Below are 57,671 nucleotides of genomic sequence, written 5' to 3'. Positions count from 1 at the left end.
GCGGCCGTCACCAGCGCGTCCACCCGCTCCCCGGCCGACTTCATGGCCTGCGCGTTCTCCTTGCGGGCGCGCTCGTGCAGGGCCTCCACCTCGGCGTCGGTGCGCTCGCGCAGCTCCTCGGCGCGCTCGCGGATCGCGGTGGCGTCCCGGCGGGCCTCGGAGAGCAGCGCGTCGGCGTCGGCCCGGCCCTTCTCGACCTCGGCCTGACCGGCGGCCTCGCCGGCGGCGACCAGCCGGTCGGCCTCCTTGCGGGCGGCCGCGACCATCGCGTCCGCCTGCTCCTCGGCGGCGGCGGTGGTGGCCAGCGCGGTGGTCTGGGCGTCCTCGCCGAGCGCCTCGGCGTCCGCGAAGGCCTTCTCCAGCACCGACTTGGCGTGCTCGCGGGTGGCCTTGTCGAACTGCTCGGCGGCCTCGCGGGTGTCGGCGTCGAAGGCGTCGGCGCGGGCGTGGGTCGCCGCGTCGTACTCGTCCGCGAGGCTGCGGGTGGCCAGCGCGTACTCCTCGGCCTCGGCCCGCAGCGAGGCGGCGAACTCCTCGGCCTCGGCGACCGTGGCGGCGGCCTGCGCGTCGGCGGCGGCCACCGTCCGGGCGGCCTGGGCCTCGGCGTCGGCGCGCTGCTGCTCGGCGACCTCCTGGGCGGTCCGCAGCTCGGCCTCGGCGTCAGCCCGCAGCTGCTCGTCGTAGGCCTGCGCCTCGGCGCGCCGGCGGCCCAGCTCGGCCTCGGCGGCCTCGCGTTCGGCGGCCAGCTCCAGCTCGGTCTGCTCGCGCAGGGCTGCGGTCTCGGCGGCGGTCCGGGCCCGCAGGTCGGCGGTCTCCCGGTCCGCGAGGGCCCGCTGCTCGGCGGTCTCGCGGTCGGCGCTCTCGTGCAGCTCGGCGACGGCGCGGTCGGTCCGCTCGCGCAGCTCGGTCGTCTCCCGCTCGGCCAGCGCCCGCAGTTCGGCGCTCTCGCGGGCGGCGGTGTCGCGCAGCTCGGCGGCGGCCTGCCCGGCTTCCCGGCGGAGCTCGGCGGCCTCGGCCTCGGCGGTGGCCCGCAGCTCGGCGATCTGCTGGGAGGCGGCCTCGTGCATCCCGGCCACCGACTGGCGGACCTCGGCGGCCTCGTCCTCGGCGACGGAGACCAGCGTGGCGCCCTCGGCCTTGGCGGCGGCGACCAGCACCTCGCCGTCGACGCGGGCCTGCTCCAGCACCTCCTGCGCCTCGGCGCGGACGGAGTCGGCGGTGGCGCGGGCCTCGGACAGCTCCCGGCCGGCCTCGGCCCGGACGGTCTCGGCCTGCTCGGAGGCCAGGGTGAGGTCGGCCTCGGCCCGCTCGCGCAGCTCCTCGGCGGCCGCCTCGGCCTCGGCCAGCCGCTGCTCGGCGGCGGTCCGGGCGCTCTCCAGTGCCTCCTCGGCCTCGGCGCGCAGGCGGGAGGTCTCGGCGGTGGTGTGCTCGGTGAGCTCGGCGGCGGTCTGCTCGGCCTCGGCCCGGACGCGGTCGGCGTGCGCCTCGGCGGCCTGCCGGAGGGCGGCCGTGTCGGCGGCGGTCCGTTCGGTGAGCTCGGCGGCGGCCCGGTCGGCCTGTTCGCGGGCGGCCCGGGCGGCGGACAGCTGCTCGGCGGTCTCCTCGCGCTCGCGGTGCAGCTCGGCGGCGGCCTCCTCGCGCTCGCGCCGGCTCTCCTCCCGCAGCGCGTCGGCGGCGGCCTCGGCCTCGGCCCGGGAGCGGGCCACCTCGGTGTCGGTCTCGGTCCGCAGCCGCTCGGCGTCGGCGACCGCGGCGTCCCGGACGGCGTCGGCCTCGGCCTGCGCGTCGGCCCGCAGCGCCTCCGCGGCGGAGGTCGCCCCGGTGCGCACCTGCTGGTCGAACTCGCTTGCCTCGCGGCGCAGTTCGGCCGTCTCCCGCTCGGCGGCGGCACGGTTCTCGGCGGCCGCGGCCTTGGCGGCGGCGAGCGCGTCCTGACCCTGCTGCTCGGCGGCGGCGATGGTCTTCTCGGCCTCGGCGCGGGCCCGGCCCAGAGTCTGCTCGGCGCGGCCCTGGGTCTCGGTGGCCTGCTCCTTGGCGTGCTCGCGCAGCCGCTCGATCTCGGCGGCCGCGCCCCGGCGCAGCTCGTCGGCGTCGGCCTTGGCCTTGGTGAGCAGCTCCTCGGCGTTCTTCGCCGACTCCTCGATCTGGACGACGGCCTGACGGCGGGCCTCGCCGCGGACCCGGTCGGCCTCGGCGGCGGCCTGGGCCCGCAGCTCCTCCGCCTCGGCCCGCAGCCGGGCGGCCTCGTCCTGCATCTCCCGGATCCGCTCGCGGACGGCGGCGGCGTCGTCCATGGCGGCGTTCTGGGCCTGCTCGACGGCGGCCTGGGCCTGCTCGCGCAGCCGCTGCGCCTCGGCGGCGGCCTCGGTGCGGATCCGCTCGGCCTCCGTGGACGCGCCGGTCCGGGCGGCCTCGGCGTCCTGGTTGGCCCGGGCGAGCATCTCCTCGGCCGTCTTGGCGGCCTTGGCGAGGTGGACGGTGGCGTCCTTGGCACCGGCCGCGCGGCCGGCCTCCTCGGCCTCACTGCGCAGCTGTGCGGCGGTGGCCTCGGCCTGCGCCCGCAGTTCGGCGACGTCGCGCTCGGCCTGCGCCCGCATCTCGGCGATGGCGGCCTCGGCCTCGGCGCGCAGCTGGCCGGCCACCGACTCGGCGGTGGCGCGCAGTCGCTCGCTCTCCTCGGCGGCGGCGGCCTTGGCGGCATCCGCCTCGGCCTGCTTGGTGGCGGCCTCGGCCTTGACGGCCTCGGCCTCCTTGGTGGCCTGGGCGACCATCCGGGCCACCTCGGCCCGGGCGGTCTGCGAGCGCTGCTCGCTGGCGGCCTCGCCGTCGGCGACCTTGCGCTCGGCGGCGGCCTCGGCGTCGGCCTGGAGCTGCTCGGCGGCGGCCTCGGCCTGGGCACGCAGCTCGGCGGACTCCCGACGGGTGCGCTCGGCCTCGGCGATCGCCTCGGCACGCAGCCGCTCTATCTCGGCCTGGGCGTGGGCGAGCGCCTCCTGGGCGCGCTGCTGCTCGGCGGCGGCGTGCTCCTTGAGCCGGCCGATCTCGGCCTGCGCGGCGGCGAGCTGCTGTTCGGCGGCGACGTGCGCGGCGGCCAGCTGCTGCTGGGCCTCGCCGCGGGCGGCGTCGACGTCGGCAGCGGCCTGGGCGCCGGCCTGCTGGGCCTGCTCGGAGGCGGCGCGCAGCAGGCGCTCGGCGTCGCTCTGCGCGCGCTGGAGGGCGGCCTCGGCGGCGGCCTGGGCCTCCCCGCGGGCGGCGTCGACGTCGGCGGCGGTCTGCGCGCGGGCCTGGTCGGACAGCGCAGCGGCCTCGGCGCGGGCGCCGGCCATCAGCCGGTCGGCCTCGGCGCGGGCCTCCTGGAGGAGGCGCTGGGCCTCCTGCTCGGTGCCGGCCCGGGTCTGTTCGGCCCAGTTGACGTTCTCGTTGACATGCTGCTCGGCGCTGCGCCGCAGCTCGGCGAGCTCGTCCTCCAGCTGGCGGCGGCGCGCGGCGAGCTCGGCCTCCAGGCGGGCGGTGCGCTCGGCGGCCTCGGCCATCAGGCGCTGGGTGGCCGCCTGGGAGTCGCGCAGGTGCCGCTCGGCGTCGGCGCGCAGCTGCTGGGCCTGCATCTCCGCGGTGCGGAGCATCTGCTCGGCCTGGCCCGAGACGGCGTCGAAGGCGCGCGGCTGGGCGAGCATGCGACGGGACTCGTGCAGCTTTGCCCGAAGCACCTCCACCTGATAGGCGAGGTCTTCGGCATGCTCGGCCGTCTTGTCCCGCTCCTTCCGAGTCCGATCCATCTCGGCCTCGAACTGGGAGAGGTGATCGTCAGCCTCGTAGCGGTCGTAGCCCCGCACTCCGCGGTCCCATCCATCTCCTGGTCGCGTCCTCGACCCGGCCGTTCCGGGGCACCCGCTGTCCGGGGCCCTGGTCCGACTGGTCCTTGCATCCGCAGCCGGTGGACGACCCCTTGTTCAGCTGGGGGCGTCCGCCACGGTCGTCGAAGCCCTGGCCGATGGGAGCGCGGTGGTTCCGCGTTCCCCCGTCCGGGTGGACTTCTGGGCGAACTCTTGCCTGTGGAGAATGGTGACAGATCCGAACTGCGACTGTTCAGCCGTGCCCGCGTAATGGACTCCCCTGCGACGGGCCGACCACCGGGGGGCGGACGGGCCTGTCATCGGCCGTGCCCGTCGTCCCCGTCCCCCGGAGTCTTCGCGCACCTGGGCATTGTAGTGGGAGCGCCCTGCGGGGGAATGGCCGCGTGGGGGTTTTCCGGGCAGAGGGCGACATTACTGACGGGTCACCAGTGGGTGCCGCCCGTCGGCGGCACCCGCCGGCGGCTCAGTGGGCCTCGTGATCGGCCGGCTCGGCGGAGGTCACGAGCTCGGTCAGCACGCCGCCGCAGTCCTTCGGGTGGAGGAAGGTGATCCGCGATCCCATGGAGCCGATCCGCGGCTGCTCGTAGAGGACGCGGACGCCCTTGGCGCGGATCTCCTCGGCGTCGCCGTCCACGTCGGCGGTGCCGAAGGCGATGTGGTGGACGCCCTCGCCGTTCTTCTCCAGCCACTTGGCGACGGTGGAGTCGGGCCGGGTGGGCTCCAGCAACTGGAGGTAGGAGGCGCCGCCGTCGCCGGTGTCGTTGATCTTGAGCATGGCCTCGCGCACCCCCTGCTCCTCGTTGACCTCGCTGTGGAACACCTCGAAGCCGTAGGTGGCGCGGTAGAACTCGACCGTCTTGTCGAGGTCGCGGCAGGCGATGCCGATGTGGTCGATGCGGGTCAGCACAGTGGCCTCCGGGTCTGGACGGGCAACGGGACGGCAACAGTGCAGCGCATGCGGCCGGAGCGCGCCAGCGATGGCGGTGCGAGCCTGCTCACACGGCCGCCGCGCCCGGACGGTCACGGCGCGGTTCACCCGGACCGGGTTGACACGGTGTTGACTGGACAGTGCCAGTGCGCTCGATCACACCGTCGCTCCGGTGACGGGCGGGTTACAGGTCAGTACATTGAGCGGCATCCTCACCTGGCCACGACGTGCGAAGGGGCTCGTCCCATGACCAACACCACCTCTGTGATCGTTGCCGGTGCGCGGACCCCGATGGGTCGCTTGCTCGGTTCGCTCAAGGGATTCTCCGGCGCCGACCTCGGCGGCTTCGCGATCAAGGCCGCCGTGGAGCGGGCCGGCATCACGGGTGACCAGGTCCAGTACGTGATCATGGGCCAGGTGCTGCAGGCCGGCGCGGGCCAGATCCCTGCCCGCCAGGCCGCCGTGAAGGCCGGCATCCCGATGAACGTCCCGGCACTCACCATCAACAAGGTGTGCCTCTCCGGCCTGGACGCCATCGCGCTGGCCGACCAGCTGATCCGCGCCGGCGAGTTCGACATCGTGGTGGCCGGCGGCCAGGAGTCCATGACCAACGCCCCGCACCTGCTGCCGAAGTCCCGCGAGGGCTACAAGTACGGCGCGGTCGAGCTGCTGGACGCGATGGCGTACGACGGTCTGACCGACGCCTACGAGAACATCCCGATGGGCGAGTCCACCGAGAAGCACAACGCCCGCCTGGGCATCCCGCGCGAGGCCCAGGACGAGATCGCCGCCGCCTCCCACCAGCGCGCCGCCAAGGCGCAGCAGAACGGCGTCTTCGAGGCCGAGATCGTCCCGGTCGAGATCCCGCAGCGCAGGGGCGAGCCGGTCGTCTTCAGCCAGGACGAGGGCATCCGCGCGGACACCACCGTCGAGGGCCTGGCCAAGCTGCGCCCGGCCTTCACCAAGGACGGCACGATCACCGCCGGTACCTCCTCGCAGATCTCCGACGGCGCCGCCGCGGTGGTCGTGATGAGCAAGGCCAAGGCCGAGGAGCTGGGCCTGACCTGGATCGCCGAGATCGGCGCGCACGGCAACGTCGCGGGCCCGGACAACTCGCTGCAGTCGCAGCCGTCCAACGCGATCAAGCACGCGCTGGCCAAGGAGGGTCTGGAGGTCGCCGACCTCGACCTGATCGAGATCAACGAGGCGTTCGCGGCCGTCGCCTACCAGTCCGGCAAGGACCTGGGCGTCTCCTCCGACATCGTCAACGTGAACGGCGGCGCGATCGCGCTCGGCCACCCGATCGGGATGTCCGGCGCCCGCGTGGTGCTGCACCTGGCGCTGGAGCTCCAGCGGCGCGGCGGCGGCGTCGGTGCGGCCGCGCTCTGCGGCGGCGGCGGCCAGGGCGACGCGCTGATCGTCAGGGTTCCGAAGGCCTGATCGTCCGACATATCTTCGGGGCTGCGGACCGCCACAAGCGGTCCGCGGCCCCGATCCACAAGGAGATCCCGATGATCGATGTCGCGACGCTGGTCGAGCAGGCCCGGCAGGGCCGTCCGCGTGCCGTCGCCCGGCTGATCTCGCTGGTCGAGAACGCCGCCCCGCAGCTGCGCGAGGCGATGGCGGCGCTCGCGCCGTACACCGGCCGGGCCTACACCGTCGGGCTGACCGGGTCCCCGGGTGTGGGCAAGTCGACCTCCACCTCCGCGCTGGTCTCGGCCTACCGCCGGCTCGGCAAGCGGGTCGGTGTGCTGGCCGTCGACCCGTCCTCGCCGTTCTCCGGCGGTGCGCTGCTCGGCGACCGGGTCCGGATGCAGGACCACGCCACCGACCCGGAGGTCTTCATCCGCTCGATGGCCACCCGCGGACACCTGGGCGGCCTCTCCTGGGCGGCCCCGCAGGCGCTGCGGGTGCTCGACGCGGCCGGCTGTGACGTGATCCTGGTCGAGACCGTCGGCGTCGGCCAGTCCGAGGTGGAGGTCGCCGCCCAGGCGGACACCACGGTGGTGCTGCTCGCCCCCGGGATGGGCGACGGCATCCAGGCCGCCAAGGCCGGGATCCTGGAGATCGGCGACGTCTTCGTGGTCAACAAGGCCGACCGGGACGGCGCCGACGCCACCGCCCGGGAGCTGAACCACATGCTCGGCCTCGGGGAGGCCCGTGAGGCGGGGGACTGGCGCCCGCCGATCGTGAAGACCGTCGCGGCCCGCGGCGAGGGCGTGGACGAGGTGGTCGAGGCGCTGGAGAAGCACCGAGCCTGGCTGGAGGAGCACGGCGAGCTGGCCGCGCGCCGCCGCCGCCGTGCCGCGGACGAGGTCGAGGCGATCGCGCTGGCCGCGCTGCGGTCCCGGATCGGCGACCTGCACGGTGACCGTCACCTGGCGACGCTGGCCGAGCGGGTGGTGGCCGGCGAGCTGGACCCGTACGGGGCCGCCGACGAGCTGGTCGCCGGGCTCACCCGGGGCTGAACGCGACGAGAGGGCCGGTCCCCGTACCCGACGGGGGCCGGCCCTCTCCGCGCGTTCGGGGCAGGTCTGCGGTCACGGCCCGCTCAGGAGCGGCCGCGCAGCCCGCGCAGGTGTTCGGCGACGGGGGCCAGCGCCTCGTACATCGCGTCGAGCTGCTCGGGCGTGAAGCGGTCGATGAAGTGTGCCCGGACGCTGCGCACGTGGTCCGGGGCGACCTTCTGCATGGTCGCCCAGCCCTGCTCGGTGAGGTGGGCGTAGAGCCCGCGCCGGTCGCCCGGACACTCCTGCCGCAGGACCAGCCCGGCCGTCTCCATCCGCGTGATCTGGTGCGAGAGCCGGCTCTTGGACTGGAGGGTGGCGGTGGCCAGGTCGGTCATCCGCATCCGCCGCTCGGGAGCCTCCGAGAGGACGACCAGGATCTCGTAGTCGTTGATCGCGAGGTTGTGCGGCTGGAGCTCACGGCCGAGCTGGTAGTCCAGTAGCTTGGCGACCTCCAGGTGGGCACGCCACAGCCGCTGCTCCCGGGCGGTCAGCCAGGGAGTCTCCTCCTCCGGGCCCGAGGGGGAGACGTCCGCGGCGTCGACTGTGTGCGTATCCATGCGGACAGCATACCGTATTTAGTTAAATCTTGTACAAGTTCAGAGCCCGAAGCGCCGTCCGAGGTCGCCCAGGTTACCGAGCCCCGGCACGTTGACGTTGGGCAGCTGGCTGCCGTGGCCGGACGCGTGCTGCGACGGCACCCCGCCCATCGGCACGCCCGCCTCGGCGTGCACCTGGCCCACCGCGCGCTCGGCCATCAGCACCTCGGTCGACTGCAGCAGCACCTGGCCGGCGCCGATGAACTCGAACTGGTGCTCCTCGCCGGACGCCCCGCCCAGCCCGGTCAGCCGGCGGATGCCGCCGATCACCCCGTGCATGTAGTCGTGGTCGTAGTGGTGGCACGGCGCGGGGCAGTCCGCCCAGCCGACCAGAGCCTGCGGGTCTACCCGGATCGGCGGCTCGACGAAGTGCACCGGGCCGTTGGAGGCCGCCACGAACTTGCCGCTGCCGATCAGGGTGAGGAACCCGGGGATGATCGACTGCTTGAGCCGCAGCGTCGGCTCGTACGCCAGCAGGTTGCCCGAGCGGACCGTCAGGTTCCCCTCCTCCAGGTCGTAGGAGTTGAGGTCGAAGGCCCGGTCGGCCAGCAGCAGCTTGCCCCGGCCCTCGGCGACCACCCAGTCCGCCGCGTGCATCGGCGAGTTGAAGTGCTGGCCGAGCATCCGGTCGATCGCGCCGGCGCCGACGCCCTTGAAGGAGATGTCGCCGTAGTAGGCGATCATCTTGCCCTTCTGCAGGAAGTACGACCCGTTCAGGTCCACCGAGAAGGCGTACGGGTTGACGTTGTCGTTGACCGGCAGGCTGTGCGCGTCGTGCACGACCGGGCCGGAGCCGTCCTGCGCCTTGGGCAGCGGGGCCTGGGCGCCGCCGAACTGCTCCTGGGCGTACTGCTGCGGCGGCTGCTGCGCGGGGTAGCCCTGCTGGGGGTAGCCCTGCGGAGGCGGGGGCGGGTAGCCCTGGCCGGGCTGCTGGCCGTAGCCGGGCGGCGGCGGGGCGGCCGGGAAGCCGGGCTGGGTGGGCTGGTTGTACGGCGACGGCTGGCCGTACGGCTGCTGCTGGCCGTACGGGTCGTTCGGCTGCCCGTAGGGGGGCTGCGGCGGGTAGGACATCAGAGCTTCTCCTCGCTCGCCTGCACGAACACGGTGCCGTTGCCGGACAGCTCCAGCTGGAAGGCCTCGCCGGAGCCGCGTCCGATCATGTCGCGCCAACCCAGCGCGGTGGACAGCTTGTTCTGGACCTGGCCGCGGTGCGCGACATAGGCCTGGGGGTCGACGTGCACCGGCTGGTGCGGGGTGATCGGCAGCTCGAAGACGCCGCCGTGCGCCATCACCGCCACCGCGCCGTGGCCGTCCAGCTTGGTGGTGAACAGGCCCTGGCCGGTCACCTGGCCGCGGACCATGCCCATCACGCCGCCCTGCGAGCCCATGAACATGGTGGACTGCTGCAGCGAGCCCTCGAAGGCCAGCAGCCGGTCCGCCTCGACGTACAGGGTGTCGCCGGCCAGCTCGATCACATGCACGTGGTGGCCGCCGTGGCCGAACATCACGGTGCCCTGGCCCTCGACGGTCATCAGCGGGGTGTCCTCGTTGGCCACCCGCCGGCCGATCATCGACATGACGCCGCCCTGCCCGCCGGTGATGTTCGGCGTGAACCGGACCTCGCCGGTGTACGCGAGCATTGCACCGCGCTGGCTGAACAGCCGCTGGCCGGGGACGACCCGGGCCTCGATCATCTTGTTGTTGATCCTGGTGAACGGCATCAGACGTCGCCCCCGACGGTCAGCTTCTCGGACGGCTGCACGTACACCAGGCCCTCGCCGGTGAACTCCACCTGGACGGCCTCGCCACCGCCCTCGCCGATGAACGTGCTCCAGCCGGCGCCGGACTTCAGGCTGCGGTTCAGGTTGCCGGTGTGCGCCACGTACGCCCCCGGGTCCACCCGCAGCGGCATGCCCTGGGTGACCCGCAGGATGATCGCCGGCCCCTTGGAGGTGACGGCGGCCCAGCCGCTGCCCTCGACCTTGGTGGTGAACAGGCCGTTGCCGGAGGAGATGCCGTTCAGGCCGGTGAAGGTGGTGCCGGTCCGCAGCGTGCCCTCGGTGCAGAGCAGGTTGTCGGACTCGACGTAGAGCGTCTCGCCGTTCAACCGGACGAGGTTGATCTCGGTGGCCTTGTCGGCGAAGTAGCAGGTGCCCTGCCCCTTCACCTCCATGACCGTCATCTGCTCGCCGGTCAGCCGGCGGGTGACCATGCCACGCAGGCCGTCACCGCCACCGCTGAGTTTCTTGAAGCTCATCTGGCCGCTGTACGCGACCATCGAGCCGTTTCTGGCTTTCACGCCGTCGCCCGTCAAGTCGACGGCGAGCGTCTTGGACCCCTGGAGTCGAAACTGTGCCACGGGCGCAATGTAGCCGTATCGGGCGCGCGACGGGGAGGGGGCGTCGGCGTTCTGGTACCGGTCTGCGACAAATGCCCGGATCAGACCCGGGTCTGCGCGCCCTGCGGGACGGCGCCCGCGGCCTGCTCCACCTCCAGCAGCGAGGCCGAGTGGCGCTCGGCCTCGAAGGCCACCACGCCGCCGCGCAGCCCGAAGAGGCGCTTGGAGAGCAGGATCCAGAGCACCGCGACGATGTTCAGCACCAGCGTGCAGATCTTCAGGGCGCTGACGTGCTCGGTCAGCTCGTACACCTCCAGCGGGAGGAAGGCCGCGGTGGCCACCACCGTGAGGTACTCGGCCCAGCGCCGGCCCAGCCAGAGCCCGTACGCCTCGACGATCTCGATCAGCGCGTAGACCAGGAGTGCGCCCGCGACGATCAGCAGGGTGCTGTGCTTGTAGTCGAAGGTCTTGCGGATGGTGTCGGCGATCGGGGAGTGCTCGAGGTCCCAGTGGAAGTGCTCGGTCACGGGCCGGAACACCGTCAGGTTCTCGTCGAAGACCCGGCGCACGGCGTCCTGGCTGTTGGAGAACTTCCAGACGCCCCAGGCCACCACGACGATCAGCAGCCCGCGCAGCAGCCGCTCGACGGCCAGGAAGCGGAGGATGAAGACGTCCCGCAGGGCCTTGCCGCGCGGCACCAGCGGTGCCTCGTCGGCCGGTCCGGATCCGTGCGGGGCGCCGAGCGAGAAGTCGCCGCAGCGCAGGCAGCGCCAGGCGTCACCGAGCGAGGTCGCGGCGTGCAGCCGGCGGTTCAGCTCGGGCTCGGTCGGCGCGTAGGTGACGTGCCCGCGCCGGGCGCAGGTCCTTCGGTCCCAGTCCAGCTTGAACATCGGTGGTACCCCCGTGGTGCTGCGATGCGGACGGCGTCCGGATCGCCGGGCGCGGCAGCAGGATAGAGGTGGTGGCCGGCCCGGCGCCGCGACCGGGGGCGATCTGCTGCACGGCTGTGACATCCGGCACGGGGGCGCACCCCGGCCGCGGGCCCGGGCATGTGCTCGGTGATAATGGCGGGGATGCTTGTGAGCCGGTTCACAAGCGATCTCCGACTCCGCTATGAGGTACCCCATCGTGAACAGCAGCGCCGTCCACCGCCTGCGCCTGGTCTCCGGCCCCGAGGGCCTCTCCTTCCTCCTGCTCCTGGTCTGCTCGGTGCTCAAGCGCACCACCAGCTTCGACGCCGTCCCGGTGATGGGCATGGTCCACGGGATCCTGTTCATTCTCTACGTGGTCTTCTGGATCATGGCCTGGCAGGCGCAGAAGTGGGACGTGAAGCGCGGCGTCCTGCTCTTCGTCCTCTCGGTGCTGCCCACCGGCGGGTTCTTCGCCGAGCGCATCCTGAAGAAGGAGGAGCTCGGCGGAGCGGCGCCGGCCCGCGAGCCCGCCGCGGCCTGAGCCGCACGCCGTCAACGGCCGACAGGCTGCCGGGGCCTCCTCTCCCAGAGGGCCCCGGCAGCCTGTCGCCGTTTCCGGAGGTGGTTCAGGGGTGGCCCGGCCTCCCCGGGGCGGTTCTCGGGCGGTGAGGTCCCGGCCGGCCGGACGGGGGCCCGGCCCTAGTTGACGTTGACCGCGCTCCAGGCCGCGGCCACCGCCTTGTACTCGGTGCTGGTCGCGCCGTAGAGGTCGGAGGCAGCCTTCAGGGTCGCCGTGCGCGCGGCCTTGTAGTTGGTGGTGGAGGTGAAGTAGACGGTCAGCGCGCGGTACCAGATGGCCGCGGCCTTGTTCCGGCCGATGCCGGTGACGGTGGAGCCGTTGGAGGTCGGGCTGTTGTAGCTGACGCCGTTGATGGTCTTGGCGCCGCTGCCCTCGGCCAGCAGGTAGAAGAAGTGGTTGGCCACGCCCGAGGAGTAGTGGACGTCCACGTTGCCGACCCCGGAGTACCAGGAGTCCTTGGACGCGCCGTCCTTGGAGGGCTTGTCCATGTAGCGCAGCGGGGTGCCGTTGCCGTTGATGTTGAGCTTCTCGCCGATCAGGTAGTCCGGCACGTCCACCGGCAGGTTGGCGTACCACTCGACCATGGTGCCGAAGATGTCCGAGGTGGCCTCGTTGAGGCCGCCGGACTCGCCGGAGTAGACCAGACCGGCGGTGGCGGAGGTGACGCCGTGGGTCATCTCGTGGCCGGCGACGTCGATCGCGGTCAGCGGGTGGGTGTTGCCGGAGCCGTCGCCGTACGTCATGCAGAAGCAGGAGTCGTTCCAGAACGCGTTGACGTAGTTGGAGCCGTAGTGGACCCGGCTGCTGGCGCCGACGCCGTTGTTCTTGATGCCGCTGCGGCCGAAGGTGTTCTTGTAGAAGTCCCAGGTCGCGCCGGCGCCGAACTGGGCGTCGACCGCGGCCGACTGGGTGTTGGAGGCGAGGCCGTTGCCCCAGACGTTGTCCGCGTCGGTGTACAGCGCGTTCCCGGACGCGGCGTTGCCGGTCCACTGGTTGCCCCGCGAGCCGTCCTTGAGCTGGTAGGTCGAGCCGCTCTGGGTGGTGGTCAGGGTGACCGAGCCGACGTTGACGCCCTTGCCGCTGCCGGTCGCGGTCTGGAACTCCTCGTGGGTGGAGAGCACCTCGCCGGTGGCCGCGTCGGTGACCAGCCGCTGGCTGCTCGGGGTGCCGTCGGCGCGCTGGCCCTGCACCACCGTCTGGTACGCGAGCCGCGGGCTGCCGTCGGCCGCCCAGACCACCAGGGTGGCCGAGCCGGCGCCGTCGACCCGGCTGATCGCCGACTCGTCCTTGTCGGCCGCGATGCCGACGGTGGCCCGGACGGCACCGAGCGCCTGGGCGGACGCCTTGTCGGCGGAGAGCGACGGGGTGAGGCTCGGCAGCGACAGCTGCCCGGTGAAGGCCCGGTCCACCGAGGTGACGGAGCCGTTGGCCTTCTGGTGCACCACCAGGTCGCCACCGATCACCGGCAGGCCGCCGAGCGTCCGCTCGTAGCGCAGGTGGCGGTCGCCGTTGGCGTCCACCACGGCGTCCTTGACGACCAGCCGCTCCTGGCCGCCGAGCGCGAGCGACTGCGCGAGCGGGGCGGCCTCGCCGCCGGCCAGGGCGATCAGCGCGTCGCGCTGCTGGGTGACGGAGGGGGCGGAGGCCTGGGCGGGTGCGGCGGCGACCTGGATGGCGCCGGCCAGCAGGGCGGTGGCGGAGAGTACGGCGCCGGCTGTCAGCTTTCGCTTCACGTACGGGGTTCCTTCCGGGAAACCGCGTGTGCGCGGTCACGCCGCATACCGGGGCGCCGGGGTTGGCGCCGTGGGGCGGTAGGGCGCTGACGTGCTGCTCCCGTGCGGTCCTGGACGGCCGGTCGGTGGGTGGGGGTGACGGCCGTCGAACGGGGCTTGGACAGAAGCATGACAATCCGACAGGCGGAAAGGACAGGGCGCCGCCGGGGATTGGCCAGGTCTCGCCACTCGCCGGTACGGGTGGTCCGGGTGCGGCGGATGTCCGCTTCGGGCGTTTCGCCCCGCTGGCGGGATCCCGCCAGCGGCGGGCCTTGCCGGGCCCGCCGCCCCTTGCTACGCGGGCCCGGACGCGCGGGTGCGCACGCGCCGCCGGACGAGCGCGTGCGCACATGCTCGTCCGGACGTGCCGGTGCACGCGCCTCCGGACGCGCGAACGCCCGGGGCCTCCCCTCCCAGTGAGGGCCCCGGGCGTTCGCAGGGCCCGCCAGGCCCCGGGCGCGTTACGTCAGTTGACGTTGACGCCACTCCAGGCGGCCGCCACCGCCTGGTACTCGGCGCTGGTCGCGCCGTAGAGGTCCGCCGCCGCGCTCAGCGTGCCGGTGCGGGCCGCCTTGTAGTTGGTGGTGGAGGTGAAGTAGACGGTCAGCGCGCGGTACCAGATGGCCGCGGCCTTGTCCCGGCCGATGCCGGTGACCGTCGAACCGTTGGAGGTCGGGCTGTTGTAGCTGACGCCGTTGATGGTCTTGGCGCCGCTGCCCTCGGCCAGCAGGTAGAAGAAGTGGTTGGCCACGCCCGAGGAGTAGTGGACGTCGAGGTTGCCCACGCCGGACGACCAGGAGTCGGCCGAGCCGCCGTCCTTGGAGGGCTTGTCCATGTAGCGCAGCGGGGTGCCGTCGCCGTTGAGGTCGATCTCCTCGCCGATCAGGTAGTCCGGCTTGTCGCTGGCGAGGTTCGCGTAGAACTCGACCATGGTGCCGAAGATGTCCGAGGTGGCCTCGTTGAGGCCGCCGGACTCGCCCGAGTAGTTCAGGTTGGCGGTGGCGGAGGTGACGCCGTGGGTCATCTCGTGGCCGGCCACGTCGATCTCGGTCAGCGGGTGGCTGTTGCTCGCGCCGTCACCGTACGACATGCAGAAGCAGGCGTCGCTCCAGAAGGCGTTGACGTAGTTCTTGCCGTAGTGGACCCGGCTGGTGGCGCCGACGCCGTTGTTCTTGATGCCGTTGCGGCCGAAGGTGTTCTTGTAGAAGTCCCAGGTGGCCGCCGCGCCGAACTGGGCGTCGACCGCGGCCGACTGGGTGTCGGAGGCGAGGCCGGTGCCCCAGGCGTTGTCCGCGTCGGTGTACAGGGTGCCGGAGCCGGAGGTCCGGTTCTTGAAGTCGACGGTGGACTGGCCGCCACGGGAGGCGTCCTTCAGCGAGAAGCCGCCGGAGACGCTGGTGGTGGTCAGCGGGACGGAGCCGACGAAGACGCCCTTGCCGCTGCCGGCCGCGGTCTGGACCTGCTCGTGGGTGGAGAGCACCTCGCCGCTGGCGGCGTCGGTGACCAGCAACTGGCTGCTCGGGGTGCCGTCGGCGCGGACGCCCTCGACGGTCGTCCGGTACGCCAGGCGCGGGTTGCCGTCCGCGGCCCAGACCACCAGCTCGGCGGCGCCGGTCTGGTGGACCTCCTTCAGCGGGGACTCGTCCTTGTCGGCGGTGATGCCGACGGTGGCCTGCACGGCGCCGGAGGCCTGCGCGGCCGCCTTGTCGGCGGGGATCTGCGGGGTGAGGCTGGGCAGCGCGATCGTGGCGCCGACGGCCTTGTCCACGGCCTTCACGGCGCCGTCGGCGGCCTGGTGGACCACCAGGTCACCGCCGAGGACGGGCAGGCCGGCGAAGGTGCGCTCGAAGCGGAGGTGACGGGTGCCGTTGGCGTCCACCACGGCGTCCTTTGCGACCAGCTTCTCCTGGCCGCCCAGCGCCAGCGCCTTCGCCAGCGGGTCGGCCTGACCCTTCGCCACGGCGAGGACGGCCTCGCGCTGCTGCGACGCCTGCGCCTGGGCCGAGGGGGCGGGGGCGGCCTGGGCGGCGGTGCTCACCTGGATGACGCCGGTGAGGAGCGCGGTGGCGGAGAGTACGGCGCCGGCTGCGAGCTTTCGCTTCACGTACAGGTCCTTCCGGGAAACCGCGTGTGCGCGGTCGCACCTCGTCCCGGGGTGCCGGGGTTGGCACCTGAGGGGCGGAACGGGCGCTGACGGGCTGCTCCGTGCGGTCGAGCGGCGAGCCACCGGTGAGTGGGGCGGTGGCTGCCGGACGGGGCTGGCCGAAAGCATGACAATCCAACAAGTTAAATGACAGGTCTTGTTCATCAATTGGCCAGGTCTCGCCAGTCCGGCGGATTGTGAACAGAGCGACAAATCAGTCAAATCACCCCGTCTTGCAGCGGGTTACCGCCCGAACCGAGGCCTGATAGCGGGCCGGGCGCCGGGTCGGGAGCCAATGCCGAATCGCCGTCGGCGGGTTGGCGGGCGTTCACACCCCTGCAATGTCCTGGTACGGACCTGGCCGCCCCACTGGCGGGATCCCGCCACGTGTCTCACTTGTCCACCATCAGGACGCCTGATAGCGGCGGCCCCACCCGCCGGTACGGTAAGGAGGTGGCCAAGCCCCTCGCACTCGACTTCGACCCGATCGCCCGCGCCGACGAGCTCTGGGCCCGCCGCTGGGGCGGGGTCCCCTCGATGGCGGCGATCACCTCGATCATGCGCGCCCACCAGATCCTGCTCTCGCGGGTGGACACGGTGCTCAAGCCGTACGGGCTGACCTTCGCGCGCTACGAGGCGCTGGTGCTGCTCACCTTCAGCCGGACCGGCGAGCTCTCGCTCTCCAAGATCGGCGAGCGGCTGATGGTCCACCCGACCAGCGTCACCAACACCGTCGACCGCCTGGAGCGGGCCGGCCTGGTCGCCCGCCGGCCCAACCCGCTGGACGGCCGCGGCGTGCTCGCCTCGATCACCGACCGCGGCCGCGAGGTGGTCGAGGAGGCCACCCGGGAGCTGATGGCGATGGAGTTCGGCCTGGAGGAGTACGACGCCGGGCAGTGCCGCCAGGTGTTCGAGCTGCTCCGGCCGCTGCGGGTGGCGGCCGGCGACTTCACCGAGCCGGACGCGACCACGACCGAGCCGGACGGAACCACGACCGAGCCGGACGGAACCACGGCCGAGCCGGACGGAACCACGGCCGAGTAGCGCGCGGCCGCGGCCGGGCAGGCCGCTGCACGGCGCACCCGTAAGCGGCGGCTACCCTCGTGGGAGCGGTGCGCAGATCCGGGCGTACCGGCCGATCCCTGCCGAGCGAGGCGATGAAGAGTATGAAGGCGAACCCCCTGCTGGGCTGGTACCGGGCCCTGGCCATTGCGACCGGTGTGGCACTGCTGGTGTTCTGCGGCTTCATGGTCGCGAAGTACGGCTTCGACACCGCCGAGGACGTCACCACCTACGTCGCGATGCTGCACGGCTACCTCTACATCGGGTACTTCGTGGTCACCTTCCTGCTCGGCCAGAAGCTCAAGTGGCCGCTCGGTCGGATGATCCTCACCCTGGCCGCCGGCTGCATCCCGTTCGCCTCCTTCGTCGCCGAGCGCCGGGTGGTCCGCGAGGCCGCCGAGCAGCTCCCGGCCGGCGGTGCCGCCCGGCAGACCGCCGGCGTCTGAGCCCGGCCCCCGGCCCCCGGCGTCCGACCGCAGAGCCTCCGCGAGCGCCCCTTCCCCGACCCGGAGGAGGGGCGCTCCGGCGTTTCGGCCCGGCTTCCGTCGACAAGTACTAGGACGTCCGAGTAAATTAGTAGGACGTCCTAATAGCTGTGCCGTCCCGATGACGTGGCGGCCGTACGGAGCGGAGTTCGGGGTCATGGACGCCGAGGAGATCGAGCGCGGACGGCAGCGCTGGCAGCAGCGGTACGACAGTGCCCGCAAGCGGGACGCGGACTTCACCACCCTCTCCGGGGACGAGGTCGAGCCGGTCTACGGCCCGCCCGCCGGGCAGCCCGTCGAGGGCTTCGAGCGGATCGGCTGGCCGGGCGAGTACCCGTACACCCGTGGTCTGCACGCCACCGGCTACCGCGGGCGGACGTGGACCATCCGCCAGTTCGCCGGCTTCGGCAACGCGGAGCAGACCAACGAGCGCTACAGGATGATCCTGGAGGCGGGCGGCGGCGGCCTCTCGGTCGCCTTCGACATGCCCACCCTGATGGGGTACGACTCCGACGACGCCAAGTCGCTCGGCGAGGTCGGCCACTGCGGCGTGGCCATCGACTCGGCCGCCGACATGGAGGTCCTGTTCAAGGGCATCCCGCTCGGCGAGGTCACCACCTCGATGACGATCAGCGGCCCCGCCGTCCCGATCTTCTGCATGTACCTGGTCGCCGCCGAGCGCCAGGGCGTCGACCCGGCGGTGCTCAACGGCACCCTGCAGACGGACATCTTCAAGGAGTACATCGCCCAGAAGGAGTGGCTCTTCGCCCCGGAGCCGCACCTGCGCCTGATCGGCGACCTGATGGCGTACTGCGCCGAGGGCATCCCGGCGTACAAGCCGCTCTCCGTCTCCGGCTACCACATCCGCGAGGCCGGGGCCACGGCCGCGCAGGAGCTGGCGTACACCCTGGCCGACGGCTTCGCCTACGTCGAGCTGGGCCTCTCCCGCGGCCTGGACGTGGACGTCTTCGCTCCCGGGCTCTCCTTCTTCTTCGACGCGCACCTGGACTTCTTCGAGGAGATCGCCAAGTTCCGCGCCGCCCGCCGGATCTGGGCCCGCTGGATGCGCGACCGCTTCGGCGCCAGGACCGACAAGGCGCAGTGGCTGCGGTTCCACACCCAGACCGCCGGCGTCTCGCTGACCGCCCAGCAGCCGTACAACAACGTGGTCCGTACCGCCGTCGAGGCGCTCTCGGCGGTGCTCGGCGGCACCAACTCGCTGCACACCAACGCCCTGGACGAGACCCTGGCGCTGCCCTCCGAGCAGGCCGCCGAGATCGCCCTGCGCACCCAGCAGGTGCTGATGGAGGAGACCGGCGTCACCAACGTGGCCGACCCGCTGGGCGGCTCCTGGTACGTCGAGGCGCTCACCGACCGGATCGAGGAGCAGGCCGAGGCGATCTTCCAGCGGATCCTGGACAAGGGCCGCGAGGACCACGAGATCGGCCCCATCACCTCCGGCATCCTGCGCGGGATCGAGGAGGGCTGGTTCACCGGGGAGATCGCCGAGGCGGCCTTCCAGTACCAGCAGTCGGTGGAGAAGGGCGACAAGCGGGTCGTCGGCGTCAACTGCCACCCGCGCAGCGTCACCCCCGAGCTGGAGATCCTGCGGGTCAGCCACGAGGTCGAGCGCGAGCAGGTGCGCGTGCTGGCCGAGCGGAAGGCCGGCCGGGACGAGGCGGCGGTGCGGGCCGGGCTGGACGCGATGCTGGCGGCGGCGCGCTCGGGCGCGTCGATGATCCCGCCGATGCTGGACGCGGTGCGGGCCGAGGCCACCCTGGGCGAGATCTGCAACGCGCTGCGCGAGGAGTGGGGGATCTACCGCGAGACCGCCCGGTTCTAGGGCGCCTGCACGGCGCGGTCCCGGTTCCGGGGGCGTGCACGCAGAGAGCCGCCCCGCACGTCCTCATGTGCGGGGCGGCTCCGTGCTGCGCCTGCGGGGGCCTGCGCGCTCAGCCCCCGGTCAGGCTGGGGAAGGGCCCGAGCAGCAGGCTGGTGAAGCGCCGGGTCCAGTCGGCGGTGATCGGCTCGCCGCTGACCAGCACCCGGTGCTCGACCGTCCCCGCGATCGTGTCGAAGATGATGTCGATCTCCTCCCCGGCGCTCACCTCGTCGTCGTCCGGGGCGAGCTCGCCGCGGGCCTGGGCTGCGGCCCGGCCCTGCCGGACGAGGCGCTTCTGCGGGTCGACGATCGCCTCCCGGATCCGCCGCCGCAGCTGACGGTCGCGGGTGCCCTCGGCGAACAGCGCGAGCAGCGCGGCCTGGGTCTCCGGACGGGCCAGCAGGTCGGCGAACTGGGAGACCACCGCCTCGATGTCGGCCCGCAGGCTGCCGAGGTCGGGCATCACCAGCTCGTCGAAGAGGCTGGCGACGGCGTCCACCACCAGCTCGTTCTTGGACGGCCAGCGGCGGTACAGGGTGGTCTTGGCGACCTTGGCGCGGGTGGCCACGTGGCCCATGGTCAGCCCGCCCCAACCGAGTTCGGCGAGAGCCTCGCGGGTGGCGTCCAGGATGGCGAGGTCGGCGGCGGCGCTGCGCGGTCTGCCCTTGGCCCGGGTGGTGGTGCCGTCGGGGCCCTCCGGGGCCTGTGGGGGGTCTTCCCGGGGGGCCGGGCGCGCCGGGGTCAGGGGGGGCTGGGCGGCCGACACCGGGCCTCCTTGCGATTTACTGGTAAGTAACATGGGTGGGACCGGTAACGGTAGCGACTCCCCTCCGTCCAGGTCAGCCTGGCCACCCGGGAAAGTGGGACAGCTCACGTCCCGGGAGCGCCGGATGGGGTTGCGGCGGGGGCCCTCGGTCCAGTTACGCTACGACTCGTAGCGAAAGCAGTGACAACCAGGCGCCGCGACCCCGTGGGACGGGGGCGGCGCGGGTGCGGGTGGGGATCCGCGCCGAACGGTTCAGGCTACCGGGGGACGGGCCGTCCACCTCGGGATTCGGTACCGCGCAGCCCGCGCGGGGCGAGTTTCCGGAGGTTGGTGCCCGCCAGCAGCTCGGACGGGGGAGGATAGTGCCATGCAGCCACGGAATTCGCGTCTCAACAGCTCCGCTCTGCGCGGTGCGGTCGACCTCGCCGCAGTGAAGGCAGCCGGCGAGGCTGCCCAGAAGGCCGAGCAGGCCCGGGCCGAGCGGGCCCGTCAGGCGGCCGCCGCCGAAGCATCCGGCGTGGCGGCCCCCCAGGCCCCGTACGAGCTCGTCATCGACGTCACCGAGGACACCTTCGAGGCCGAGGTCGTCCAGCGCTCCACCGAAGTGCCGGTGGTCATCGACTTCTGGGCCGAGTGGTGCGGGCCCTGCAAGCAGCTCAGCCCGATCCTGGAGCGCCTGGCCGAGGAGTACGCCGGCCGGATCGTGCTCGCCAAGATCGACGTCGAGGCCAACCAGCTGATCGCGCAGCAGTTCGGCATCCAGGGCATCCCGGCCGTGATGGCCGTGGTGGCCGGCCAGCTGGTGCCGCTGCTCCAGGGCGCCGAGAGCGAGGCCAACGTCCGCAAGGTGCTGGACCAGCTGATCCTGGTCGCCGAGCAGCGCTTCGGCGTGGTCGGCGGCGCGGGTGCGCCGGCCGGCGAGCCGGGCGAGGCCGCGCCGTTCGTGCCGGAGGACCCGGCGCTGGAGGCCGCGCACGAGGCCCTGGACCGCGGGGACCTCGGCGGCGCGATCCAGGCGTACCAGAACGTGCTGGCCGGTCAGCCGGGCAACGCCGAGGCCAGGCTCGGCCTGGCCCAGGCGCAGCTGCTGCGCCGCGTGGAGGGGCTGGACCTGCAGGCCGTCCGGGCGGCGGCCGCGGCCGCTCCGAAGGACGTCGGGATCCAGCTCCAGGCGGCCGACCTGGACCTGGTCGGCGGTCATGTCGAGGACGCCTTCGGGCGCCTGGTGGACACCGTCGGGCGCACCTTCGGCGAGGACCGGGACACCGTCCGGCTCCGGCTGCTGGAGCTGTTCGAGGTGATCGGTGCGGACGATCCGAGGGTGACGGCGGCGCGCACGGCGCTGGCCCGCGTCCTCTTCTGAGCCCGGTCGGAGTGGTCCTGCCGGTACGTACTGGCACGGCGGGTGACCTGCGGTGTCGCTGGAGATTTGGCGACAATCCGGTCATCGCGTAAGAGGTTTACCAAATCTTGACAACACCCGTGGGCGGTCACTTCGCGTGATCGCCCACGGGTGTTTCGCTGGTGTTTCCGGCGGATTTCGCCGTCACGATTCCTCCATTTCGTCACTCAGGGTGCCCGGCGGTCCATTTTCATGATCGTTGTCATTGGATGTTGGATTACCCGTCAGTAATGAACCCCTTGTGCTTCGCCCGGGATTCAAGCAGCATCGGCGACGCCCGGTCCCAGACTTCACCCCGCCGACAGCCGGTCGGCGGACGCAGCGAGGGATCCCCACCGGGCAAGCCGCCGGCCCCGGCCGTCGGCAGGGAGGGCAGGGGGGTATCCGCGGTCCCACGGCGGTTCCTGTCCTTCGATCCGGCCGCGCGGCCCGCGCGGTCGCTGGTTGTCGCTCGGGGGTGATCGCCGATGTCGTCGGTCCTGCCCGCCGCCCCGCAGGGGTGGTCGGTGAAGGGACGGGAGTGCCGCTGTGTGCCGGCCGCTCCCGCGTCCGACGACGCCCAAGGCGCTCTCCGCTACCGAGGACGTAGCTCTCTCCCATCCCAGGCCCCCACCGGTGCGGGACGCACCGCCGGGCGCCGGAGATGTACGTCCTAGAAGGAGGACTCGCATGTCCCAGACCTACGGCAAGACCCGCTGGAAGCGCTTCGCCCTGGTGATGGTGCCCGGCCTCGCCGCCACCGCCGCGGTCGGCGTCGCGATGGCGAACAACGCGCTGGCGGCTTCGTTCAGCGTCTCCGGCCAGAACTTCAAGGTCTCCACGCAGGAGCTGCACGGTACGAACTTCGCGCAGTTCGGTTCGATCGACGCCGAGTCCAACGGCACGCCGCACCCGGTCGCCGTCTCGGCGTTCGACGAGGCCACGATCAAGGGCCTGTGCCAGTCGGTGGTGACCGACCCGAACATCATCCCCGGCCTGCCGTGGAAGCTGCCGAAGATCACCCTGCGCCTCGAGGCCGGCCAGAGCGACGACGTCGCGAAGCAGGTCTCCGCGAAGAACCTGCTGATCGACCTCGACCAGCTGAGCGCGGACGCCACCTTCACCAACATCAACATCGGCCAGGACGCCTCCACCCTGAAGGGCAGCGCCACCCAGGGCTGGAAGTCCAAGCTCGGCACCGGCCTGCCCTCGGGCGGCACCGGCTTCGCCCAGGCCGCCGACAAGGCCGACCTGTCGAACGTGCAGCAGACCGCCTGGGCCACCTCGGCCGGCACCTTCAAGCTCCAGGGCCTGAAGCTCGCGCTGCACACCGACGGCGGGCACGAGTGCTTCTGAGTCGCTGACCGGCGGCGGGTCGTCCTGATCCGCCGCCGACCACGGCACCCGGGGGGTCGGGGGCGGCGCATGCGCCGCCCCGGGCCCTCCCCCTCCCGTTTTTCGCCTCGTTCACACCATCGAGGAGCTGCACCGTGTCCAGCGCCCTTGCCGAGCTGCGGCCCGCCGAGCACGAGAACACCGTCCACTGGGTGCTTCGGGTGTTCCGTCACTTCCGCCGGTCCCGCCCGTTCTGGGGCGGCCTCATGGCCATGATCGCCGGCGTCCCGATCATGTACTTCCCTTACGCCAAGCTGTCGTTGAACGGCATGACGGTCACCATGGCGACCACGGCCGGTGCCGGGTCATTGATCATCGGGGTCCTGCTGATCGTGCTGGGCCTGACCGCCTGGTTCCAGCCGGCCGTCCGCTTCTTCGCGGGCGTCGCCACCATGCTGCTGACGCTGGTCTCGATCCCGGTCTCCAACCTGTCCGGCTTCGGCATGGCGCTGCTGCCGGGCCTGATCGGCGGCGGGCTGATGCTCGCCTGGGCACCCAACCCGCCCGAGGAGGCCGTCGAGGCCGTCGCCACCGCCGAGCCGACCGCCACCGAGCCGGCCACCGCCACCGGGGCCCCGGGCGTAGCGGCCACGGTCGTTGCTCCCGTCGCCCCCGCCGTGGAGGCCGCCACCGCTCCGCTGCCGGCCGTGCCGGGCCAGGGCGGCCCGTCGGCCCCGGCCCAGCGCAGCGCCCCGAAGCACGCCGGCGACCCCGAGGAGGCCCGGTGACCGCGCCACAGGACCAGCCGGACCAGCAGGGCCACCAGGACCGCCCGGCCCTGCCGGAGCAGCGCTCCGGACGGCACGCGGCGCGCCGCGTGCCGGTGCGGGTCCGGCTGAGAGGCCGCGCGCTGGCGATGGCCGCGGTGCCGACCGCACTGCTGATGGCCGCCACCTACACGCCGAACGCGGCGATCGCCGAGACCGCCGCCGGCAAGCCGTGTGCGACGGCGCCGGACGCCGCCCCGCAGCCGCCGGTCGTGGCGGAGACGCCGGTGCCCAAGAGCGAGCTGCCCCCGCCGCTGCCCGGTCCGTCGGTGCCGCTCCCGGACAGCCCGACGGCCGCGCCGACGAGCACACCCACGACCGTCCCGACGACCCCGGCCGTCCCCACGACCGCGGCGACCACACCGGCCCAGGCGCCCGCGTCGGCGCCGGCCGGTGCCCCCGTGCGGTCTGCGGCCACCGGCACCTCCGGCGGCGTGGTCCAGGCCGGCCTGATCGGCGACATCGTCGGCGGGATCACCAACCTGATCCACCCGAGCGGTTCGCCGAGCCCGTCGGCCCCGGCCGGCACCGCGAGCCAGGCCCCGGCCGCGACGACCGCGCCCGCCGCGGGCAACCGCGCGGTGGCCCCGGCCGCTCCGGTCGCGGGTACCCAGGCGCCGGCCGCGGGCGCCCAGGCACCCGCCGCGCCCGCGCCGTCCACCGCAGCCCCGGCGCCCAAGACCGCCCCGTCGGGTGCGTCGAGCCCGTCGGCCGCCGCCCCGGCGAGCGGGCGGGCCGGCACGGCCGCCAAGCCGTCCGCCGGCGCCAAGGCCTCCGGCGCGGCGACGCCGTCCGGCTCGGCGACGCCGTCCGGCTCCTCCTCGCCGAGTGCCGACCCGAACTGCCTGGTGCCGATGAAGGGCCTCGCGGCCGGGAGCGGGGCGGACAACCCGATCCTGGTGCCGGACCAGAACTGGACCCTGCAGACCAGCCGGCTGACCCTGAACCACGCCGTCCTGATGGGCGTGGTCAAGGTCCAGACGCCGACCACCACCAAGCGCGTGTTGAAGTTCGTGGTCGACAGCGTGGACATCGAGAACCTCGACATGTCGACGCTGGAGGGCAACGGCAAGACCTTCCACGTGAAGGGCGCGCCCGGCTCGGTCTCCACCATGCGCCAGGGGCCGGTCACGATGTATGTCGAGCGGATGTCCGGCCACCTGTCCCAGGTGCTCGGCATCCCGATCCCGATCGACCTGGGCGAGCTCACCCTCACCCCGGACGGGCCGCTGCCGCAGTGGCTTTACGACCTGATCGGCAAGCTGGAGATCCCGCTCTGGATGCAGATGACCGGTGTCACCGCGGTCCAGTCCGGCCAGTTCGGCGGCACGCTGAAGATCCCCGGCATGCAGCTCTACAACGACGACAAGCCGTACGTCGGCAACAAGTAGGCCGGCCGACATGCCCGTGGGGCGGCCCCTCCTCGACGGAGGGACCGCCCCACGGGCGTTTTCCGGGGCCTTACTCGCTCCGGGTGCCCAGGTGGTGCACCTGGACCATGTTGGTGTTGCCGGGGATGCCGGGCGGGGAGCCGGCGGTGACGATGACGGTGTCGCCCTCGTTCAGCTCGCCGATGCGGAGCAGCTCGCCGTCGACCTGGGCCACCATCGCGTCGGTCGAGCCGACCTGCTCGGTGACGTGCGCCTCGACGCCCCAGCTCAGCGAGAGCTGGTTGCGGGTGGCGTTGTCCGGGGTGAACGCGATCACCGGGATCGGCGAGCGGTACCGGGAGAGCCGGCGCGCGGTGTCACCGGACTTGGTGAACGCGACCAGGGCCTTGCCGTTGAGGAAGTCGCCCAGCTCGCACGCGGCGCGGGCGATGGAACCGCCCTGGGTGCGCGGCTTGCGGCCCGGGTTGAGCGGCTGGAGGCCCTGCGAGAGCAGCTCCTCCTCGGCCTTCTCGGCGATCCGGCTCATGGTGCGCACGGTCTCGACCGGGTACTTGCCGACGCTGGACTCGGCGGAGAGCATCACCGCGTCGGTGCCGTCCAGGATGGCGTTGGCGACGTCGGAGACCTCGGCGCGGGTCGGGCGCGAGGCGTGGATCATCGACTCCATCATCTGGGTGGCGACGATGACCGGCTTCGCGTTGCGGCGGGCCAGGGTGATCAGCTGCTTCTGGACCAGCGGCACCCGCTCCAGCGGGTACTCGACGGCCAGGTCGCCGCGGGCCACCATGATGGCGTCGAAGGCGAGGACGATCTCCTCCATGGCCTCGACGGCCTGCGGCTTCTCGATCTTGGCGATGACCGGCACGCGGATGCCGACCTCGTCCATGACCGCGTGGACGTCCTTGATGTCGGCCGCGTTGCGGACGAAGGAGAGGGCGACCATGTCGACGCCCAGCGCCAGCGCGAAGCGCAGGTCGTCCTTGTCCTTCTCGGACAGGGCGGGCACGTTCACGGCCGCGCCGGGCAGGTTGATGCCCTTGTTGTTCGAGAGCACGCCGCCCTCGACGACGACGGTCTTCACGCGGGGGCCGTCGACGCTGACGACCTCCAGGGCGATGACGCCGTCGTTGATCAGGATCGGGTCGCCGGGCTTGACGTCGCCGGGCAGGCCCTTGTAGGTGGTTCCGCAGATGTGCTGGTCACCGGGGACGTCCTCGGTGGTGATGGTGAACTCGTCGCCGTTGTCGACGGTCACCGGGCCGTTGGCGAAGGTCGCCAGACGGATCTTGGGACCCTGGAGGTCGGCCAGGACGCCGATGGCCTTGCCGGTGTCCTCCGAGACCTGGCGGACCTTGCGGTACCGCTCCTCGTGGTCCGCGTGGGTGCCGTGGCTCATGTTCAGTCGGGCGACGTTCATGCCCGCCTCGACGATGGCCTTCAGCTGTTCGTAGGAGTCCGTCGCGGGACCCAGGGTGCAGACAATTTTCGCTCGGCGCATATCGATCAGTCTATCCGTTCGTGTTATAGGTGCATTCGGCACGAAACGTGAGGAATCGCCGACGAAGGATTCCGAGGACCGAGACGACGGGGTGTCAGTACCCGGACTTCACCGGCCGGGCTGCCGGTGCACCAGGGCGAAGGCCTGTCGCGCGATCTCCAGCTCCTCGTCGGTGGGCACCACGGCGACCGCCACCCGGGAGTACGCGGGCGAGATGATCCGCGCCTCGCCGGAGCGCACCGGGTTCAGCTCGGGGTCCACCGCGATGCCCAGCTCCTCCAGTCCGGCGGTGGCCGCCGCCCGCACCGGCGCCGCGTTCTCGCCGACACCCGCCGTGAAGGCGATCGCGTCCACCCGGCCCAGGATCGCGTAGTAGCCGCCGATGTACTTGCGCAGCCGGTGGATGTACACGTCGAACGCCAGCCGCGCGTCGGCGTCGCCCTCCTCCGCGCGGCGCATGATCTCGCGCATGTCGTTGTCGCCGCACAGGCCCAGCAGGCCGCTGCGGCGGTTGAGCAGGTTGTCGATCTCGTCGATCGAGAGGCCGCCGACCCGGTGCAGGTGGAACACCACGCCCGCGTCGATGTCACCCGAACGAGTGCCCATGACGAGGCCTTCCAGCGGAGTGAGGCCCATCGAGGTCTCCACGCACCGGCCGCCGGCGACCGCCGAGGCGGAGGCGCCGTTGCCCAGGTGCAGCACGATCACGTTGACCTCGGCCGGGTCCTTGCCGAGCAGCCGGGCGGTGGCCCGCGAGACGTACTGGTGCGAGGTGCCGTGGAAGCCGTAGCGGCGCACCCGGTGCTCGTCCGCGACGGCCCTGTCCATGGCGTACCGGGCCGCGTACTCCGGCATGGAGGCGTGGAAGGCGGTGTCGAAGACGGCCACCTGCGGCAGGTCCGGGCGCAGCGCGCGGGCCACCTCGATACCGGTGATGTTGGCCGGGTTGTGCAGCGGGGCGACCGGGATCAGCCGGCGGATCTCCCGGAGCACCTCGTCGGTGATCACGGTCGGCTCGGTGAACCGCAGGCCGCCGTGGACCACCCGGTGGCCGATCGCCGCCAGCTCGGGGGAGTCCAGCCCGACGCTGTCGGCGGCCAGCTCCTCGGCGACGGCCTTCAGGGCGGCGGAGTGGTCGGGGAAGACCTGGGCGGACTCCCGCCTCTCGCCTGCGCGCGGGGTGTGCACCAGCCGGCCGCCCGCCTCGCCGATCCGCTCGACCAGGCCGGAGGCGAGCCGGGCGCCGTCCAACATGTCGATCAGCTGGTACTTCACCGACGACGAGCCGGCGTTCAGGACGAGAACACGCGTGCCTTCACTCACCGATGGACTCCTTGCGCTCCTGCGACTGGATGGCGGTGATCGCGACCGTGTTGACGATGTCCTCGACCAGCGCGCCGCGCGACAGGTCGTTGACGGGCTTGCGCAGGCCCTGGAGGACCGGGCCGACCGCCACCGCGCCGGCCGAGCGCTGGACCGCCTTGTACGTGTTGTTGCCGGTGTTGAGGTCCGGGAAGATCAGCACGGTGGCCCGGCCGGCCACCGGCGAGCCGGGCAACTTGGTGGCCGCCACGTGCGCGTCCACCGCCGCGTCGTACTGGATCGGTCCCTCGACCAGGATGTCCGGCCGCAGCCGGCGGACGATCTCGGTGGCCTTGCGGACCTTGTCGACGTCCGCGCCGGAGCCCGAGGTGCCGGTCGAGTAGGAGAGCATCGCGACCCGCGGCTCGACGCCGAACTGGGCGGCGGTGGCGGCGGACTGGATGGCGATGTCGGCCAGCTGCTGGGCGTCCGGGTCGGGGTTGACCGCGCAGTCGCCGTAGACCAGCACCCGGTCGGCCAGGCACATGAAGAAGACGCTCGACACGATGGCCGCGCCCGGCGAGGTCTTGATCACCTCGAAGGCGGGCCGGATGGTCGCGGCGGTGGAGTGCACCGCGCCGGAGACCATGCCGTCGGCGATGCCCTCCTGGACCATCAGGGTGCCGAAGTAGCTGACGTCGGTCACCACGTCCAGCGCCAGCTCGACGGTCATGCCCTTGTGCGCGCGCAGCCGGGCGTACAGCTCGGCGAACTGGCGGCGCAGCGGGCTGGTGGCCGGGTCGACGATCCGGACCTGGGCGCGGTCGGCGGCCGGGTCTTCGGCGGGGAGGCCGATGCCGAGCGCGGCGGCCTTGCGGCGGACGGCGTCCACCTCGCCGAGCAGGGTGAGGTCGCAGATGTTGCGGCGGAGCAGGATCTCGGCGGCCCGCAGCACCCGCTCCTCGGTGCCCTCGGGCAGGACGACGTGCCGACGTGCCGATCGGGCCCGCTCCAGCAGCTCGTGCTCGAACATCATCGGGGTCACCCGCTCGGACCGGCCGACCTCGATCCGGGTGGTCAACTCGGCGGTGTCCACGTGCAGTTCGAAGAGGCCGAGGGCGATCTCGGCCTTCCTCGGGCTGGCCGCGGAGAGCTTTCCCTCCAGGTGGGTGAGGGCGGCGGCGGTGATCCAGCTGCCCTCGGGGACGACCGCGACGGGGGTGCCGGGGGCGAGCCGGGCGGCCAGCGCCATCACGTTCGGGCCGGGGTGCTGGCCGAGCGTCAGCAGCACGCCGGCGATCGGCGGGGCGCCGGCGGCGTGCGCGGCCAGCGAGCCGATCACCAGGTCGGCGCGGTCCCCGGGGGTGACGACCAGGGCGCCTTCGGTCAGCGCGTCCAGGAAGGTCGGCAGCATGGCGCCGCCGAAGACGAAGCCGCGGACATCCCGGGCCAGGCCGGCCGCGTCGCCGATGAGCACCTCCGCGCCGGTGGCCTCGACCAGCTGCGCGACGGTCGGCGCGGCCAGCGCCGGCTCCTCGGGGATCACGTACGCGGGGATCGGCAGCTTCTCGGTGAGCGTGCGCTGGATCGGCTGCTTGGCGCCGGGGGCGACCCGGTTGGCGATCATCGCCAGGGTCTCGCAGCCGAGGTCGGTGTACGCGCGATGGGCGTTGCGGACCTCGGCGATCACGGCCTTGGCGTCCTCGGCGTGCCCGCCGACCACCGGGATGACGGCGGCGCCGAACTCGTTGGCGAGCCGGGCGTTGAAGGCCAGCTCGTCCGGGATGTTGGTGTCCGCGAAGTCCGTGCCCAGCACCAGCACGGCCTGGCAGCGCCGCTCCAGTGCGCGGAACCGGTCGACCAGGGTGGAGACCAGCTCGTCCTGCCCGTGCGCGGCCTGGAGCGCGGCCGCCTCCTCGTAGGTGAGCCCGTACAGCCCGGCCGGCGGCAGGTCCAGCCGGTAGCGGGTGCGGAGCAGCTCGACCACGTGGTCCGAGCCCGCTTCGCCGGGCGCGTGCGCGTGCACCAGCGGGCGGAACACCCCGACCCGGTCCACCTGGCGGGTGAGCAGTTCCATGACCCCGAGTTCGACCGCCTGCCGGCCGTCCCCCCGGTTGATCCCGGTCACGTACACGCTGCGCGCCACGGCGGCTGTCTCCGTCCCGTTGTCTCAGACAGTGGTCATGTCGACCATACCTTCGCACCGCGAACGCCCGTTCGCGAGCAGAGTCGACCGCCGGGGGCAAGGGACGAAGGTCACTGTGGGGCCTGGCCGGAGGCCGGGGACCAGGTGTTGTCCGGGCCGTCGAACTCCACCGTGACTGCCTCCGGGTGCTCGGTGATGCAGAGCTCGGTCATGCGTTTGTCCAGAAGCCAGCCGTGCGGGCGGCGCAGGCTGTTCCTCGGGCCCGCCGTCCAGCCGTCGGCGGCGAGCCCCGCGCGCAGCCGGCGGGCGATCTCGGCGGCCGGTAGACCCTCGGTGCTGCCGATGGAGAGGTCCCGGATGCAGGCGTGCAGGCTGCAGTTGCGGTCGGGGCCGGAGTCGCTCTCGATGGTCAGACCGGGAGGCAGCCGGAGTTCGGCCAGGCTCGGGGAGAACGGCTCGAACTGTGCCGTCGAGTAGAGGAAGGCGATGGCGGCCCCGATCAGCGCCTGGGCGGTGAGCGCGATGGACGCGGCAGCCTCGCGGCGGTGGGCCTGGTCCTTCGGCCGCGGCCCGCGCAGCAGCCGTTCGGCCGGCGCGCCCACCGCGATCACCAGGGCCGCCGCGTACGGGTACCCGGCCTCCGCCTCGGCTGTGGCGCGGCTGAAGAACCACTCGTACTCCAGGCCGACGGGCACGGTCGCAAGCCCTGCCAGGGCGGTGAGGACCGCCACCCCGACCACCCGGGTACGCACCAGCACCGCCCAGCAGACGAGCGGCAGCAGGACGTAGACCCACCCCAGAACCGTGAACACGCGCAAGGCCCCCGCCTGCTGATGATCAGTCTCGGGCGGGGAGCCTAGGGGCGGCCGTGGCCGGACGCAATGGTCCGGCCACGACCGGTGTGCCGATGTGCCGCGGCGCCGGTCGGGCCGGTCAGACCGGGCGGAGCCAGAGGGTGGCGAGCGGGGGGAGGATCAGTTCGGCGCTGCGGGGCTGGCCGTTCCACTCGACGGGCTCGGCCTTCACCGGGCGGGAGTTGCCGATGCCGGCGCCGCCGTAGGTCTCGGCGTCGGTGTTGAGCACCTCCTCCCAGAGCTGCTCGCGGCCGTCGAGGGCGGGCAGGCCGACCCGGTGGCCGTGGCGGACGACGGGGGAGAAGTTGCAGACCGCGACCAGCGGGGTGCCGTCGGCGGCGTAGCGGACGAACGAGAGCAGGTTGTCCTCGGCGGCGCCGCCGTCGAGCCAGCGGAAGCCGTCGGGGGTGGTGTCCAGCTCCCAGAGCGCGGGCGCGTCGAGGTACTGCCGGTTGAGGTCGCGGACGAGGCGGCGGACGCCGAGGTGGTCGCCGGCGGCCGGCCACTCCTTGTCGAGGACCCACCACTGCGGGCCGTGCTCGTGGTCCCACTCGGCGCCCTGGGCGAACTCCTGCCCCATGAAGAGGAGTTGCTTGCCGGGGTGGGCCCACATGAAGCCGAGGTAGGCGCGGTGGTTGGCGCGCTGCTGCCACCAGTCGCCGGGCATCTTGGCGACCAGCGCCTGCTTGCCGTGCACCACCTCGTCGTGCGAGATCGGCAGGACGTAGTTCTCCGAGTAGGCGTACACCATCGAGAAGGTGATCTCGTTGTGGTGGTACTTGCGGTGCACCGGCTCCTTGGACATGTAGACCAGCGAGTCGTGCATCCAGCCCATGTTCCACTTCAGCCCGAAGCCGAGGCCGCCGCTGTCGGTCGGCCGGGTGACGCCGTCCCACGCGGTCGATTCCTCGGCGATGGTGACGACGCCGGGGCAGCGGCGGTAGACGGTGGCGTTCATCTCCTGGAGGAACGCGGCGGCGTCCAGGTTCTCCCGGCCGCCGTACTGGTTGGGCGTCCACTCGCCGCCCTCGCGGGAGTAGTCGAGGTAGAGCATCGAGGCGACGGCGTCCACCCGCAGGCCGTCGATGTGGAACTCCTCGCACCAGTACACCGCGTTGGCGACCAGGAAGTTGCGCACCTCCGTGCGGCCGTAGTCGAACTCCAGGGTGCCCCAGTCGGGGTGTTCGGCGCGCAGCGGGTCGGCGGGCTCGTACAGCGGCTCGCCGTCGAAGCGGGCGAGGGCGAAGTCGTCCTTGGGGAAGTGCGCGGGCACCCAGTCGACGATGACGCCGATGCCGTGCCGGTGCAGGGTGTCCACCAGGTACCGGAAGTCGTCGGGGCCGCCGAGCCGGGCGGTGGGGGCGTAGTAGCCGGAGACCTGGTAGCCCCAGGAACCACCGAACGGGTGCTCCATGACCGGCATGAGCTCGACGTGGGTGAAGTTCAACTCCTTGAGGTAGCCGGGGAGTTCCTCGGCGATCGCACGGTAGGAGGTGAGGTCGGGCCGCCAGGACGGCAGGTGCAGCTCGTACACCGACATCGGCGCCCGGTGGTGTGCGGCGCGGGCCCGGCGGGCCATCCAGTCGCCGTCCTCCCAGCGGTACGAGGAGGAGGTGACCACCGAGGCGGTGCCGGGCGGGCACTGGGCGGCCCGGGCGAGCGGGTCGGCCTTGTCGAGCACCCAGCCCTGCCGGGTGTGGATCTCGTACTTGTACTGGGTGCCCTCGGCCAGGCCCGGCACGAACAGCTCCCAGATGCCGGAGGAGCCGAGCGAGCGCATCGGGTGCCCGGTGCCGTCCCAGTGGTTGAAGTCCCCGATCAGCCGGACGCCGGCCGCGTTCGGCGCCCAGACCGCGAAGGCGGTGCCGTGCACGCCTTCGACGGTGCGCACGTGCGAGCCGAGCGCCCGCCAGAGCTGCTCGTGCCGGCCCTCGGAGATCAGGTGGAGGTCCAGCTCGCCGAGGGTGGGCGGGATGCGGTAGCCGTCGTACTGGGCGATCGGCTCGCCTCCGGCGTACGTCACCAGGAGCCGGTAGTCGGCCGGGCCGCACTGGTAGAGCTCGGCGCCGGCCAGCAGACCGGTGAAGAGGCCGCCCTGCTGGTGGGTGAGTTCGGCCGGGCCGTGCGCGGTCTCCACGACGACGCGCTCGGCGAACGGGCGCAGCACCCGGATCGCGGTGCCGCCGTGCACCGGGTGGGCCCCGAGGAGGGCGTGCGGGTCGTGGTGCTGCCCGCCGACCAGCCGGTCCACCTCGGAGGGCGGCAGCGGCGCCTCGGGCAGCCGCAGGACGCCGCCGGGCACGCTGCTCGGCGCACCGCCGGGCGCACCGCCGGGCGCACCGTCCGGCGAGGGGGCAGGGGCGGGGCGCGCCGCCGCACGCGGCTCGGCCCGTCGGGGCGCGGCGGGCTCGCGCTGGGGGGAGTCCGCGTCCGCCAGGAAGGTGGCGGGCACGTTGCGGGTGGTGCGGCCGGGCGGGTCGAGCGGCGTCACGGCTGGTCCTCCTGCGGAATCGGGGTGGCCGCGGGAACGTCGGCGGCGGGGTGGGTCCGCTCCGGGGGCGGGAGCGGGGCAGGGCGGGAGCGGGGCGGGAACGGGGCAGGGCGGAGCGGGTCAACGGCGGATCGGCGGGGAGGACGTGGGCAACGGAGCAGGTCGGCACGGAGCGGGTCGGCGGCGGGGCGGGAGGTCAGACGGTGAGGGCGAGCCGGTTGATCGCGGCCAGCGGGATCGGCAGCCAGCCGGGCCGGTGCCGGGCCTCGTACACCACCTCGTAGACCGCCTTGTCGATCTCCAGCGCGCGCATCAGCTCCGGCGAGGCGGCCGGGTCGGTGCCGCCGCCGGCGGTGTAGCCGGCGCAGAACGCGGTGCGGTTGCGCTGCGCCCAGGCGGCGGCCAGGTGGGCCAGCTCCGGGTCGTGCGGGCCGCCGGCCAGCAGGTGGGCGGCGGCGTAGTCGAAGGACCGGAGCATCGCGGCGACGTCCCGCAGCGCGGTCTGCGGCTCGCGCCGCTCGGCGACGGACTTGGCGGGCTCGCCCTCGAAGTCCAGCAGCACCCAGCCGTGCGGGGTGCGCATGGCCTGGCCGAGGTGCAGGTCGCCGTGGATCCGCTGGACCGGCATGCCGTCCGGGTGGGCGTCGGCGAGCTGCTGGAAGGCGGTGCGCAGCGCGGCGCGGTAGCGCATCAGCCCGGGGACGACGGCCACCGCGCTGTCGAGCCGGTCGGCCATCGCGGTGGCCAGCTGCCGGGTCTGGGTGCGGTCCAGCCGGGCGACCGGCATCGAGCGGGCCAGCACCCGGTGCACCTCGGCGGTGGCCCGGCCGAGCCGGTGCGCCTCGATGGCGAAGTTGCCGGGCGACGGGTCGCCCTTGAGCCGGCCGACCTGGTCGAGTGCCAGCTCCCAGCCGTCCTCGGCCTCCGGCAGGTAGCGCTGGAGCAGTCCGAGGGTGGCCGGTTCGGCGCGTTCCAGCCGGCTCTCGAACCAGGCGGCGACCCGGGGGATCCGGGTGGAGCCGGCCCGGGAGAGGGCCAGCGAGAGCTCCAGGTCGGGGTTGGTGCCGGGGTGGATGCGGCGGAACAGCTTGAGAATGTACGAGGTGCCGTAGATGACCGAGCTGTTGGACTGCTCTGCGGTGGAGGCGCGCCCGGGCAGGCTGGCGGGCAGTCCGGAGCCGGGGGTGCGGCGGAACGACAGCGAGCCGAACCGGTCGCCGGTGGCCAGGTGTTCGAGCAGCCGCCCGGTCAGCTCGGGGTCGTGCACCGCGTCGTAGAGCGCCGCGCCGTCGTAGGGGCCCTGGGTGAGCCGGCCGAGCACCGCGGTGGGCTCGATGCCGGCGGGGCCCTGGGAGCGGATGCCGAGCAGCAGCTGGTAGATGTCCCCCTGCGGCGCGCCGGCGGTGGTGGCGTGCTCGACCCGCAGCAGCAGGTGGAGCAGGGCCGGGTCGCCGACCTGGAGCGGGGTGCCGACCACCGGGGTGAGGCCGGTGATGGGCCGTCCCTTTCCGGCGTACCAGCGCTGGGTGGGGAGCCACTCGGCGATCAGCGGCAGGGCCGCCTGGACGAGCTCGCTGACCCCCAGAGCGGTTCTCCGGGCCCCGGTACCGCGGGTGCCCACCGGCGTGGGGCCGGCGGGGGTGTCGCGGTGCACATGGGCTTGAGAACGGGAGGTTTCGGACATGACTCCCTTTCCCCGGAAACGGGCGGACTGCCCGACGGGTCTGGCCGGGTCCGTCAGTCTTCCGGATTTCGGCGGCGCGGCGGCGACGGCACGCGAGCGGTGCTCAGGTGTCACGCCTTCGTGTGGGTGGCCGTTGGGCTGTTCTCCGTACGCGGTGGTGCAGAGACCTCCGGGGGCGCGGGGGGTTCAACTCGCGCCCCCGGAGGGTTTGGTGGTGCGGGTGGCGCCGGTGCGCCGGGGTGCCGGAGTGCGAGGTCCGGCGGATCGTTACTTCGATCGCCTGGTCCCGCTCAGCCGCGGGGGCTGGCGGAGCTGGAACCAGTAGAAGCCGTGGCCGGCGAGGGTGAGCAGGTACGGCCACTCGCCGATCGAGGGGAAGCGCACCCCGCCGATCAGCTCGACCGGGTACCGTCCGCCGTACTGCCGCAGGTCCAGCTCGGTCGGCTGCGCGAACCGCGAGAAGTTGTTCACGCACATGACCAGGTCCCCCTCGTGCTCGCGCACGAAGGCCAGCACCGCGGGGTTACTGGAGGGCAGTTCGGTGTACGTGCCCAGGCCGAAGGCCGGGTTGAGCTTGCGGATCTCGATCATGCGACGCGTCCAGTGCAGCAGTGAACTCGAACTGCTCTGCTGCGCTTCGACGTTGGTCACCTGATAGCCGTACACCGGATCCATGATGGGCGGCAGACTGAGCCTGCCCGGGTCGGCCGAGGAGAAACCCGCGTTGCGGTCCGGGGTCCACTGCATCGGCGTGCGCACGCCGTCCCGGTCGCCCAGCCAGATGTTGTCGCCCATGCCGATCTCGTCCCCGTAGTAGAGCACCGGCGAGCCGGGGAGGGAGAGCAGCAGCGCGGTGAACAGCTCGATCTGGTTGCGGTCGTTCTCCAGTAGCGGGGCCAGCCGGCGGCGGATGCCCACGTTGGCGCGCATCCGGGGGTCCTTGGCGTACTCCGCGTACATGTAGTCGCGCTCCTCGTCGGTGACCATCTCCAGGGTCAGCTCGTCGTGGTTGCGCAGGAAGATGCCCCACTGGCAGCCGTGCGGGATGCGCGGCGTCTTGGCGAGGATCTCCGACACCGGGTAGCGGGACTCCCGGCGCACGGCCATGAAGATCCGCGGCATCACCGGGAAGTGGAACGCCATGTGGCACTCGTCGCCGCCGGAGGAGAAGTCGCCGAAGTAGTCGACGACGTCCTCCGGCCACTGGTTGGCCTCGGCGAGCAGCACGGTGTCGGGGTAGTCGGCGTCGATCTCCTTGCGGACCCGCTGGAGGAACTCGTGCGTCTCCGGCAGGTTCTCGCAGTTGGTGCCCTCGCGGGCGAACAGGTACGGCACGGCGTCCAGCCGGAAGCCGTCGATGCCGAGGTCGAGCCAGAACCGGAGCCCGGCGATCATCTCGTCCTGGACCCGGGGGTTGTCGTAGTTGAGGTCCGGCTGGTGGGAGAAGAACCGGTGCCAGTAGTACTGCTTGCGCACCGGGTCGTACGTCCAGTTGGAGGTCTCGGTGTCGACGAAGATGATCCGGGCGTCGGGGTACTGCTTGTCGTCGTCGGCCCACATGTAGAAGTCGCCGTACGGGCCGTCCGGGTCCTCCCGGGAGGCCTGGAACCACGGGTGCTGGTCGCTGGTGTGGTTCATGACGAAGTCGATGATCACGCGCATGCCGCGGGCGTGCGCGGCGTCCACGAACTCCATGAAGTCGGCGAGGTCGCCGAACTCCGGCAGCACCGACTTGTAGTCGGCCACGTCGTACCCGCCGTCGCGCAGGGGGGAGGCGAAGAACGGCGGAAGCCAGAGGCAGTCGACCCCGAGCCACTGGAGGTAGTCGAGCTTGGACGTGAGCCCCCTGAGGTCCCCGATCCCGTCGCCGTTGCTGTCCTGGAAGGACCGCACCAGCACCTCGTAGAAGACCGCACGCTTGAACCACTCGGGGTCAAGGTTCTTCTTCGAGGTCTCGGGGAAGGTGTCGGGGACGGGCTCGTTCACTGTCACGCTGGGTTCCTCCGAACCGTGAGGAGGTGAGCCGGCTCGGCTGAGGGATCGAGCCGGACGTAGTTGTGCCGGCCCCAGGTGTAGGCGGCGCCGGTGAGTTCGTCGTGCACCGCGAAGGGCCCGTCGCCGTCGAGGGTGACGGTGGCCTCCTGGACGTGGTGCGGGTCCAGATTGACCACCGTGACGACGTGGTCGGTGAGGCCGTCGGCCGTGGTGGCGGTCTTGGAGAAGGCGAGCACCTGGTCGTTGTCGGTGGGGTGGAAGCGCAGGCCGCGCAGCTGCTGGAGGGCGGGGTGCCGGCGGCGGAGCCGGTTCAGCACGGTGAGCAGCGGGGCCAGGGAGTCGGTGCGGCTCCAGTCGCGCGGGCGCAGCTCGTACTTCTCCGAGTGCAGGTACTCCTCGGAGCCCGGGTGGGCCGGCTCGTTCTCGAACAGCTCGTAGCCGGCGTAGACGCCGTAGCTGGGGGAGAGGGTGGCGGCCAGGACGGCGCGGATCGCGAACGCGGCCCGGCCGCCGGTCTGCAGGTAGGCGTGCAGGATGTCCGGCGTGTTGGCGAAGAAGTTGGGCCGCATGTAGGCGGCGGTGTCACCACTGAGTTCGGTGAGGTAGTCGGTGAGTTCCTGCTTGGTGGTGCGCCAGGTGAAGTACGTGTACGACTGGTGGAAACCGATCTTCCCCAGGGTCTGCATCATCGCGGGGCGGGTGAACGCCTCTGCCAGGAACACGACATCGGGGTCGGTGCGGGCGATGTCGGCGAGCACCTTCTCCCAGAACAGCACCGGCTTGGTGTGCGGGTTGTCGACCCGGAAGATCCGCACCCCGTGGGACATCCAGAACCGGAGGACGCGGATGGTTTCCTTGACGATTCCGTCCATGTCCTGGTCGAAGTTGACCGGATAGATGTCCTGGTACTTCTTCGGCGGGTTCTCGGCGTAGGCGATGGAGCCGTCGGCCCGGTGGCTGAACCATTCCGGGTGCTTGTTCACCCACGGGTGGTCCGGCGAACACTGCAGCGCGAAGTCCAGCGCCACCTCCAGGTGCAGCGCCTCGGCCTCGGCGACGAAGTGGTCGAAGTCCTCGATGGTGCCGAGGTCCGGGTGGACGGCGTCGTGCCCGCCCTCCGGCGAGCCGATCGCCCACGGCGAGCCGACGTCGTGCTGGCCGGCCGTCAGGGTGTTGTCCGGGCCCTTGCGGTAGGCCCGGCCGATCGGGTGGACGGGCGGCAGGTAGACCACGTCGAATCCCATCGCGGCGACGGCCGGCAGCCGCTCGGCGGCGGTGCGCAGGGTGCCCGAGCGCGGCGGCTCCACGCCGGACGGGTCCACCACCGCGCCCTCCGAGCGGGGGAAGAACTCGTACCAGGAGCCGTACAGGGCCCGTTCGCGGTCCACCTGGAGCGGCAGCGGACGGGAGGCGCTCACCAGTTCGCGCAGCGGGTAACGGCGCAGCAGGTCCAGCACCTCGGGGGCGAGTGCGGCGGCCAGCCGGGAGAGCGGCGGCAGGCCGGTGTCGCGCAACGCGTCCACCGCGGTCAGGATGTGCGCCCGGCCCTCCTTCTTCGGCACGCCGCCGGCGGCCCGCTCCAGCAGCAGCGCGCCCTCCTCCAGCACCAGCGCGGTGTCGATCCCGGCGGGCAGCTTCACCGAGGCGGTCTTCCGCCAGGTGGCCAGCGGGTCGCTCCACGCCTCCACCAGGTAGGACCAGCGGCCGGGCGCGGTCGGGGTGACGTACGCGCCCCAGCGGTCGGTGCCCTCGGCGAGTTCGCGCATCGGTGTCCACGGGCCGCTGCGGCCGCGCGGGTCGCGCAGGACCACGTTGGCGTTCACCGCGTCGTGGCCCTCGCGGAACACCGTGGCGGTGACCAGGAAGGTCTCGCCGGTCACGGCCTTGGCCGGGCGGCGGCCGGCGTCTACGAGGGGGCTGACGTCCAGGACGGGGATGCGGCCGATCACGGTGTCGCTCTCTGTCGTCTTGCGGGCGGAGGGCTTGCGGGCAGTCGCGGTCCGAGCGGTCGCGTTCCGGGCGGCGGCCGGTCGGGCGGGCGCCTTGCGGGGTGCGGTGGCGGCCTCGCCGGGGCCGGCCCCGGCGCCGGCCTTCGCGGTGGCGGTGGCCTCGCCGGTCTTCGCGGTGGCGGCCGTGGTCGCGGTGGCGCTGCGCCGGGTGGTGGTGCGCTTGCGCGGTGCCGCGGGCCGGCTCTCCTCGGCCCCGGGTTGTCGGGCCGGTTCGGTCGGCTGCTCCGTACGGATAGCCCGGGCACCCCGGGGCGCCGGCATCGGCGCGTCTGTCCGGGTGTCAGAATCCATCCGTCCGGCGGATTCCGCGACCGCTGCGTCGAGGGTGTCGGCCACCGGTGTGGACTGGTCCCGCGTGTCGCCGTGCATGCCAAGCTCCTGCCCGAGATCGGCGGCAGCTCCCGCGGGCCGCACGGGCCGGGGGGAGTACCGGGAGGACTGCTGGGTGGGGAGGCCGTGCGACCGGAAGCCTGCCCGCGCCGCCGCCCCCGGCAACCTGCCTCGCGCCCGCCAAGCCCGTGACGGGGAGCCCGAGAGCCCGCGCGCGTCCCGGCGCACGCCTCTCGGGGCACACCCCTGGGCGACCCAACCCACCCGTGAACGAGCAGGCCGAGTTCGAGGACACGCATCGGCGCGTCGTGAGCGCCGAATGGGCTAAGGAGGTTGAGGAACGATCAACGCGAAAAGGATTCGGACATGCTGCTTCAAGGGGGGCGCCACCCGTCGCCGCACTCCCACAGCATCAACGACCTTGGTTCATAGTCGCACCGGGGACAAGACTTTCGCACCGGTACGACAGCAGTTTCGAGTCTTTGTGGGGGCGGAGCCACGGCTGGAAATGGAGCTGTTCCGCGATGTTCACGTATTGGTAGCGCGTTCCCCCGGAAAGTGCGCCTCGCGCGCCCCCCGTGCAGCCCAATGCGCCGAATGCGATCTCACCAATAGGCCGAACGGAGGCCCAATAGCCCACTTGACGCACCATCGTGACAGCGGCCGGGGCTACGCTTCACGCCGTGAAGGCAATCCGCAGATTCACCGTCCGCACCGTCCTGCCCGAACAACTCCAGCCGTTGCACGAGCTGGCCCTCAACCTGCGCTGGTCCTGGCACCCCGAGACCAGGGACCTCTTCCGGTCCGTGGACCCGGAGGTCTGGGCCGCGACCGGTGAGGACCCGGTGCGCCTGCTGGGGGAGGTCCCGGCCGCCCGGCTCGCCGCGCTCGCCACCGACCGGCGGTTCCTGCGCAGGCTCGGCGACCTCGCCGACGACCTGCGCGAGTACCTGTCCGGTCCGCGCTGGTACCAGGCGGACCGGCACGGCCTCGACCAGGAGGCCGCCGGCGCCCCGCAGCCGACCGCCATCGCCTACTTCTCGCCCGAGTACGGCATCGCCGCGGCGCTGCCCCAGTACTCCGGAGGGCTCGGCATCCTGGCCGGCGACCACCTGAAGGCCGCCAGCGACCTCGGGGTGCCGCTCATCGGCGTCGGGCTGTTCTACCGGCACGGCTACTTCCGGCAGTCCCTCAACAGGGACGGCTGGCAGCAGGAGCGCTACCCGCTCCTCGACCCGGACGAACTGGCCGTCAGCCTGCTCCGGGAGGGTGACGGCACGCCCTGCCGGGTCGACCTCGCGCTGCCCGGCGGCCGCACCCTGGCCGCACACGTCTGGAAGGCCCAGGTCGGGCGCGTCCCACTGCTGCTGCTCGACTCCGACATCGAGGCCAACTCACCCGCCGAGCGCGACGTCACCGACCGGCTCTACGGCGGCGGCAGCGAGCACCGGCTGCTCCAGGAGATGCTGCTCGGCATCGGCGGCGTCCGCGCGGTGCGCGCGTACTGCCGGCTCACCGGGCACCCCGCCCCCGAGGTCTTCCACACCAACGAGGGCCACGCCGGCTTCCTCGGCGTCGAGCGGATCCGCGAGCTGATCGCCGACGGCGCGGCCGGCCCCGGCCTCGACTTCGCCGCCGCCCTGGAGGCCGTCCGGGCCGGCACCCTGTTCACCACCCACACCCCCGTCCCGGCCGGCATCGACCGCTTCGAGCGGGACTTGGTCGCCCGGCACTTCGGCGGGGACGCCGCGCTGCCCGGCGTCCCCGCCGAGCAGGTGCTCGCGCTCGGCGCCGAGACCTGGCGCGGCGGGGACCCGAAGCTGTTCAACATGGCCGCCATGGGCCTGCGGCTCGCCCAGCGCGCCAACGGCGTCTCCACCCTCCACGGCGAGGTCAGCCGGTCGATGTTCAACGGCCTCTGGCCGGGCTTCGACTCCGCCGACGTGCCGATCACCTCCGTCACCAACGGCGTCCACGCCGCCACCTGGATCGACCCGGCGGTCGTCCGGCTCGGCGCCGCGGAGATCGGCGCCGACCGCGCCGAGTCCGCCATGACCACCGGCGACGCCAAGCGGTGGACGGGGCTGGAGCGGATCGGCAACACCGAGATCTGGGAGCTGCGCCGCACCCTGCGGGCCCAGCTGGTGGACGAGGCCCGTCGCCGGCTGCGCGCCTCCTGGCACCAGCGCGGCGCCGGCGAGGCCGAGCTCGGCTGGGTCTCCTCGGTGCTCGACCAGGACGTGCTGACCATCGGCTTCGCCCGCCGGGTGCCCTCCTACAAGCGGCTCACCCTGATGCTGCGCGACCAGGAGCGGCTCCGCTCCCTGCTGCTGCACCCCACCCGGCCGGTTCAGATCGTGGTCGCCGGCAAGGCCCACCCGGCCGACGACGGCGGCAAGCGGCTGATCCAGCAGATGGTCGCCTTCGCCGACGACCCGGCCGTCCGGCACCGGATCGTCTTCCTGCCGGACTACGACATGGCGATGGCCCGGCACCTCTACCCGGGCTGCGACGTCTGGCTGAACAACCCGCTGCGCCCGCTGGAGGCCTGCGGCACCTCGGGGATGAAGGCCGCGCTCAACGGCTGCCTCAACCTGTCCGTCCTGGACGGCTGGTGGGACGAGTGGTACGACGGCCAGAACGGCTGGGCGATCCCCACTGCCGACGAGACCGGCGGCGTCCTCGACCCGGAGAGCAGTGAGGCCGAGCGGCGGGACGACATCGAGTCCGCCGCGCTGTACGACCTGATCGAGCACCAGGTGGCCGCCCGGTTCTACGACCGGGGAGCGGACGGGCTGCCGCACCGCTGGATCGCCATGGTCCGGCACACCCTGGTCACCCTCGGGCCCAAGGTGCTGGCCGGGCGGATGGTCCGCGAGTACGTCGAGCGGCTGTACACGCCGGCCGCGCAGGCCCAGCGGGAGCTGGCGGCGGTGGTGCCGGGTCCGTCCCCGGCCGAGGGGGGAGTCGGCGTCGCGTCCGAGCGCCCGGAGGCGAGTGGGCCGGTGACGGGCCCCTACGCCGGGGCGCGGGAGCTCGCCGCCTGGAAGGCCCGGGTGCGGGAGGCCTGGCCGGCCGTGCGGGTCGGGCACGTCGAGGCGGACTGCCCGGACGAGGCGCAGGAGCTGGGCAGCTCGCTGGCGCTGCGGGTGCAGGTCGCGCTCGGCACGCTGGAGCCCGGCGATGTCGAGGTGCAGGCGCTCTCCGGGCGGGTGGACGAGTCGGACGGCATCTCGGAGGCCTGCCTGCTCGCCCTGAAGCCGGTCGGCGGGCCGGACCTCGACGGGCACACCCGCTACGAGGGCTCGCTGGAGCTCTGCCGGACGGGCCCGTTCGGGTACACCGTCCGGGTGCTGCCGGCCCATCCGCGGCTGGCCTCACCGGCCGAGCTGGGCCTGGTCGCCCTGCCGGCGGAGTCGGCGGGGATGGACGCGGGGCTGCTGCGCTGAGCGCCCGCTGAGGTGGGGAGGGCCGTCGGTCGGCCCTCCCCATCCGCGTGTTCAGCGGACGGCGGCGACCAGGGCGTCGGTGATGGAGCGCCAGGCCACTCCGGCCTCGCGGAACCCGGCCTCGACCAGCCGGGCGGTGTGCCAGCCGGCCGGGTGCGACGCGCCGTCGGCGTGCGAGCCGTAGATCGCCTTGCGGGCGGCGACGTGCTCGGCGAGCAGCGGGTCGGCCTCGGCCGCGGCCCACCACTCGGCCCAGTCGAGGACGCCCTCGGCCTTCTCGCGGGCCTGGCGGCGCTGCTGGAAGGCCTCGTCCGCGGCGGTGAGAAGCGGGATCGACTCCTCCTCGGGGGCGTGGTCGGCGTTGAGGAAGACGCCGCCGGGGCGGACCAGCCCTGCGAGGTCCCGGTAGAGCCGGGTGAGGTCGGTCGGGGGCAGCCAGTGCAGGGCGGTGGCGGTCACCACGGCGTCGAACCGGCCGTCGGGGAGCCGGTCGGCCCAGTGCGGGTCCTTGAGGTCGGCGGTGACCAGGGTGAACCGGGGCTCGCCGGCGAAGAGGCCGCGGGCGATGGCCATCAGGGCCGGGTCCTGGTCGACGCCTACGCTGGTGGCGCCGGGCAGCCGGGCGAGCAGCCGCTCGGTGATGCTGCCGGTGCCGCAGGCCAGGTCGAGGACGCGCGGTGCGGGGCCGGTGACGGCCTCGACCACGTCGAGCATCGCGCGGAACCGCTCCTCGCGGTCGGGCAGGTACCACTCCTGCTGGCGGTCCCAGCTGCGCTGCCAGTTCTGCCAGTGGTTCCGGTCGGTCATGTCCGCTCCCTCGCTCCTGGGCCCGGGCTGGGCATGCGCTGTGAGGCACGGCAACGACTCTAGGCCCTTTCGGTAATGGATGAAAGGGCCTAGAGGCTATTACGGGCGAGCGAGTTGGTCAGACCAGGCTGTCGCGCCAGGCCTGGTGCAGTTCGGCGAACCGGCCGGCGCCCGCGATCAGCTCCTCCGGGGTGCCGTCCTCGACGATCCGGCCCTGGTCCATCACCAGCACCCGGTCGGCGATCTCCACGGTGGAGAGCCGGTGGGCGATGATCACCGCCGTCCGCCCGGCCAGCACCGTCCGCATCGCCCGCTGGACGGCCTGCTCGCCCGGCACGTCGAGCGAGCTGGTCGCCTCGTCCAGGATCAGTACCGCCGGGTCCGCCAGGAGGGCGCGGGCGAAGGCGACCAGCTGGCGCTGGCCGGCCGAGATCCGGCCGCCGCGCTTGCGCACGTCGGTGTCGAACCCCTCCGGCAGCGCGGCGATGAACTCGTACGCGCCGATCTCCCGGGCGGCCTGCTCGACCTCCTCGCGGCCCGCGCCGGGCCGGCCGATCGCGATGTTCTCGGCGACGGTGCCGGAGAACAGGAAGGACTCCTGGGTCACCATCACCACCCCGCGGCGCAGCTCGGGCGTGGCGAGGTCGCGCAGGTCCACGCCGTCCAGGGAGATCCGCCCGCCGGTCGGGTCGTAGAAGCGGGCCAGCAGCTTGGCGACGGTCGACTTGCCCGCGCCGGTCGCGCCGACCACCGCCACCGTCTGCCCGGCCGGCAGCACCAGGTCGAAGGCGGGCAGCACCTCCTTGCCCGTGCGGTAGCCGAACCGCGCCTTCTCGAAGTGCACCTCGCGCCCCTTGGTGCGGGACTTCGGCAGCTCCTTCGGCTCGGCCGGCTCGGCGACGGTCGGCTCGTGGGCGAGCAGGCCGGCGATCTTCTCCAGGGCGGCGGCCGCCGACTGGTAGCTGTTCAGGAACATCGCCAGCTGGTCGATCGGGTCGTACAGCCGGCGCAGGTAGAGCACGAAGCCGGTGAGTACGCCCAGCTCCACCGTGCCGTCGGTGACCAGGAAGGCGCCGAGCAGGACGACGCCGGTGGTCCAGACGTTGGCGGTGGTGCGGGAGAGGCCGACGTACCGGGCGATCTCCAGCAGGCCGTCGGCGGTGGCGGTGGCCGCCTGCCGGTTCACCACGCCGAACGCGGCGTCGTTGGCCCGCTCGCGGCGGAACGCCTGTACCGGGCGGATGCCGTTCATCGTCTCGGTGAACCGCACGATCAGCGAGGCGGCCGCGGTGCGCGAGCGGCGGTAGACCCGGCGCGAGCGGCGCCGGAACGAGCGGGCGATCAGGAGGAGCGGCACGAAGGAGCCCAGGGAGACCAGGCCGAGCCGCCAGTCCATCACCAGTAGCAGCACCGAGATGTAACAGAGCGAGAGGAAGACCGTCAGCAGCTCCTGGAGGCCCTCGGAGAGCAGCTCGCGCAGCGCGTCCACGTCGCTGGTGGCGCGGGAGATGATCCGGCCCGAGGTGTAGCGCTCGTGGAAGTCCAGGCTGAGGCGCTGGGCGTGGCGGAAGATCCGGCCGCGCAGCTCCAGCAGGATGTCCTGGTTGATCCGGGCGCTGATCTTGATGAACGCCCACTGCAGCAGGGTGCTCAGCAGTGCGAAGGAGAGATAGGCGGCGATCACCGCGATCAACGGGCCTGCGTCGTGGTCGCGCAGCGCCGGGATGCCCCGGTCCATCGCGATCGCCACCAGCAGCGGGCCGGACTGCAGGGCCGCCTGCTGGACCAGGATCACCACCATGGCGATGACGATCCGGGTCCGGTGCGGGCCGAGCAGCGCGCGCAGCAGCGCGCGGGGTGCGCCCGGCGGGACGGGGATGTCCTCCTCGTCGGCCGGCGGGGGCGGGAGCTCCGCCACGGCCTCGGCCGACGCCTTGGCGGCGGCCTTCGCGGCGGCCTTCTCGGTGGGCTCGATCGTGGTGGTCATCGGGCGGGGCTCCCCTCCGGTACGAGGGCGGCCTCGCCCGACATCAGTTCGCGGTAGCGCGCCGAGCCGCGCAGCAGTTCCTGGTGGGTGCCGACGGCCTCGATCCGGCCGTGCGCCAGGACGGCGACCCGGTCGGCGAGCAGCACGGTGCTCGGCCGGTGGGCCACCACCAGCGCGGTGGTCGAGCCGAGCACCTGCCGCAGCGCCTGTTCGACCAGCGCCTCGGTGTGCACGTCCAGCGCGGAGAGCGGGTCGTCCAGCACGAGGAAGGCCGGGTCGCCGACCACTGCGCGGGCCAGGGCGAGGCGCTGGCGCTGGCCGCCGGAGAGGCTCAGCCCCTGCTCGCCGACCTCCGTCTCCACGCCGTCGGGCAGCTTCTCGACGAAGCCGGCCTGGGCGGTGGCGAGTGCGGCGGTCAGCTGCCCGGCGTCGGCGTCGGGCGCGCCCATCAGGACGTTCTCCCGGACGGTGGCGGAGAACAGGGTGGGCTCCTCGAAGGCGACGGCGACCAGCTCGCGCAGCCGCTCCCGGGACAGCTCGCGGATGTCCTGCCCGTCCAGGGTGATGGTGCCGCCGGTGGCCTCGTACAGGCGGGGGAGCAGGGCGGTGAGCGTGGTCTTGCCGCTGCCGGTGGCGCCGACCAGGGCCATCGTCTCGCCGCTGCGGATGTGCAGGTCGATGCCGCGGAGCAGCTCGGGGGTGTCGGGCGGGGCGTCCGGATAGCGGAAACGGACGCCGGTGAGGCGGATGCCGTCGGCGGTGCCGCCGGGCGCGGCCGGTGCCTTCCCGGCCGGTGTCCCGTCGGCCGGTGTCCCGACGGCAGGAGTCGCGCCGACCGGCGCCCCGTCGGCCGGTGCCGCGTCGTCCGGCACCTTCTCGTCCAGCACCTCGAAGAAGCGGTCGGTGGCGGTGGCGGCCTCGTTGGCGTACGCGAGCAGCCAGCCGAGCGACTCCACCGGCCAGCGCAGCGAGAGCGCGGTGGAGAGGAAGGCGACCAGGGTGCCGGCGCTCAGCTCGTCGTGCGCGACCAGGTAGCAGCCGGCCGCGAGCGCGCAGCCGAGCGCCAGCTCGGGCAGCCCGACGATGACCGCCCAGAGGTTGGCCAGCAGGCCGGCCTTGCGCAGCTCGGTGCGGCGCAGCTGGTGTGCCTGGCCGTGGAAGCGCTCGGCCATCGAGCGGTGGCGGCCGAATGCCTTGACGATGCGGATGCCGAGGACGGACTCCTCGATCACGGTGGCGAGGTCGCCGTTCTGGTCCTGCGCGCGGCGGGCGGCGCCCGAGTAGCCGGTCTCGAACCGCCGGGTGAGCACCATCAGCGGCCCGGCGGGCAGCAGCACGATCAGGGCGAGCCGCCAGTCCTGGGTGAACATCAGCGCGGTGCCGGCCAGGAAGGTCACCGAGTTCACGATCAGGAAGACCAGCGGGAACGTCAGGAACAGCCGCATGGTGAACATGTCGGCGGTGGCGCGGGAGAGCAGCTGGCCGGAGCCCCAGCGGTCGTGGAAGGAGACCGGCAGCCGCTGGAGACGGGCGAAGAGGTCCCCGCGCATCGCGGTCTCCACCCCGGCGAGCGGTCTGGCCAGAATCACCCGTCGGGCGTAGAACAGGCCCGCCTCGAAGAGGCCGAGCGCCAGCAGCAGGGCGATCAGCGGCCACAGCGCGTCGAGGTCGTGGTCGGCGATCGGCCCGTCGACGATCCGGCCGAGCACGGTCGGGACGGCCAGCAGGCTGATCGAGGCGAGCAGGGCGGAGCCGACCGAGGCGGCCAGCCGCCAGCGGATCACACGGGCGTACGGCCACAGGCGCAGCAGCGAGCGGACGGTCGACCGGCGGGCGGGCGCGGGGGCGGGGGTCTGGTTCTCGGCCATCGCCGTGAGGGTAGGCCGGGCGCCCGTCATTTCTCATCCGGTTTTTCGCACCTGTCGACGAGAACCGGCCACCCGCGCGGGGATGATCCGCCCGGTGTCAGGCGGCGGGCGTGCGCAGCAGCCGCAGCGAGCGCCCGGGCAGGGTGACGGCCTCCTGCGGGTGGTGGCTGTGGGTGCCGTTGCCGGTCTCGTCGGCGGCGGTGTCGAGGACGGTCGTGTACCGGGCGTCGGGCGCGGCCCAGGGCTCGCCGGGGAGGGTGAAGGGGACGGCGTCGGGCCCGGCGTTGAGCAGCAGCAGGAAGCTGTCGTCGCGCAACGGGTTGCCGTACTGGTCGCGTTCGGACATCGCGGCGCCGGAGAGCAGCATGCCGAGGCAGGCCGTCGGGCCGAACCAGTCGGCCTCGGTCATCTCCTTGCCGCGCGAGGTGAACCAGGCCAGGTCGGGCTGGCCGCCGGGGGCGGCGGCCCGGCCGGAGAAGAACGCCCGCTGGCGCAGGACGGGGTGGGCGCGGCGGAGCCGGACCAGACGGGCGGTGAGGTCGCGCAGCCCGGCCCAGCGCGGGTCGTCCAGCAGCGACCAGTCGAGCCAACTGACCTCGCTGTCCTGGCAGTAGGCGTTGTTGTTGCCACCCTGGGTGCGGCCGAACTCGTCCCCGGCGGTGATCATCGGCACACCGGTGGAGAGCAGCAGTGTGGCCATCAGGTTGCGGAGTTGGCGCAGGCGCAGGGCGTTGACGGCCGGGTCGGCGCTCTCGCCCTCGGCGCCGTGGTTCCACGAGCGGTTGTCGTCGGTGCCGTCCCGGTTGGCCTCGCCGTTGGCCTCGTTGTGCTTGCGGTTGTAGGAGACGAGGTCGCGCAGCGTGAAACCGTCGTGCGCGGTGACGAAGTTGACCGAGGCGTACGGGCGCCGGCCGCCGCGCTGGTAGAGGTCCGAGGAGCCGGAGAGCCGGTAGCCCAGCTCGCGCACGTCCGGGCGGGCCCCGCGCCAGAAGTCCCGGACGGTGTCGCGGTACTTGTCGTTCCACTCGGCCCACAGCGGCGGGAAGCCGCCCACCTGGTAGCCGCCCGCGCCGACGTCCCACGGCTCGGCGATCAGCTTCACCCGGCTGAGGACCGGGTCCTGCGAGACGGCGGCGAGGAACGGGTGGTCCATGTCGACGCCGTCGTTGCCTCGGGCGAGGGCGGCCGCGAGGTCGAAGCGGAAGCCGTCCACGCCCATCTCCGTCACCCAGTACCGCAGCGAGTCGGTGACCAGCCGCACGACGTGCGGCCGGCGGGTGTCCAGGGTGTTGCCGCAGCCGGTGTAGTCGGCGTAGCCGCGCGGGCGGTTCAGCGGGAGGCGGTAGTAGCCGGCGTTGTCGATGCCGCGGAAGGAGAGGGAAGGGCCGAGCTCGGCGGCCTCCGCGGTGTGGTTGTAGACCACGTCGAGGATCACCTCGATCCCGGCGGCGTGCAGCGCGCGCACCATCCGCTTGAATTCGCCGACCTGGCCGCCGCGGCCGCCCGAGGAGGAGTAGCCGGCGTGCGGGGCGAAGAAGCCGATCGTGTTGTAGCCCCAGTAGTTGACCAGCCCGCGCGCCTGGAGGTGGTCCTCGCTGGCGTGCTGGTGGACGGGCAGCAGCTCGACGGCGGTGACGCCGAGGGCGGTGAGGTGGGCGATCGCGGCGGGGTGGGCGAGACCGGCGTAGGTGCCGCGCAGGTGCGGCGGGATCTCCGGGTGGCGCATGGTGAAGCCGCGCACGTGCAGCTCGTAGAGGACGGTCTCGGCCCAGGGGGTCTTGGGGCGGTGGTCGTCGTACCAGTCGTCGTCGTCGTGGACGACCACCGATCTGGGCACGTACCGGGACGAGTCGCGGTTGTCCCGGACGGTGTCGGCGACATCCGCCTCGGGCCAGTTGCGGACGGCGGCGCAGACCGCGTCGTGCGAGGTGTAACAGCCGTCGACGGCGCGGGCGTACGGGTCGAGCAGGAGCTTCGCCGGGTTCCAGCGGGCGCCCGTCCACGGGTCCCAGCGGCCGTGCACGCGGAAGCCGTACCGGGTGCCGGGGCGGACCCCGGGCAGGAAGCCGTGCCAGGTCTGGAAGTCCTGCTCGGTGAGGCGGTGTCTGCTCTCCAGGCCGTCCTCGTCGAAGAGGCAGAGGTCGACGGCCTCGGCGCCGGCCGCCCAGAGCGCGAAGTTGGTGCCCTGCCGCCCCTGGGCGTCCGTCCGGAAGCGGGCGCCGAGCGGCTGCCAGCTGCCGGGCCACGGCGGCTCGGCGGTCGGCCCGCCGCGCGGCCGCACTCCGGCTTCCAGCTCCTGCCCTGACGCCATGGCCGTACCCTCCCTGAACCGGGGTGTCCCGGACCCCGTTCACCTTCTCTTTCCCTGATCCCACGACCGGGAAGCCCGCTGAACGGAGGCTTACGGCTCGGGGGTGGTACGGGGCCGCCCCGGGCGCGGTGCGGCGGGCGGGGGAGCGGGGCGCCGGAGCCCGCTGAACGGGGGCTTGCCCCGGGGTGTCGCCGCGGGGGCGGTGGGTCGGTGGGGTGAGGATTCCGGGGGTGAGGGCGTGTCCTGCCGGGATCACCCTCGTTGTGGGGGGTGTCGGACGGGAAATGGCGGGAGGCCCCGGAATGCGGCCCCGAGGACGGGTTTGGGCACGGCGCGCGGGGGCGTTGGCCTGGTGCCTGGCGGTGTTGACGGGTTGCTCCGGCGGCGCCCCGGAGAGCGGCGACGCCGCCTCTCCGGGCCCGGGCCACGCCGCCTCGGCGGGACCGGGCCACGTGGCGCCGCCTCCCGCCTCGCGGGCGGCCGTCACCGCGCTGCCCACGGACGACGCGCAGGACGTGCCGCCGGAGGGCCCGGTCCGGGTCACGGTGGCGCAGGGCAGGCTGGTCTCGGTCCGGCTGGCCGACACCAAGGGCACCGAGGTGGCCGGGACGATCTCCGCGGACGGCTCGACGTGGAGGCCGGACGGCCTGCTGGCGCAGGGCACCGCGTACACCCTGGATGCGGTGGCCGAGGACGGGCAGGGCCAGAAGGCGGCCCACCACACGGACTTCTCGACCGTCGCCCGCGCCCACACCTTCGTCGCCTTCTTCACCCCGGAGGACGGCTCCACGGTCGGCGTCGGCATGCCGGTCTCGCTGCGCTTCAGCAGGCCGATCACCGACCGGGCGGCCGTCGAGAAGGCGGTCGCGGTGACGGCCGACCCGCCCGTGGAGGTTGCCGCGCACTGGTTCGGCAACCAGCGGCTCGACCTGCGTCCGCAGAAGTACTGGGCGGCGGGCACCAGGGTGTCGGTGGCGCTGCGGCTGAAGGACGTGCAGGGGGCGCCGGGCGAGGTGGGCACTCAGACGAAGGACGTCCGCTTCACGATCGGCCGGGCACAGGTCTCCACGGTGGACCTCGACGCCCACACCCTGACCGTGCGGGCCGGCCAGGGCGGCAGGGTGGTGAAGGCGCTGCAGGTGTCCGGCGGCGATCCGAAGCACTCGACGTACCGGGGGGTGCTGGTGGTCTCCGAGAAGTACAAGGTGACCAGGATGAACTCGAAGACCGTCGGGATGGGCGACGAGTACGACATCAAGGACGTCCCGCACGCGATGCGGCTGACCAACTCCGGCACGTTCATCCACGGCAACTACTGGGCCGACCCGGAGGTGTTCGGCACCGCGAACACCAGCCACGGCTGCATCGGCCTGGCTGACGCCAAGGGCGGGGCGAGCAAGGACACCCCGGCGGGCTGGCTGTTCGAGCACACCATCCCGGGGGACGTGCTGGAGGTGAAGGCATCGGCGGGGGAGCTCGTCCCGCCGAACAACGGCCTGAACGGCTGGAACCTGCCCTGGGACCAGTGGCTGGCCGGCAGCGCCGTCCCGCACGGGACGCCCTGAGCCCGGCAGGCCCGCCCGGCCGCCTCGCCCGGGGGCCCGCCCCCGTCCGGGCCCCTCCCTTCACCCCAAGTCCACCTCCGGTCCACGGACCTCCCCCCGGGATTCACTCATTCGGCTTAGCTATCCTGCTGTCCGCGCCGAAGCCCGGCGCGAAAGATCGCCGGTCAGGTGCAACCCGTCCGGGTAGATGCGCGTCCATCAGGATGGACACCGGGAGGGGAGAAACCGTGAAGCCGGTTTTGGCGGCCGACGCCGCAATACGCACCACCACCACCAACCGTCGCAACCGTGGCCTGCGCCGCAGTGCGGTGGCACTGGCGATGGGAGGGGTGCTGCTGCTCACCGCGGCATGCAACGACGACAAGGGCGGTGGCAGCGGGACCGGCGGTGGTGACGCGGCCGCGACGGCGGGGGCCAGCGGCGCCCCGGCGCCGGGCCAGGCCTCGGCGGCGCCGAAGCCCTCGGCCGCGGTGCTGACCGTCGACCCGAAGGACGGCGCCCAGGACGTCTCGCCGACCAACGGGCTGAACGTGTCGGTGGCCAACGGCCAGCTCACCACGGTCGAGGTGACCGACAAGGAGGGCAAGCCGGTCGCGGGGGCGATCACGCCGGACGGCACCGGCTGGAAGCCGAGCGCCGCGCTGGCCGTCGGCATGGTCTACAAGGTGAACGCGCAGGCCAAGGACGCCGAGGGTCTGGTGACCGCGTCGACGACCTCGTTCACCACGCTGACGCCCGAGAAGAAGATCTCCACCAACGACAACATCGCCGACAACGCCACCTACGGCGTCGGCATGATCGTCTCGGTGGAGTTCAACAAGGACGTCAAGAACAAGGAAGCGGTCGTCAAGGGGATCACCTTCGAGACCGGTGACGGCGCCGCCACCGAGGTGAAGGGCCACTGGTTCGGCAACCGCCGGCTGGACTTCCGCCCGGCCGAGTACTGGAAGCCCGGCACCAAGGTCACCATCAAGTACCGGCTGAAGAACGTCGAGGTCGCGCCGGGCATCTACGGTGACGTGGACAAGGACGAGCCGTTCACCATCGGCCGCTCGCAGGTCGCCACCGCGGACGCCAAGACCCACCAGATGACGGTGGTCCGGGACGGCCAGAGCTCGACCGTGCCGGTCACCCTCGGGGCGGACGCGACGCCGTCCTGGGGCGGCACCATGGTGATCATGTCCAAGGAGAAGGTCACCCGGATGAACTCGCAGACCGTCGGTCTCGGCGGCGAGTACGACATCCAGGACGTTCCGCACGCCATGCGGCTGACCACCTCCGGCACCTTCGTGCACGGCAACTACTGGGCCAGCCCCTTCGGCAAGACCAACGCGAGCCACGGCTGCATCTCGATGGCGGACGTGAAGGGCGGCAGCGACACCTCGGTGGCGGGCAAGTTCTTCAACGACTCGATCGTGGGCGACGTCGTCAACATCGTGAACACCAAGGAGAAGACCGTCTCGCCCGACAACGGGCTGGGCGGCTGGAACATCGCCTGGGCGAACTGGTAGCCGAACCGGCGGCCCTCGGGGCGCCCCGACCGGCACTCCCGGCGACATGCTCTACCCAGGTAGCGGCCCTGTCAGCCCCGGTTCGATAACGACCGGCCCGATCCTCACTCGTTGGGGTCGGGCCGGTCGTCGTTCATGGGGTAATTGCCCCTCGAATGGCGCAACCTTTCCGTTGGCTGCGGCGTGTATCAGTCGAATCCCGCCGGGATCAGGGACGGGATCGAGGGAGGGAGTCGACGTGAGGTCGATACGCAAGGTGGTGGCCGCCGGCGTTCTCGGCGGCGTGATGGTACTGACCAGCGCCTGCGGCGGTGGCGGCAGCGGGAGAGCGGCCAAGGCCGATCTGGGGGGCGGGGCGGCCGCGGGGGCCGCGTCGACCGCCTCGGCGTCCGCGACCGGGTCGGCGTCCGCGCCGGGGTCGGCTCCGGCGGCCGCGACACCGAAGACGTCCGCGGCGGTGGTGGACATCCAGCCGAAGAGCGGCGCGGTGGACGTGGCGCCGAGCGGTGCGCTGAAGGTCGCGGTGGCGGGGGGCAAGCTCACCACGGTCAAGGTGAGCGACAAGACCGGCAAGGAGGTGGCCGGCACGATCGCCGCCGACGGGAGCAACTGGACGCCGTCCGCCGGCCTCGCGGTCGGCACCGCCTACCAGGTGAGCGCGATGGCCGCGGACGCCAACGGCGTGGTCGCCTCGGCGGACAGCAGCTTCACCACGCTGACGCCCGAGCGCGAGGCGAAGGCGAGCGACAACATCGAGGACAACGCCACCTACGGCGTCGGCATGATCGTCTCGGTCGACTTCGACAAGGACGTGAAGAACAAGGACGACGTCGCCAGGGGCATCTCCATCGAGACCGACAACGGCACGGTGGTGAAGGGCCACTGGTTCGGCAACCGCCGGCTGGACTTCCGCCCCGAGGCGTACTGGAAGCCCGGCACCAAGGCCACCGTCCACTACCGCCTGAAGAGCGTGGAGATCGCCCCCGGGGTGTACGGCGGCGTGGACCGGGACGAGCCCTTCACGATCGGGCGATCGCAGGTCTCGACGGTTGACGCCAAGACCCACGAGATGACGGTGGTGAACGACGGCAAGACCTCCACCATCGACATCACCTCCGGCTCGCCGGAGCACCCGACCTGGAACGGCACCATGGTCGTGATGTCCAAGGAGGGCGTGGTGCGGATGCAGTCCAGCAGCATGCCCGGCATGACCGGCGCGCCGTACGACCTGCAGGTGCCGCACTCGATGAGGCTGACCACGTCCGGCACGTACGTGCACGGAAACTACTGGAGCAACGCCTTCGGCGAGGACAACGTCAGCCACGGCTGCGTCGGTCTCAAGGACGTCAAGGGCGGCGGCGACTCCACCTCGGCGGGCAGGTTCTACGACGACTCGCTGATCGGCGACATCGTGACCGTGAAGAATTCTTCACGCGGCCAGGTGGAGCCGGACAACGGCCTCAGCGGCTGGAACCTGGCCTGGAGCGCCTGGTAGGAGCCGGTTCGTGGCAACCCGGGCTTGACGGCGGGCCGGTTCGGGTTGCACGGGGCATATGCCGATCAGGTCGTGATCGTTTGCTCATTGTCCGTACGCGGCTGCTTGCGTTCCGCAATGATGGGTCGCATGGCGGGTTGGGGCGAAACAGATCAGTCATCACTTCCTGGGTCCAGCCTGGTTGCTGACGCGTCGTGGATGTTCTTCCAGGACACGCTCGCGGCCCTGGAGCGGCTCAGCTCGGAGGAGCTGGAGCGGATGTATTCCGGCAGGCTCGGCGATCAGTCGGAGCCGGGCGAGGTGCGGTTGCCGTCCCGGCCGGAGTCCGGCCCGGTGGCCCGCCGGCTGGTGCTCTCCGTCCTCGAATCCTGGGACCTGCACCAGCAGTTGGAGGTCGGCGAACTGCTGACCAGCGAGCTGGTCGCCAACGCGGTGCGGCACGCGGCCGGGCGCACCATCGGCCTCCAGGTGATGCGCAAGCCGGGCTGGCTGCGGGTCGAGGTGCGGGACTCCTCGCGGTCCCTGCCCTGTCTGATCCTGGCCGAGCCGCTGCCGGTCAACGAGCGCGGGCGCGGCCTCAAGATCGTCGACGACCTCTCCGACCGCTGGGGCGCGGACCTGCTGCCGCGCGGCAAGGGCGTCTGGTTCGAGCTGAAGGTCCGCGAGCGGCATTGAGGCTCCCGGCGGGGCGCGTGGGGCCCGGAAACACGCAGGGCCCCCGATGCGCCGTGGTCCGGCGGCTGGGGGCCCCTGCAAGTCATCGCGCCGGCCAAGGGGGTGCGTGCCGCGCGATGGGCGACGGCCGTGCCAGGTCGGGCCAGCCGTAGTCGGTGTGTCCGCGGCGGAGGCGAGGAAACCTCGCTGTCGTCCGCCCTCGGACTCCTCGACTATCGCACGGATCTCAGCATGTGGGCAAACCGAGAATCTTGGATTACAAGGTTTGTAACCTGGTTCACCTTTGGATTTTGCATAGGTTAACGCCATCGCCTGAGATTATTCATGATCGATGCAAACTGGTCCGTGTGCGGGCGGCCTGGCTGCACACCACTGCGGGGGCCGGTCACGGGGGTGCCGGCGGTGCGGCGGGGGAGCCGGCGCGGCAGGCCCCGCGGAGGCCGCCGAGCACGGCCCGGGGCCGCGCCGGGACGAAATCTCGTTGACTTCGAGTGGGCTTCCGGTTTTACGGTGCCCCTGGTAAGTGATCGTCCACGGGGGAAGTTCATGACGAACCAGCAGGCCCACGAGGCCCTCATCGCGTTCGACCGGGCACGGCAGGCCGACTTCGGCTTCAGCCGGCCGCAGCTCCGGCTGCTGCGCCACCTGTCGCAGCACGACCTCTCGCCCGACGGCCGCGGCCTGACCGTGGCCGAGCTCCGGGAGACCATGTGCTCCCATCTCGGACCCGGGAGCGACCTCGGGGCCGATGCCGCGGTGCTGCTGGAGCTCGGGTGGCTCACGGGGGACGGCGAGGGGCGGCTGTGGATCACCGAGTCGGGCGAGGCGGCCCGTGCGGACCTCGCGCGCCACGCCCCGGTCGGCCGCGAGCAGATCCACCACGGCGTCGACGACGCCGGCCGCGTCACCGCCCCGAAGGTGCCGCGGCAGATGATCCGGGACGCCGGCGGCCGGCCGGCCAGGACCTAGTCGTTCCCGGCGCCCGCCGCACGGGAGGTCGGCCGGTCCGACTTCCTGTGCGGGCGGCCGGGCCGAGGCCGGCCGCCGATGCCGTGAAGCTCGGTGATCAGGCGGCGCCGGAGGTCCGGCCCCCGGCGCGACGGTCCTCCGGGCGGGATCCGTCCCGCCGGGTCATGCGCCCTGGAGGCGCAGGGCCAGGCCGTCCAGGACGACGTCCAGGCCGTAGGTGAACTTGGCGTTGCGCAGGGCCACCGGGTCGACGTCCATGACCGCGTCGTACGCGTGGGCGAGGTGCTTGGTGTCGGCCACCGCCTCCCGGGCCGCGGGCATCAGGCGGGCGATGAAGTCGGCTTCGGTCTCGCCGGAGCGGGCGACGGTCATCAGCCAGGCCGCCTCCGTCGTACTCATGCCGATCGCGTACGAGAGCACCGTCTCGATCGCGCGCGCCGGCTCGGGAAAGCCGGCGACGGTGAACAGGGAGGCCAGCCGCTCGGAGTAGGCCATCAGGTTGGGGCCCAGGTAGGCGAGCCCGGCCTGGCCCAGGACCGAGGCCAGCCAGCGGTGGCGCAGTGTCGTCGCGCGGAAGGACTCGGCTGCCTCGGTGACGGCCGCCCGCCAGTCGGGGCTGTCGGCAGGCGGGATGGTGATCTCGCCGAAGACCTCGTCCACCGCGAGCTCCATCAGCTCGTCCTTGGTGGCCACGTGCCGGTAGAGCGAGGTCGCACCCGCGTTCAGGCGGGCGCCGAGCTTGCGCATGGAGAGCGCCTCGACGCCGTCGGCGTCCAGCATGGCGACGGCCTCGCGGACGATCGCGGTGCGGCTGAGTGCGGGCTGGTCGGGCTCGCGCTGCTGGCGGGCCCAGACGGACGGGATCGGGTTCTGGCTGGTCCTGGTGGCCATGGGGTTTCCTCGCTCTCCTGCGTACGCCGTGCGCATCCAGCGTACATGTGCAGGGGGTTGCGCACGCTGTTCCACTCTGCGTACAGTGTGCGCATCGAAGGAACAGCGTGCGCAAGCCGAAAGGGAAGACCCATGGAAACCCGCAACCCACGTCGCTGGTGGATCCTCGTCGTGCTCTGCCTCAGCACGCTGGTCCTGGTGATCGACAGCATGGCGCTCACCGTCGCCGTCCCGTCCATGACGGAGGACATCGGCGCCAGCACCCAGGACATCCAGTGGATCCTGGACTCCTACGTCCTGGTGTTCGCCGGACTCCTGCTCACCTCGGGCAGCCTCGGAGACCGGTTCGGACGCCGCAAGGTGATGATCATCGGCCTGCTGCTCTTCGGAGCCGCCTCACTGGCCGCGACCTTCTGCACCAACCCCGGTGAGGTCATCGCCTCCCGGATCGCGATGGGCGTCGGCGGTGCGCTGATCATGCCCTCCACCCTGTCGATCCTGATCACCGTCTTCGAGGAGGACGAGCGCAGCAAGGCCATGGCCGCCTGGGGTTCGGTGTCGATGCTCGGCCTGGTCGGCAGCCCGGTGCTCGGCGGCTTCCTGATCGACCACTTCTCCTGGCACTCGATCTTCTTCATCAACGTCCCGGTCGTCGTCCTCGCCGTCCTGGCCGGCCTCACCCTCATGCCCGAGTCCAAGGGCCCGTGGCAGAAGCCGGACCCGCTGGGCGCGATCCTCTCCGCCGCCGGTATGACCGCCCTGATCTGGTGGATCATCGAGATCCCGCAGCACGGCGCCTTCGAGGGCAAGTCGCTGATCACCCTGACGGTCGCCGTCGTCGCCCTCGGCGGGTTCGTGCTCTGGGAGAACGTCACCGAGTCGCCGATGGTCCCGCTGGTCCTCTTCAAGCACCGCAACTTCAGCGGCGGCTCGCTCTCGCTGACCCTCGTCCAGATCGGCAACGGCGGCCTGCTCCTCGTCCTCACCCAGTACCTGCAGTTCGTCCTCGGCTACTCGCCCGTCAAGGCCGGCCTCGCCTTCGTCCCGCTGGCCGTCGCCGCCCTCATCGGCAA

The 57,671-nt window shown here is 72.5% G+C and carries 40 protein-coding genes (2 of these 40 running past the window's edge); 17 read left to right on the top strand and 23 right to left on the bottom strand.

Annotation, left to right across the window (positions count from 1 at the left end; all coding sequences use genetic code 11):
* A protein-coding gene (locus OG286_RS14815) for a hypothetical protein (protein ID WP_396320864.1) crosses the window boundary here: on the bottom strand, positions 1-3,833 show its 5' portion. It extends 652 nt beyond the left edge of the window; the window shows 3,833 of its 4,485 coding nt (coding positions 1-3,833); it begins with the start codon at positions 3,831-3,833; its stop codon lies off the left edge, out of view.
* Positions 3,834-4,317: 484 nt separating this feature from the next.
* A complete protein-coding gene (mce, locus tag OG286_RS14810) occupies positions 4,318-4,761 on the bottom strand; it encodes a methylmalonyl-CoA epimerase (protein WP_396320865.1) in 444 nt (147 codons plus the stop codon).
* Positions 4,762-5,028: 267 nt separating this feature from the next.
* On the opposite strand from mce, the gene OG286_RS14805 reads away from it, so the two are divergent.
* Complete coding sequence (locus OG286_RS14805; protein ID WP_396320866.1) at positions 5,029-6,222, top strand: acetyl-CoA C-acetyltransferase; 1,194 nt, start codon at positions 5,029-5,031, stop codon at positions 6,220-6,222.
* Between the two features lie 71 nt (positions 6,223-6,293).
* Positions 6,294-7,250, top strand: coding sequence for a methylmalonyl Co-A mutase-associated GTPase MeaB (gene meaB, locus OG286_RS14800; RefSeq protein WP_396320867.1), 957 nt, complete (start codon positions 6,294-6,296; stop codon positions 7,248-7,250).
* Between the two features lie 83 nt (positions 7,251-7,333).
* On the opposite strand, the gene OG286_RS14795 is transcribed toward meaB, so the two are convergent.
* From OG286_RS14795 to OG286_RS14775, 5 genes are all read right to left on the bottom strand, one after another.
* Positions 7,334-7,849 (bottom strand): MarR family winged helix-turn-helix transcriptional regulator, encoded by a 516-nt coding sequence (locus OG286_RS14795; RefSeq protein WP_396320869.1) that lies wholly within the window; start codon positions 7,847-7,849, stop codon positions 7,334-7,336.
* Between the two features lie 39 nt (positions 7,850-7,888).
* Complete coding sequence (locus OG286_RS14790; protein WP_396320961.1) at positions 7,889-8,701, bottom strand: AIM24 family protein; 813 nt, start codon at positions 8,699-8,701, stop codon at positions 7,889-7,891.
* A 257-nt stretch (positions 8,702-8,958) separates the two neighbouring features.
* On the bottom strand, positions 8,959-9,609 hold the full coding sequence (locus OG286_RS14785) for an AIM24 family protein (RefSeq protein WP_396320870.1): 651 nt from the start codon (positions 9,607-9,609) through the stop codon (positions 8,959-8,961).
* Positions 9,609-10,247, bottom strand: coding sequence for an AIM24 family protein (locus tag OG286_RS14780; RefSeq protein WP_396320871.1), 639 nt, complete (start codon positions 10,245-10,247; stop codon positions 9,609-9,611). Before OG286_RS14780 ends, OG286_RS14785 begins: the two co-directional genes overlap by 1 nt.
* Positions 10,248-10,327: 80 nt before the next feature.
* Complete coding sequence (locus OG286_RS14775; RefSeq protein ID WP_396320872.1) at positions 10,328-11,116, bottom strand: DUF2127 domain-containing protein; 789 nt, start codon at positions 11,114-11,116, stop codon at positions 10,328-10,330.
* Positions 11,117-11,339: 223 nt separating this feature from the next.
* Between OG286_RS14775 and OG286_RS14770 the strand changes: the two genes are divergently transcribed.
* Complete coding sequence (locus tag OG286_RS14770; protein WP_396320873.1) at positions 11,340-11,678, top strand: DUF3817 domain-containing protein; 339 nt, start codon at positions 11,340-11,342, stop codon at positions 11,676-11,678.
* A gap of 158 nt (positions 11,679-11,836) precedes the next feature.
* Here the strand turns inward: OG286_RS14770 and OG286_RS14765 are convergent, their stop codons facing one another.
* Entirely contained in the window at positions 11,837-13,450 is a 1,614-nt protein-coding gene (locus tag OG286_RS14765) for a M4 family metallopeptidase (RefSeq protein ID WP_396320874.1), read from the bottom strand.
* Positions 13,451-13,955: 505 nt separating this feature from the next.
* Positions 13,956-15,593, bottom strand: a complete 1,638-nt coding sequence (locus OG286_RS14760) for a M4 family metallopeptidase (protein WP_396320875.1) — start codon at positions 15,591-15,593, stop codon at positions 13,956-13,958.
* A 492-nt stretch (positions 15,594-16,085) separates the two neighbouring features.
* Here OG286_RS14760 and OG286_RS14755 point away from each other — a divergent pair, with 492 nt between their 5' ends.
* From OG286_RS14755 to OG286_RS14745, 3 genes are all read left to right on the top strand, one after another.
* Positions 16,086-16,676 carry a MarR family winged helix-turn-helix transcriptional regulator gene (locus tag OG286_RS14755; protein WP_405361384.1) on the top strand — a complete coding sequence of 197 codons (591 nt, stop codon included), beginning with the start codon at positions 16,086-16,088 and terminating at the stop codon, positions 16,674-16,676.
* Positions 16,677-16,798: 122 nt separating this feature from the next.
* Positions 16,799-17,140, top strand: a complete 342-nt coding sequence (locus OG286_RS14750) for a DUF3817 domain-containing protein (RefSeq protein ID WP_376154994.1) — start codon at positions 16,799-16,801, stop codon at positions 17,138-17,140.
* Between the two features lie 196 nt (positions 17,141-17,336).
* Entirely contained in the window at positions 17,337-19,022 is a 1,686-nt protein-coding gene (locus tag OG286_RS14745; protein WP_396320876.1) for a methylmalonyl-CoA mutase, read from the top strand.
* Positions 19,023-19,131: 109 nt separating this feature from the next.
* On the opposite strand, the gene OG286_RS14740 is transcribed toward OG286_RS14745, so the two are convergent.
* A complete protein-coding gene (locus tag OG286_RS14740; protein ID WP_396320877.1) occupies positions 19,132-19,827 on the bottom strand; it encodes a TetR/AcrR family transcriptional regulator in 696 nt (231 codons plus the stop codon).
* A gap of 367 nt (positions 19,828-20,194) precedes the next feature.
* Here OG286_RS14740 and OG286_RS14735 point away from each other — a divergent pair, with 367 nt between their 5' ends.
* The 4 genes from OG286_RS14735 (at position 20,195) to OG286_RS14720 (ending at position 24,761) form a co-directional block, all read left to right on the top strand.
* Positions 20,195-21,190, top strand: coding sequence for a tetratricopeptide repeat protein (locus tag OG286_RS14735; protein WP_405365342.1), 996 nt, complete (start codon positions 20,195-20,197; stop codon positions 21,188-21,190).
* A gap of 708 nt (positions 21,191-21,898) precedes the next feature.
* Positions 21,899-22,564 (top strand): DUF6230 family protein, encoded by a 666-nt coding sequence (locus OG286_RS14730; protein ID WP_396320879.1) that lies wholly within the window; start codon positions 21,899-21,901, stop codon positions 22,562-22,564.
* Between the two features lie 134 nt (positions 22,565-22,698).
* Entirely contained in the window at positions 22,699-23,331 is a 633-nt protein-coding gene (locus tag OG286_RS14725; RefSeq protein ID WP_396320880.1) for a DUF6114 domain-containing protein, read from the top strand.
* Positions 23,328-24,761, top strand: a complete 1,434-nt coding sequence (locus tag OG286_RS14720; protein WP_396320881.1) for a hypothetical protein — start codon at positions 23,328-23,330, stop codon at positions 24,759-24,761. The genes OG286_RS14725 and OG286_RS14720 overlap by 4 nt, the downstream gene beginning before the upstream one ends.
* 70 nt (positions 24,762-24,831) lie before the next feature.
* On the opposite strand, the gene pyk is transcribed toward OG286_RS14720, so the two are convergent.
* The 8 genes from pyk to OG286_RS14680 form a co-directional block, all read right to left on the bottom strand.
* Complete coding sequence (pyk, locus tag OG286_RS14715; protein WP_396320882.1) at positions 24,832-26,259, bottom strand: pyruvate kinase; 1,428 nt, start codon at positions 26,257-26,259, stop codon at positions 24,832-24,834.
* A 108-nt stretch (positions 26,260-26,367) separates the two neighbouring features.
* Positions 26,368-27,582, bottom strand: a complete 1,215-nt coding sequence (locus tag OG286_RS14710; protein WP_396320883.1) for an acetate kinase — start codon at positions 27,580-27,582, stop codon at positions 26,368-26,370.
* Positions 27,575-29,707: a phosphate acetyltransferase gene (pta, locus tag OG286_RS14705; protein WP_396320885.1), complete on the bottom strand. Its 2,133-nt coding sequence runs from the start codon at positions 29,705-29,707 to the stop codon at positions 27,575-27,577. Before pta ends, OG286_RS14710 begins: the two co-directional genes overlap by 8 nt.
* 110 nt (positions 29,708-29,817) lie before the next feature.
* Positions 29,818-30,519 (bottom strand): hypothetical protein, encoded by a 702-nt coding sequence (locus tag OG286_RS14700; protein WP_396320886.1) that lies wholly within the window; start codon positions 30,517-30,519, stop codon positions 29,818-29,820.
* 121 nt (positions 30,520-30,640) lie between these two features.
* Entirely contained in the window at positions 30,641-33,052 is a 2,412-nt protein-coding gene (gene glgB, locus OG286_RS14695; protein ID WP_405361389.1) for a 1,4-alpha-glucan branching enzyme, read from the bottom strand.
* A 196-nt stretch (positions 33,053-33,248) separates the two neighbouring features.
* Positions 33,249-34,736 carry a maltokinase N-terminal cap-like domain-containing protein gene (locus tag OG286_RS14690; protein ID WP_396320890.1) on the bottom strand — a complete coding sequence of 496 codons (1,488 nt, stop codon included), beginning with the start codon at positions 34,734-34,736 and terminating at the stop codon, positions 33,249-33,251.
* Between the two features lie 267 nt (positions 34,737-35,003).
* On the bottom strand, positions 35,004-36,728 hold the full coding sequence (treS, locus tag OG286_RS14685; RefSeq protein ID WP_396320892.1) for a maltose alpha-D-glucosyltransferase: 1,725 nt from the start codon (positions 36,726-36,728) through the stop codon (positions 35,004-35,006).
* Positions 36,725-38,680: an alpha-1,4-glucan--maltose-1-phosphate maltosyltransferase gene (locus OG286_RS14680; RefSeq protein WP_396320962.1), complete on the bottom strand. Its 1,956-nt coding sequence runs from the start codon at positions 38,678-38,680 to the stop codon at positions 36,725-36,727. The genes treS and OG286_RS14680 overlap by 4 nt, the downstream gene beginning before the upstream one ends.
* 1,073 nt (positions 38,681-39,753) lie before the next feature.
* Here OG286_RS14680 and glgP point away from each other — a divergent pair.
* A complete protein-coding gene (glgP, locus tag OG286_RS14675; RefSeq protein ID WP_396320893.1) occupies positions 39,754-42,519 on the top strand; it encodes an alpha-glucan family phosphorylase in 2,766 nt (921 codons plus the stop codon).
* Between the two features lie 51 nt (positions 42,520-42,570).
* Here glgP and OG286_RS14670 read toward each other — a convergent pair whose 3' ends face one another.
* The 4 genes from OG286_RS14670 to glgX all read right to left on the bottom strand — a co-directional run bounded on the left by OG286_RS14670 (position 42,571) and on the right by glgX (position 49,492).
* Positions 42,571-43,326, bottom strand: a complete 756-nt coding sequence (locus OG286_RS14670) for a class I SAM-dependent methyltransferase (RefSeq protein ID WP_396320895.1) — start codon at positions 43,324-43,326, stop codon at positions 42,571-42,573.
* Positions 43,327-43,444: 118 nt separating this feature from the next.
* Complete coding sequence (locus OG286_RS14665) at positions 43,445-45,313, bottom strand: ABC transporter ATP-binding protein (RefSeq protein WP_396320897.1); 1,869 nt, start codon at positions 45,311-45,313, stop codon at positions 43,445-43,447.
* Positions 45,310-47,181, bottom strand: a complete 1,872-nt coding sequence (locus OG286_RS14660) for an ABC transporter ATP-binding protein (RefSeq protein ID WP_396320898.1) — start codon at positions 47,179-47,181, stop codon at positions 45,310-45,312. Before OG286_RS14660 ends, OG286_RS14665 begins: the two co-directional genes overlap by 4 nt.
* Before the next feature lie 97 nt (positions 47,182-47,278).
* Positions 47,279-49,492 (bottom strand): glycogen debranching protein GlgX, encoded by a 2,214-nt coding sequence (glgX, locus tag OG286_RS14655; RefSeq protein WP_396320900.1) that lies wholly within the window; start codon positions 49,490-49,492, stop codon positions 47,279-47,281.
* 452 nt (positions 49,493-49,944) lie between these two features.
* Here glgX and OG286_RS14650 point away from each other — a divergent pair, with 452 nt between their 5' ends.
* The 5 genes from OG286_RS14650 to OG286_RS14630 all read left to right on the top strand — a co-directional run bounded on the left by OG286_RS14650 (position 49,945) and on the right by OG286_RS14630 (position 55,707).
* Positions 49,945-51,057, top strand: coding sequence for an Ig-like domain-containing protein (locus OG286_RS14650; RefSeq protein ID WP_405365340.1), 1,113 nt, complete (start codon positions 49,945-49,947; stop codon positions 51,055-51,057).
* Positions 51,058-51,284: 227 nt separating this feature from the next.
* Complete coding sequence (locus OG286_RS14645; RefSeq protein ID WP_405365338.1) at positions 51,285-52,568, top strand: Ig-like domain-containing protein; 1,284 nt, start codon at positions 51,285-51,287, stop codon at positions 52,566-52,568.
* A 238-nt stretch (positions 52,569-52,806) separates the two neighbouring features.
* Positions 52,807-54,063, top strand: a complete 1,257-nt coding sequence (locus tag OG286_RS14640; RefSeq protein WP_396320903.1) for an Ig-like domain-containing protein — start codon at positions 52,807-52,809, stop codon at positions 54,061-54,063.
* Between the two features lie 117 nt (positions 54,064-54,180).
* Entirely contained in the window at positions 54,181-54,738 is a 558-nt protein-coding gene (locus OG286_RS14635) for an ATP-binding protein (RefSeq protein WP_396320905.1), read from the top strand.
* A 546-nt stretch (positions 54,739-55,284) separates the two neighbouring features.
* The gene (locus OG286_RS14630; RefSeq protein ID WP_396320906.1) at positions 55,285-55,707 is read left to right on the top strand and encodes a MarR family transcriptional regulator; all 423 of its coding nucleotides are present in this window, start codon (positions 55,285-55,287) and stop codon (positions 55,705-55,707) included.
* 162 nt (positions 55,708-55,869) lie between these two features.
* On the opposite strand, the gene OG286_RS14625 is transcribed toward OG286_RS14630, so the two are convergent.
* On the bottom strand, positions 55,870-56,598 hold the full coding sequence (locus OG286_RS14625; RefSeq protein ID WP_396320907.1) for a TetR/AcrR family transcriptional regulator: 729 nt from the start codon (positions 56,596-56,598) through the stop codon (positions 55,870-55,872).
* Positions 56,599-56,730: 132 nt separating this feature from the next.
* Between OG286_RS14625 and OG286_RS14620 the strand changes: the two genes are divergently transcribed.
* Positions 56,731-57,671, top strand: the 5' portion of a protein-coding gene (locus OG286_RS14620) for an MFS transporter (protein WP_405365336.1). 559 nt of this gene lie beyond the right edge of the window; only the first 941 of its 1,500 coding nucleotides appear in the window; it begins with the start codon at positions 56,731-56,733; its stop codon lies beyond the right edge, outside the window.

Source organism: Kitasatospora sp. NBC_00039, assembly GCF_045160625.1.
In the GTDB taxonomy this organism is placed as follows: domain Bacteria; phylum Actinomycetota; class Actinomycetes; order Streptomycetales; family Streptomycetaceae; genus Kitasatospora.
This window is presented reverse-complemented; position numbering and strand designations above follow the sequence as displayed.

What these genes read in the sequence shown, in the direction of transcription:
- OG286_RS14805 (WP_396320866.1), top strand. Translation starts at nt 5,029, where the DNA reads ATGACCAACACCACCTCTGTGATCGTTGCCGGTGCGCGGACCCCGATG.
- meaB (WP_396320867.1), top strand. Translation starts at nt 6,294, where the DNA reads ATGATCGATGTCGCGACGCTGGTCGAGCAGGCCCGGCAGGGCCGTCCG.
- OG286_RS14795 (WP_396320869.1), bottom strand. Translation starts at nt 7,849, where the DNA reads ATGGATACGCACACAGTCGACGCCGCGGACGTCTCCCCCTCGGGCCCG.
- OG286_RS14785 (WP_396320870.1), bottom strand. Translation starts at nt 9,609, where the DNA reads ATGCCGTTCACCAGGATCAACAACAAGATGATCGAGGCCCGGGTCGTC.
- OG286_RS14775 (WP_396320872.1), bottom strand. Translation starts at nt 11,116, where the DNA reads ATGTTCAAGCTGGACTGGGACCGAAGGACCTGCGCCCGGCGCGGGCAC.
- OG286_RS14770 (WP_396320873.1), top strand. Translation starts at nt 11,340, where the DNA reads ATGAGGTACCCCATCGTGAACAGCAGCGCCGTCCACCGCCTGCGCCTG.
- OG286_RS14750 (WP_376154994.1), top strand. Translation starts at nt 16,799, where the DNA reads ATGAAGGCGAACCCCCTGCTGGGCTGGTACCGGGCCCTGGCCATTGCG.
- OG286_RS14745 (WP_396320876.1), top strand. Translation starts at nt 17,337, where the DNA reads ATGGACGCCGAGGAGATCGAGCGCGGACGGCAGCGCTGGCAGCAGCGG.
- OG286_RS14735 (WP_405365342.1), top strand. Translation starts at nt 20,195, where the DNA reads ATGCAGCCACGGAATTCGCGTCTCAACAGCTCCGCTCTGCGCGGTGCG.
- OG286_RS14730 (WP_396320879.1), top strand. Translation starts at nt 21,899, where the DNA reads ATGTCCCAGACCTACGGCAAGACCCGCTGGAAGCGCTTCGCCCTGGTG.
- pyk (WP_396320882.1), bottom strand. Translation starts at nt 26,259, where the DNA reads ATGCGCCGAGCGAAAATTGTCTGCACCCTGGGTCCCGCGACGGACTCC.
- OG286_RS14690 (WP_396320890.1), bottom strand. Translation starts at nt 34,736, where the DNA reads ATGTCCGAAACCTCCCGTTCTCAAGCCCATGTGCACCGCGACACCCCC.
- OG286_RS14670 (WP_396320895.1), bottom strand. Translation starts at nt 43,326, where the DNA reads ATGACCGACCGGAACCACTGGCAGAACTGGCAGCGCAGCTGGGACCGC.
- OG286_RS14665 (WP_396320897.1), bottom strand. Translation starts at nt 45,313, where the DNA reads ATGACCACCACGATCGAGCCCACCGAGAAGGCCGCCGCGAAGGCCGCC.
- OG286_RS14660 (WP_396320898.1), bottom strand. Translation starts at nt 47,181, where the DNA reads ATGGCCGAGAACCAGACCCCCGCCCCCGCGCCCGCCCGCCGGTCGACC.
- glgX (WP_396320900.1), bottom strand. Translation starts at nt 49,492, where the DNA reads ATGGCGTCAGGGCAGGAGCTGGAAGCCGGAGTGCGGCCGCGCGGCGGG.
- OG286_RS14635 (WP_396320905.1), top strand. Translation starts at nt 54,181, where the DNA reads ATGATGGGTCGCATGGCGGGTTGGGGCGAAACAGATCAGTCATCACTT.
- OG286_RS14630 (WP_396320906.1), top strand. Translation starts at nt 55,285, where the DNA reads ATGACGAACCAGCAGGCCCACGAGGCCCTCATCGCGTTCGACCGGGCA.
- OG286_RS14625 (WP_396320907.1), bottom strand. Translation starts at nt 56,598, where the DNA reads ATGGCCACCAGGACCAGCCAGAACCCGATCCCGTCCGTCTGGGCCCGC.